Source organism: Streptomyces sp. NPDC087844 (assembly GCF_044742785.1).
Classification (GTDB): Bacteria; Actinomycetota; Actinomycetes; order Streptomycetales; family Streptomycetaceae; genus Streptomyces.
Genome location: NZ_JBIUVD010000017.1, coordinates 56,746 through 114,056 on the forward strand (window position 1 = coordinate 56,746; position 57,311 = coordinate 114,056).

Genomic DNA, 57,311 nt, shown 5'->3' on the forward strand with positions numbered 1-57,311 from the left:
CCGGCTGATGTTTCCCGTGAAACATCACCTCGTCCGCGCCCACCGAGCTGAGGAGCGCGGTCCGGTCGGCGGCGGGCGCGGCGGCGTAGCCGGCGGCTCCGCCCGCCGCGCCGAGCGCGAGGCCCGTGGCACCGGCGGTGCCGAGCAGGCGCCGTCGCGAGACGACGCCCCTGGAGGAGGGCTGCCGGGACTCCGGGGAACGGGTCGTCCTAGGAACAGGCGTCTTCGGAACAGAGGCCTGCGGAACAGGGGTCTTTGGAGTGGACTGTTCAGCCATGGTGTCGTTCAGCCGATCTGCGCGTTCTTGTCCACGGTCACCTGGTCGATGTCGGACGTCCGCACGGTCACCTCGATCTGCCAGCTGCCCGCCATGGGGATCTGCACCCCGCTCGCCGTCCAGTGTCCGGTGGCGATGCGGTCGGGGACCACGGGCAGCGGTCCGATGTCCTTCGCCTTGAGGGTGAAGGCGACCTTGACCTCGGGAATGTCGAAGGCCTTGCCGTTCGGCCGCTCCACATAGACGTGCATGTCGTTGCCGCCGACGCGGGCCGGGTCCAGTTCGACGCGGGCTATCCCCTTGCCGTCCTGGCCGCCCGTGTCGAACGGGATGTCCAGCGAGAGCGCCTCACCCGTCTGCTCCGCGGTCGCGGCGGCGGTGGCGGCCTTCGCCTCCTCCTCCGTACGCCCCGGTTCGGTGGACGTGAGCACGGTGGTGACGGCCAGCAGGACGACCGCGACGCCCGCCTCGGCGAGCACCGAGCGGCGCAGCCCCGAGCGGAGCGGGTCGGCGTCGCGCAGGCGTTTGTCGCGCGCGGTGGCCACCGCGGCCCGCTGCCGGGCCAGCTGGGCGGCCCGCTTGCCGCCACCGCCACCGCTGCCGCCTTCGCTGCCCGCGGGGACCGTTTCCTTCTCGCCCGCGCTTTCCCCGAACCCGGCGGGCGCCTTGGACCCCTTGGACCCCTTAGCCCCCTTGGACCCGGCCGACCCGGCTGAACCGGCTGAACCGTTCGATCCGTTCGACTTCTTCGATGCCGTGGCCCCGGCCGAGGCCTTCACCGGTTCCTTGGCCGGCGTCTGCGCAAGCCGGGCGGTCCAGCGTCGCGAGATCCACGCGATGCCGACGAGGACGACCACCAGGCCGACCTTGATCAGCAGCAGCTGCCCGTACCAGGTCCCGGTGAGCGCGGTCCATGAGCCGACCTGCCGCCACGACTGGTAGATCCCGGTCACGACCAGCACGGCCACACTGCCGAACGCGACCTGGGAGAAGCGCTGTACGGCGGACCGTTCGATCGACGGTGCGCGGTAGAGCACCACCAGCAACGTCGACAGCCCGCCGAGCCAGACCGCGACGGCGAGCAGATGCAGCACGTCGGCAGGCATCGCGATCCCCGCCTGGAGACCGGTCGACGCGTGCTCGGCCATCGCCCACGTCGCGGCGAGACCGGCCGCCACGACGAACCCGCCGATGGCGAGCCCGAAGGTCAGATCGCCCTTTTCCTCCTCGTCCTCGCGCTTCTCGTACGCCCCGAAGAGCACGGCGATGAACAGCGCGGCCGCGGCGAGCAGCAGCAGCCTCGACACCAGGGCGGCGCCCGTCTTGGTCTGCAGCACCTGGCTGAGCAGGTTCAGGTCGAAGACGTCCCCGAACTTCCCCGAGCCGGTGTACGACCCGCGCAGCATCAGCATGGCGAGCGTGGCCCCGGTCAGGGCGAGCCACCCGGCGACCACGAGCCGCTGCACCGCCCGCACACCGCTGCCGCGCTGCCAGCAGGCCAGCACGAAGGCCGAGCCGCCGACGAGCAGGATGAATCCCGCGTACGACACATAGCGGGCGAAGCCGTAGAGGCCGCCCACGAGCCCGCCGCCCGCCTCCTGGTCGGAGACGGCGACCGTGGTCGTGGAGGGCGCCCCGATCGAGAAGGTGAAGGCGCCGGAGACGGGATGGCTGTCCGCCGACACCACCTGGTAGGTCACGGTGAACGTGCCGTCCGGCAGGCCGGAGTGCAGCTTCACGGCGTACGTGTTGCCGCCCTGCCCGGACGTCTTGCCGGTGTCGACGCGCTTGCCCTTGGGGTCGAGCACGCGCACCGAGCTGTCGGACATCGCGACCTGCTCGGAGAAGGTGAGCGACACCTGGGCGGGGGCCTCGGCGACCACCGCTCCCTGCTGGGGGTCGCTCCCGGTCAGGGCGGCGTGCGCGGAGACGGGCGCGGCCCCGGCGAGGAGCGCGCCGATGACGGCGAGGAGCAGCAGCAACAGCGTCCGCACACGGGGAGCGATGGTCTGACTCAACGGTGTTCCCTCCCTCAGTGGTGCGACGTCGTGGACAGAGTCGTGGACAGCGACAGAGTCGTGGACAGAGTGGAAGACGGCTGCGAGGACGATTTCGTCGCCGTCGACGGCTGGTAGGTGGCGGACTTCACCGGCATCTCGACCTTGATCGGGTCGGACGTGGCGAAGCGCAGCTCCAGGGACACCGTGTCGCCCTCCTTCGGCTTGCGCTTCAGCTTCTCGAACATGAGGTGGTCCCCACCGCTTGCGAGGACGAGTTTGCCGTGGGCGGGGATGTCGAGGTCCTTCACCTGCTCCATCGACTGTCCGACGGTCGTGTGGATGGTGACCTCACCGGCCACGTCACTGGTGACGGAGGACAGCCGGTCGCCCGTGCCGCCGTCGTTGGCGATGACCAGGAAACCGGCCGCCATGGAGTCCGACACGGGTTGCGGCATGTAGGCGGAGCTCACCGAAAGTCCGCTCCCGGAGCCGCCCGAGCCGCCGGAGTCCGAGTCCCCGCAGCCCGCCAGGATCAGTGCGGCGGCAGCCACGAGGGCCGCCGCGGACGCCGTACGACGGGTCACGGCTTCGCGCCCTTGATCAGCGCGGGGAGGTCCTTGGTGTAGTCGTCGACGGTGGCGTCCTCGCCGTACAGCACGTAACCGCCGTCGGTCTTCGGGGAGAAGGCGATGACCTGCGTGCCGTGCATGGAGGTGACCTTGCCGTCCTTGCCCTTCGTCGGCGCCTCGATGGAGATGCCCAGCGTCCGGGCGCCCGCCTGGATCGTGTCGAAGGAGCCGGTCAGGCCGACGACGTCCGGGTCGATGCCCTTGAGCCACTTGCCGAGCGCGGCGGGTGTGTCCCGCTCCGGGTCGGTGGTGACGAACACGACGCGGAGCGAGTCCTTCTCGGCCTGGGACAGCTTCTTGTCCTGGGCGAGCTGCTTCTTGGCGACGGCGATGTTGTTCATCGTCAGCGGGCAGACGTCGGGGCAGTTGGTGTAGCCGAAGTAGACCAGCGTCGGCTTGCCCGCGGTCGCCTCGCGGAGGTCGTACTTCTTGCCGTGCGTGTCGGTGAGGACCAGGTCCGGCTTCTCGAACGGCTTGTCGAGGACCGTGGCGGCCTTGTCCGAGCCGGTCTCGGTGGACACCTCGGCGACGGCGTTGTCACCGCCGCTCTCGCCACTGCCGCAGGCGGAAAGGGTCAGAGCGGCCGCGGCGAACAGAGCGGCCACGGCGTACGTCTTCTTGCGCATAGTGCTTTCTCCTGGGGACACCGCACCCGATTTCCTGTGTACGGGCCCCGGCCCCGGCCGGAAACGGACCGGCCGGGGGTTGGCGGTGGGCGTCCGACGTCGGATCGGTCGGACCGGACCTGCGCGGAGGGCGTAACGGACCGGCACGGGGCCGGTCCGGACCTGCGCGCAGGTCGTACTGGACTTATGCGTTGGTACGCCGACGGCCGGCGAGAACGCCGAACGCCACGCCCGCCACGCCGACGACGATGCCCACGACACCCAGTACACGGGCGGTGGTGTCGCTGCTGTCGGCGGAGGCGGCCTCGGTGGTCGAGGCGGCGGCCTTCGCGTCGTCGCCCTCCTCGGCGTCGGCGTCGTCGTCGGAGGCGGCGGACCCGTGGTGGTCGTCGGTCGCGGCGGACAGCGCGAGCACCGGAGCGGGCGTCTCGGGCTCCTCCTCGCCCTTCTCCTGCGTCTCGATCCAGCGCACGACCTCGTCGTTGGAGTACGTCTGGATCGCCTTGAACACCAGTTCGTCGGCGTCCTCGGGCAGCGCGCCGATGGAGAGCGGGAACTTCTGGAAGAAGCCGGGCTGGATGCCCTTGCCGTCCGCGGTCCAGGTGACCTTGGTGACGGCCTCGTTGATCTTCTCGCCGTGGAGTTCGAGCGGCTTGTCGAGCTTGGACTTGGTGACCTTGACGTTCCAGCCGTCGACGGGCTGCGGCATGACCGAGGCGAGCGGGTGGTCGGCCGGGAAGTTGATCTCCAGCTTGGTGGTCGAGGCCTTGTCGCGCTCGTTCGGCACCTTGAAGTTGACCGTCGCGTAACCGCCCTTGGCGGCCGTGCCCTCGGGCTGCACGCTGACGTGGGCGAACGCGGGGCCGGACAGGACGAGGACGGCGGAGGCGGCGACGACACCGGTCGCGGCGATACGAGAAGCCTTCATGGCAGGAAACACTTCGCTTTCAGCACTGGTTCGTTGCAGAACCGTTCGGTGAAGAACCGGGGATTGCGCGCGTGAAGGAGCGGGCACGCGCGCGTGCCGCACGACGGCACCCCAGGAGTGGTACGTCCGAAGTGGTGCGTCGTGTCAGGCGGCGAGGGTGAGTGCCTCGCCGGCCGGCGGACCGCGCCGGCTGACCGAGTGCTGAAGAGCGGTCGTACACGGGACCGGTGGTTCGTACGCCCAGCTGCGCGGTGCGCCGGGCACCGCCGGGATCACGCCGGGCAGACCCGACAACAGAGCCCGTACGAGTGCCAGGGCTCCACGCAGGGAGACCAGCGGACCTTCCGCCACTCCCTGCGCCGAGAGCCGCAGGAGGCGCCGCAGGGCGATGTCCCCGCGGCGCAGCAGCCATCCGGCGGCGACCGCGGCGAGAACGTGAGCGAGGAGCATCGAAAGCGACGGCAGCACCGACGACGGCGATCCGACGGCGGCCGACATGGCGCCCGCCTGCTCGTGCATGGTGTGAGAGGAGCCCACGCCCACGCCCGTACTCGCGCCGCCGGTGCTGCCCGTACCGGCGCTGCCCGTGCCGAGTTGTGCGTCGGCGAGGATCCGCTGGGCCTGGGCGGGGCTGAGTGTCGCGACGGAAGCGCCGCACACCAGGCGCGCGGCCCGGGCCACGAGCGAGACGTCCACGCCGGTGGAAGCGGTGGAAGCGGTGGAAGCAGTGGAAGCGGTGACCGCCGTGCCGTGCTGGCCGAGTCCGAAGAGCGTGTGCAGGACCGTCTGGCCGGTCGCGAGGAGCACGGTGATGCCCGGCAGCGAGCGCTCACGCCCGGCGAGCGGCGCCGCGACGGCGAAGACGGCGAGAAAGCCCACCCCGAGCGACCACAGCGGAACCGTCGCGCAGGAGGCGATGGAGTGGCCGGCCGCGGCCAGCACGACACAGACCGCGGTGAACACCGCGGCCCTCAGGACCCGGAGATCACCTCCGGTGCGCGCGCGCTGGTGGGAGGCAGTCATGGCGGGCTCATCATCGCACTGGCCCGACCCGCCCCATACGGCAGGTCCACAAGATGACGTGCGGACCGGAAGATGAGTTTCTGTGGTTGTTCGTCCGCATATGCGTCAGCTGTGTGTCGGATACACACCGGCCATACACCGGCAGATGGCGTCGGCACATCCCCCGTATGGGCGTTGTCACGTCGACCGCACGCTTAGTTCCGGGTCGCCGCGGCAATACGTAACGGTATGTCGAGCCGCGGCCAGGAGGCTGGAGCATGAGCATCTGGTGGTCCCTCCATCTCCGGCGTGAGGCGGCGAGTGTTCCGCTCGCCCGGCGCCTGTTGATCGGCACGATGGAGTCCGCGGGGGTGGATCCTGACATCTCCTACGACATCTCCGTCGCGCTGAGCGAGGCCTGCGCCAACGCCGTCGAACACGGGGGCGATACGGACCGGGGGAAGCCCACGGAGGCCTACCGGGTCACGGCCTATCTGGACGGCGAGAAGTGCCGTATCGAAGTGACCGACTCCGGCCCGGGGTTCCCGTCGGGACGTGGTCGTGCGCCCCTGCGGCCCTCCCACAGCGACGCGGAGCACGGCCGGGGTCTGTGTCTGATCCAGGAACTCGCCGACCACGTCCACATCGGCAGCTCCGTCAGGGGCGGGGCCGTGGTCAGTTTCGACAAGATCCTCAAGTGGCGCGAGGGCACGCCGCTGCTGGCCACCTGACGGCACGCCCCGGCGACTCACCCGCGACTTACCCGGCGGCTCACCCGCGGCTCGCCCCGGCGTTCACCCTGGGCAGCCCCCAAGAGAGGGCCAAGAGAGGGCCAAGAGAGGGCCAAGAGAGGGCCGGGAGAGGGCCGGGAGGGGGCCGGGAGGGGGCCAGGAGGGGTGGTTTCCCGCCGATCTCGGCTTCCCCGGCATTCTCAGGGCGCCCACAGCTTTCGCCCATGTCCCTGACGGGTGGCCTGCCTAGCCTTTCTGTCATGACGGGAACACACAAAGGCACGAGCATCACGCGGCGCCGGGCCATCGCGGTCACCGGCGGCACGGCCGCGGCCGGCGGTCTCGCGATCGCCGGATACCAGTCCGCCTCCGCCGACGGGACGACCGCCACGGCCGGGGGGACCGCCACGGATACGGCCTCCGCGAGCGCGTCGACCACGTCGGGCAGCGGTACCTGCGTCCTCATGTCCAGCGTCACCGAAGGCCCGTACTACCTGGACGGCGCCCTCGTGAGGAAGGACATCACCGAGGGCAAGAGCGGTGTCCCGCTGACGCTGCGGATCACCGTGCGGGACACCACGGAGTCCTGCGCCCCGGTCGCCGGCGCGGCCGTGGAGATCTGGCACTGCGACGCCTGGGGCTACTACTCGGGCTACACGACGGCCAACCCCGGCGGTTCCGCGCCCGCCGAGAGCGAGGACGGCTCGACCGCCGACGACAAGACCTATCTGCGTGGCTACCAGGTCGCCGATGCCAACGGTGTCGTCAAGTTCAAGACCATCGTCCCCGGCTGGTACACGCCGCGTACCTGCCACATCCACGTGAAGGTGCACACCGGCGGCGAGAAGGAGGACGGCACCTACGAGGGCGGCAAGGTCAACTACACCGGCCAGCTCTTCTTCGACGACGACATCGCCGAGCAGATCTTCGAACTGGAGCCCTACTCCGAGCACTCGGGCACCTGGACCAAGCTCGACGACGACATGGTCTACGACGGCGGGGGCGCCTCCAGCGGCCTGCTCACCCTCGAACCCGTGCACAAGAAGGACCCCTCCAAGGGCTACCAGGGGTCCATCACGCTCGGGGTCGACCCGGACGCCGAGAACTCCGGCGCGGGCAGCGGTGGCGGTGGCGGCGGCACGCCCCCGAGCGGCGCTCCCGGCGACGCCCCGAGTGCGTCGGCCTCCTCCTCCGCCTCCTCCTCGTAAGGGGGCCGCGGGCGATGAGCAGCCGTGCGGACGAGACGCTGGCGCGGGCCGCGGTGACCGCGCTCACCGGCCAGCTTGCGCTGGCACCCAAGCCAGGACTGCCCGACCCGCGTGATCTCGGTGCCCGTGCGACCGGTGAGGACCACTGTTCGCTGCGCTGGTCGGCCAAGGCGCTGGAGCCCGGCCTGGCGGCGATGGCCGCCGCCGCCCGCCGCACCGGTTCGGCGACGCCCGAACTCCGGGCGGAGCTAGGTGCGATCGGGCGCTGCACCGAGCACTCGGTGGCCCTGGCGGGCGGCGGGCACCGCGGAGCGCTGTGGGTGCTCGGCCTGCTGGTCGCCGCCGCGGCCCTGGAACCCCGGGCCGGCGGACGGGACCTGACCACGGCCGCCAAGCGGATCGCGGCCCACTCCGACCGGCGGGCGCCACGACGGCCCTCCCGCGGTTCGTCGGTCTCCGCGAAGTACGGCGCGGCCGGCGCCCGGGGCGAGGCGAGAGCCGGCTTCCCCCATGTGCGCCGGGCGTTGGACACGCTGGCCGCGGCCCGCACCACCGGCGTCCCCGAGGCGTACGCGCGGCTCGACGCCCTGCTGACCGTCATGTCGACGCTCCAGGACACCGAGTTGCTGTACACGGCAGGACCGCACGGTCTGCGGCACGTGCAGGCGGGTGCCCGCGGGGTCATCGAGGTGGGCAGCACGTCCACCGGAGCGGGCCGCGCGGCCCTGGCGGCCTTCGACGAGGACCTCCACACGCGCGCGTGGAGCCCCCGCGGAAGCAGCGGGCTGCTCGCGGGGGCCCTGTTCGCGGACTCGCTTCCGGTGTGGGTCGGTTCACCGGTACTGACCGCTTGACCGTCGCTCCGGCAACAGGGCCGCCGGAGGGCACGGCGGTCGGGCTGTCCGTCGGCACGGGGGCGGGCGTCAAGGTGGCGCGGGGGTTAGGACGCCCGTCGGCGCGGCGGCGGGCTGCAAGGTGGCGCGGGGCCAGAATGCCCGTCGGCGCGGTGGCGGTCCGCAAGGTGGTGCGGTGACCCGGCCGCCCGTTGGTGCGGTGACCCGGCCGCGCGTCGGTGCGGTGACCCGGCGCCCGTCGGCGCGGTGGTCCGGGCGCCCGTCGGCGCGCCGTCCCGGCTCTCCGTCGCCCACCGCACCGCGGGACCCGTCGCGCGGGGCCTCGGGGGCGTCGGGTACGTCCGGACAGGGGAGACGACGCACGGCGACAACGGGTGGCACACGCACTTTCCTACGAGGCCGCCGGCGTCGCAGAGCCGAGGAGCAGCCTGCCCGGTGTCCCCAGCCCACGAGCGGCGCCGTCGGCACCAGCGGGCCGAGCGAGGCGTCGGGTTCCAGATGCGGATCGACACCGACACCTGCCCGCGAGGCGCGACTTCGAGGGCGCGGGGAACTGCGCGACAAGCCGCAGCCCACCCGCGGAACGAACGGCCGGGCACCCCTTGGGTACCCGGCCGTCGACCTCACTTCACGCCACTCGGCATCAGCCCGTCAGCGACGCCATCCACGCCTCGACCTCGTCGGACCTGCGGGGCAACCCCGCGGACAGGTTCCGGTTCCCGTCCTCCGTGACGAGGATGTCGTCCTCGATCCGGACGCCGATGCCCCGGTACTCCTCCGGCACGGTCAGGTCGTCCGCCTGGAAGTACAGCCCCGGCTCGACGGTGAGGCACATCCCCGGCTCCAGCGTCGCGTCGACGTACGTCTCCGTCCGCGCGGCCGCGCAGTCGTGGACGTCCATGCCGAGCATGTGACCGGTGCCGTGCAGCGTCCAGCGGCGCTGCAGCCCCAGCTCCAAGACCCGCTCGACCGGGCCCTCGACGAGCCCCCACTCGACGAGCTTCTCGGCCAGCACCCGCTGGGCGGCGTCGTGGAAGTCCCGGTACTTGGCACCCGGTTGCACGGCCGCGATGCCGGCCTCCTGGGCCTCGTACACGGCGTCGTAGATCTTCTTCTGGATCTCCGAGTACGTGCCGTTGACCGGCAGCGTGCGCGTGACGTCGGCCGTGTAGAGGGTGTGCGTCTCCACGCCCGCGTCCAGCAGGAGCAGGTCACCGGAGCGCACCGGGCCGTCGTTGCGCACCCAGTGCAGCGTGCACGCGTGCGGTCCGGCCGCGCAGATGGAGCCGTAACCGATGTCATTGCCCTCGACCCGCGCGCGCAGGAAGAACGTGCCCTCGATGTACCGCTCGCTGGTCGCCTCGGCGCGGTCCAGGACCCGTACGACGTCCTCGAAGCCGCGCACGGTCGAGTCGACCGCCTTCTGCAGCTCGCCGGCCTCGAACTCGTCCTTGACCAGCCGGGCCTCGGAGAGGAAGACCCGCAGTTCGGCGTCGCGCTCGGCGGTGACCTTGTCGGTGAGCGCCGCCTCGATCCCGGTGTCGTGACCGCGCACGACCCGGACCGGGCCACTCGCCTCACGCAGCTTGTCGGGGAGTTCACGGACGTCCGAGGCGGGGATGCCGTACAGCTGTTCGGCCTCGGTCAGGGAGTGGCGGCGGCCGACCCACAGCTCGCCCTGACCGGAGAGCCAGAACTCGCCGTTCTCGCGGTCGGAGCGCGGCAGCAGGTAGATCGTCGCCTTGTGGCCGTTCGCGGCCGGCTCCAGCACCAGGACGCCGTCCTCGGTGAGGTTGCCGGTCAGGTACGCGTACTCGACCGAGGCACGGAAGGGGTACTCCGTGTCGTTCGAGCGGGTCTTCAGGTTGCCCGCGGGGACGACCAGGCGCTCGCCGGGGAAGCGGGCGGAGAGCGCGGCGCGGCGGGCCGCCGTGTGCGCGGCCTGAGCGATCGGCTCCAGGCCGTGCAGCTCCGTGTCGGCCCACCCGGACTTCATGCTCTGGGCCAGCTCGTCGGACACGCCCGGATACAGGCCGTTCTTGCGCTGCTTGATGGGCTCTTCTTCTTCCGCCTGGTCGGCGGCATCTTCAAGCACGGCTTCCGGGGTCTCCGGAATGAGCGCCTCCGACACGATCTGCCTCCTCGATACGACTCTGGACGCTGTCCATCGTACGGTCGTACGGAAGACCGCCCAGGGCCGGAGGACCCGATGACGTACGGCTCGCACGCGGGGCGCGCCGACTCCTCGGAAGAGGGCCCGCGGCTCACTCGGACCGGGCCGCACAGGGCCCGCGCACATAAAAACGGGCCGTGCCGGGCATGCGGCTCACTCGAAGCGGGCCGCGAGAAGCACCACGTCCTCGTTGCTGTCGGCGTCGTCGAGGCCGCCCGGCAGCATGGTCCGCAGGACGTGGTCGGCGACGGCGCCCGGGTCCGCGCGCAGTGCCCTGGGCACGCTCGCGGCGGCCGCGTGCAGCCGCGAGAAGGCCCGGTCCATGGGATCGCCGGTCCGGTGCAGCAGCCCGTCCGTGTAGAGCAGAACCGTCTCTCCCGCCTCCGCCCGGAACTCCACACTGGGCGCCTCCCAGCAGGCGAGCATGCCCAGGGGCGCCGAGAGCGACGTCTCCACGTACTCGGTGCGCCGCTCGCCGATCACCAGCGGCGGGCTGTGTCCGGCCCCGGCCAGCGTGATCTTGCGCAGCGCCGGCTCGCAGTACACGAACAGGGCGGTGGCGGAGCGGGCCGGTTCGGTGAGCCGCAGCAGCAGTTCGAGGTCGGACAGGACGGCGACCGGGTCCTCGCCCTCCATCACCGCGTACGCCCGCAGGGAGGCCCGCAACCGGCCCATCGCCGCGACGGCGCTGGGGCCGGATCCGGTGACGGACCCGACCGCGAGGCCGAGCGCGGCGTCGGGCAGCGGCAGCGCGTCGTACCAGTCGCCGCCGCCGCGCGGTCCCGTGCGGTGCCGGGCGGCGAGCTGTACCCCGGAGACACGGGGCAGCCGGGAGGGGAGCAACTCCTCCGAGATGGTGGTGATGCACGCGCGCGTGCGCTCCAGTTCCACCAGGCGGGCCAGGTGCTCGGCCGCGTACGCCGTGTAGAGGCCCACCAGGTGGCGCTGGCGCTCGACCGGCTCGGCCGGCTCGTCGTAGAGCCACACGGCGGCGCCCAGCCGGCCCGCCGCGTCGGTGGACAGCGGCAGCGCGTAGCTCGCGGCATATCCGAGCCGGGCGGCCACCTCGCGGTGCCGCGGGTCGAGCCCGTCCTCGGAGAACAGGTCGGGCTGGGCGATCTCGCCCTGGCCCCCGGGAAGCCCGTCGAGAATCTTTCCGTACGACATGGAGCTGCGCGGGACGGTCTCGATGTGCCCGAGATCCGCTCGGGCGAGGCCCAGGCCGATCGTGGTGTCCGGGCCGAGTCCGTCGCCCGGTTCCAGCACGACGAGGCCGCGCCGGGCGCCCACGAGGGCGGCTCCGGCGCGCAGCAGTTCCTGGAGGGCGTCCGCCAGTGAGGCGGTCCGTGCCAGTCGCTCGGTCAGCTCGTGCAGAGTGGTGAGATCGGACACCCAGCCTGCGAGTCTGTCCTGGAGGACGGCGCCCGGGGCGTGTGGGGAAGTGGTCGGTGGGGAACCCGTGGTGGCACGTGTCGGCGCGACAGTGTGTGTGGGCGAGGGAACCGTTGAATCGATTCCGGCCACTTTCGGGAGGTGAGGGGCGTTCATGGTGTCCGGCTTTCCGACCGGTGCGTATTGCTCGATAGCATCGCAAACCCCCATGTCATTCTGCGCCGCTGGCAGTGTCTCCACATGTACACGCACTCGTGAGGGGATGTCCAGCATTGTCCTGCTGGGATTCCTGGTGTCCGTGGGGCCGCTACGTAAAGGTAAAGTTGGCTTAAAACTGACTCCAGTCACGGTGTATTGGGGTCGACTGGCCTAGCCCGACAGAGCGTCACAGCGGTCGTGATGGGTACGTACTCGGTGAAGGCCAGGTGTGGTGGGGATCCTTACGGAACCCTCCCGGAACCTGGCGACGGACCCGGGCGTCTTAACCACCGACGACCGTGCCCCATCCTCCCGTGGCGGAGGCGGCGAGATATACGCGGGACAGCAAACGCCAGGCGCCGCCACCCCACGCCATGCCCGTGCTTTAGCCAGACGCAGTATGGACGCGGACGCAACCAACGCTCGGCCCATAGGGGTTCCCCTTGTCTCTGACGAGGGTGGAATGCGCCAGTAGGTACGCACAGTGAAGCGATCGTCACATGGTGTGATGTGGTTCCTCGGCGTTCAACGGAAAGGAACGAGCGCACATGCGCGAGATCCTCGGAAGGCGACGCAGGCTCCTGTCCAGGCGAAACGGCGGGAGGCCTGAGATGCTCAGCGCGGCCCTGACCTTCGCGACCCAATGGCAGTGGCCCGTACTCCCGGGTGTGGCCCCGGACCCGCAGGGGCGGGCCCGATGCGGGTGTCCGGACCCGGAGTGCACGGTGCCAGGTGCCCACCCCTTCGACCCCGGCCTGCTCGCGGCCACCACCGACGAGCGCATGGCGCGCTGGTGGTGGACGAACCGGCCGACGGCCCCGATCGTCCTCGCCACCGGAGGGAAGGCCCCGTGCGCGGTGAGCCTGCCGGCCCCGGCCGCGGCCCGGGCGCTGGCAGCCCTCGACCTCAAGGGAATGCGCCTCGGCCCCGTGATCGCGTCCCCGACGCGCTGGGCGCTGCTCGTGAAGCCGTACTCCCTGGAGCAGCTGGGTGAGCTGCTCTACGCCAAGGACTTCGTGCCGGGCTCGCTGCGTTTCCACGGCGAGGGCGGTTACGTGGCCCTGCCGCCGTCCGAGACCGGGCAGGGCGGGATCCGCTGGGAGCGGGCTCCTCTGCCGGGCTCGGCCGCCCCCTGGGTACCCGATGTCGAGGCCGTGGTGGACGCGGTGGTGGAGGCTCTCACTCGTACGGGTGTGAGCGCCCCCGAGTTGTAGGGGACTCGGGCGCGCGGCGAGCCGCGCGCCCGCCCTCGCTCGTTATCGTCCCCTTCATGCTGCGTCACTCCGGGGGACGACCCCTGGACTCCCCGTACTCACTGCACTCACTGCACTCGCCGCACTCGCCGGACCCCGACCGACCGGATCCCCGGAAAGTCCGGCTGGCGATGCTGGCGGGCTTTGTCGTCCTCACGGTCACACTGCCGCTGGCGGTGGCCTCCGCGGGGCCGGTGGGCCGCGAGGCTCCCGCTTCTTCCTCTGCGTCCGCACTCTCGTCCGCACACACGTCCGCACAGTCGTCGGACGGTGACGGCCGTGATGCTGATGAGCGTGATGCCGGTGAGCGTGATGGCGGCGGTCGTGATGGCGGCGGTCGTGGCGCCGATGGCCGTGACGCCGGGGGTTCTGGTTCTGGTGGTGCTGATGCCGGTGGTCACGGTTCTGCCGGTGCTGGTTCCGGCGGTCCTCGTTCCGGCGGAGCGGCCGGCTCAGGTCGTGCCGACGGTGAGGCGGCCGGCCGGCACCCCTCGGCTTCCGAGCGCTCCCTGACGCTGGGTGTGGGGCTCGCCACCGCCGCCCGCTGCGGACCCGAACTCGCCTCCCCCGACGGCATCGAGGCGCAGACGTGCGTGCTGACGCGGGGGCGAGAGACCTGGGCGCGTACCTACTACCGCAACGCGACCGGTGACTCCCTCACGTCGGTACTGACCCTTCTGGCGCCCGGAGGCCGCACCGTGCGGATGTACTGCGCGGCGGGCGCGGACGACGAGCCGGGAATGTGCGAGACACCACGGGAGCGGACGGCCGGCGACGCTTCGGAGTACTCGGCGATCGCTGAGTTCGCCAAGTCGGCGGAGGGTGCCGACGGGCCGCTGCTTCTGCGCTCGGGGAGCAACTCGCCTGTGCAGAACGCGCGTTGAGGACTTAGCCATCGGCGGTCCCGTGTCCGGACATGAAAAGACCCGGTTGCTGGCGACGGGGGATGCACCAGCAACCGGGCTATTGGAACGGTAACAAGAGATCGGCGGTTCGCAAATTCGATCTCGGCTATTCAGACACGGATTCGCTTGTCACGACCGGGAGTTGTGACAGGAGTCACCCGTTGTGCGCACCTGTCGCCCGGCTGGCCGGTCGGTCAGCCGGGGCGGGGTGTCCGCCGATCGTCAGCTGAGGGTGACCTGGCGATTGGTGAGGCCGCCGCGTGCCCGGCGCTCGTCCGCGGTGAGCGGTGCGTCCGTGGCCAGCGCGGCGGCGAGCCGCTCGGCGAACTCGGACGCGGGCTTCTCGATGTCCTCGGCCGAGACGCCCGTCGGCAGGTCCCAGACCGGGACGGTGAGGCCGTGGGCACGGAAGGAACCCACCAGACGGGTGCCCTCGCCGAGGCTCGACCGGCCCTCCGCGTGGAGCCGCGCGAGCGCGTCCAGAAGCTGCTCCTCAGGATGCGGCATGACCCAGCGCAGGTGGTTCTTGTCGGGGGTCTCGCACCAGTACGCGGCGTCGACACCGGCGAGCTTCACCGTCGGGATGGCGGCGGCGTTCGCGCGCTCCAGGGAGGCGGTCACCTCTGTGGCGGCGTTCTGTGCGTCCGGAACCCAGAACTCGAAGCCCGCGTGCACAACTGGCTCGAACGCGCCTTCGGGGTCGAGGAGATCCTGCAGGCGCACTCCGTCGCTCGGAGCACGGCGGCCCTGCACCGGAGTGCCCGGTTCCGCGGTGAGCGCGCGCTGGAGCGTGTCGGCCAGGTCGCGGCTGATGTCACCGGACGCCGTGTCGTTCTGCAGACCGATGAGGATCGAGCCGTCCTCGCGGCGCAGGGCCGGCCAGGCCATCGGCAGCACCGTCGCGAGGGTGACCGACGGCACGTCCTCCGGAAGCGCCTCCTTCAGGTGCAGTTCGACGGTCGCCGCGGGCACCAGCTCGCGCAGCGCGATCCAGTCGCCCTCGCCCGGCAGGCCCTCGAACGGCCGGTGGACCAGCTCGGTCACGGCGTGCGCGGCGGCGCGTCCGTGACACGCCTTGTAGCGGCGGCCGCTGCCGCAGGGGCAGGGCTCGCGTGCGCCCACCACCGGGACGTGTCCGTCTGCGCCGGCGGCGCGGGCCCCATCCTGCCGCTGCGGCTGCTTGGCCTTCGTCTGGGGTCGCTTCTTGGCCATCGTGGATGTCTCCCGGTTACGGCTCGACTCGTACGGGCGCGAGCCTAGCCGTTCGTACGAGGGCCGACGGGACCCTGTGGACAACGTGCCGGGCCGCACCCGGAGCGGCGCTTCGGTTCGTCCCGGAACCAGTACTTCCGTCTGCTTCGGTCCGGGCGGTCAGGCGGTCCAGGTGGTTGGGCGGTCCGGGTGGTCCGGGTGGTCCAATCAGTCCAGACCGTCGAAGGCGTCCCCGAAGTCCAGGTCGGATATCGCGGACGCGGCGGACACCGTGGACGCCGCGGACACCGCTGGAGCCGTGACCCGCGCGGTGAAGTCGTTGCGCCGACGCACGGCGCAGGCGTTTTTGTGTACGACCACCCACACCGTGACCTCGCCGCGGGCGTCGTCCCGGACACCCCATTCGTCGGCCAGTGCGGTGATGATGTTGAGCCCGCGGCCGCCGTGCGCGGTGACCGAGGGCGTGGCCGGAACCGGACGGGTCGGACCGCCGCCGTCCGTCACCTCGACGGTGAGTCTGCCGGTCGGTTCGACACGCCACGCGGCCCGGACGTCGCCGTCCCCGGCCAGGGCTTCACCCAGTGGCCTGCCATGACGGCAGGCATTGCTCAGTAGTTCGGAAAGGATCAGTACGGCATCGTCGATGACCGTCTCCGCTACACCCCCGGTGCGCAGTTGGTCCCGCATCCGGTGTCTTGCTTCTCCCACGCCCGCAGGGCCATGGGGTACGGCCATGCTCGACGACGTGGGCACCTCTTGTGCCACCATCAACGCCACCCCCGAGACCTCCTTTGCCCCACGCCACGGTGTGGATGCCCTTCTGGGATGAACCGGAAACCGGCCAATGCACGTGCAGTGACGCACTCGTAACGATCGAATACGGAGCGAGTGCGCCGGAGCACTCCCTGTAATCGAGTGGCTTGAATTCGACTCCATGTCCGATTTGCGGCACCCCGTGCACGAGACGTGTGGGACCTGCGGGGATTGTGAGGTACGTGGTTTCAGCGCCCCAGCTGGCGCAGCACCGCGCGCGGGCGATTGGTGATGATGGCGTCGACACCGAGTCCGAGGCAGAGGTCGACGTCCTCGGAGTCGTTGACCGTCCACACGTGGACCTGGTGGCCGGCCCGCTTCAGGCGCTCGATGTACGCCGGATGACTGCGCACGATCCGCATCGAGGGGCCGGCGATCCGGACTCCCGGGGGCAGCCGTCCGTCGCGCAGCCGGGGCGAGACGAACTGCAGCAGGTAGACCGTCGGCATCGTCGGGGACGCGGCGCGCACGCGCTGCAGGGAGCGCGCCGAGAAACTCATGACGCGTACCGGCGACTCGGCGGCCGAGGGCGGTGCGTCGAGACCGAAGCGCTTCAGGAGGACCAGCAGACGCTCCTCGACCTGGCCGGCCCAGCGTGTGGGGTGCTTCGTCTCGATGGCGAGCCGTACGGGACGGCCGGCGTCCGCGACGAGTTCGAGCAGGCGTTCCAGCGTGAGGACGGACTGCTGCTCCCAGGAAGGGGGGCGCTGCTGCTCCCAGTCGGGTGCCTCGTCGCGGTTCTTCCAGGAGCCGAAGTCCAGGGCGGCGAGATCCGCGAGCTCCAGGGCGGAGACGGCGCCGCGACCGTTGGAGGTGCGGTTGACGCGGCGGTCGTGGACGCAGACGAGGTGACCGTCCGCGGTCAGCCGTACATCGCACTCAAGGGCATCGGCCCCGTCCTCGATCGCTTTCTCGTACGCGGCCAGGGTGTGCTCGGGGGCCTCTTCGGAGGCCCCGCGGTGGGCGACGACCTGTGTCGGGTGCTGTCGTGCGTGGGTCACCGCGTCATGGTGCCACCGCGAGTGGGTAGGCGTGAGACCGGCGGCCGGATCGGTGGCGTGATCGGTGGCGTGACCGATGGCGTGATCGGCGGCGTGATCGGCGGCGCGGGCCGTGCAGTGTTTTTGTCAGACCTGTCCTATATAAATGAAAATCTCGGAGTCACAGGTGCCGCTTATGGCGCCCTGACGTCCTGTGGGAAAAGCTGACGGCATACAAAAGCACATGCACAGCTGAATCGTGCCGGTTCCCGAACACGCGTGGTGGAGTCCTGAACACCCGCGACCGAACGTGACCGGATGCGAACTTACTGAACAGCCGTGGATCGAGAGGAAGAGCTGTGAGCACCGAGAACGAGGGCACTGCAGTACCCCCGGCCCCGTCTGCACCTCCCGTGCCGGTGGATACTCCCGCTGCTTCCGTGCCCCCGGAGCAGGCCGTATTTCCGGGAGCGGGTCCCGCGGGCCCCGCGGGTCCCCACGAGGGCACGAACCGGCCCCAGGGACCGGGCTCCTTCCAGGGAGACGCGCCGACGGCCACGTTGCCCCCGACGCCTCCCGGGGCTCCCCAGGGTGCCGCTCCGGCTCCGGAGGCAGGCGCCTGGCCGCCTCCTCCGCCGGCCACGCCCTCGTACGCGAACGAGGCCGGCTCCGGTCCGTACGCGGGAGGGGGCGAAGGCGGCTCCGGCCCGTACGGAGGCGGGGGTGCGGGCGGCTCGGGTCCCTACGGGGGCGGCGGCCAAGGCGGTTCCGGTCCCTACGGGGGCGGCGGCGAAAGCAGCTCCGGGGACGTCTGGGGTTCCTCGTACCAGCAGCCCGCCCCCAAGCCGAAGTCCGGCGGGCGGGGCGGTCTGGTCGCCGCGGTCCTGGTGGCCGCGCTGATCGCGGGCGGCGTGGGTGGTGGCATCGGCTACTGGGCGGCCGACCGCAACGACGACTCGTCGGGCTCGACGACGGTCTCCTCGTCCGAGAGCGGCGGCGACCTCAAGCGCGACGCGGGCACGGTCGCGAACGTGGCCGCCACGGCGCTGCCGAGCACGGTCACCATCGAGGCCGAGGGCAGCAACGGCGAGGGCGGCACGGGCACCGGGTTCGTCTTCGACAAGCAGGGCCACATCCTCACCAACAACCATGTGGTCGCAGAGGCGGTCGAGAGCGGCAAGCTGTCGGCCACCTTCTCGAACGGCAAGAAGTACGACGCCGAGGTGGTCGGCCACGCCCAGGGCTACGACGTCGCGGTCATCAAGCTCAAGAACGCGCCGGACAACCTCCAGCCGCTGTCGCTCGGCAACTCGGACAAGATCGCGGTCGGCGACTCGACCATCGCGATCGGCGCTCCGTTCGGGCTTTCGAACACGGTGACCACGGGCATCATCAGCGCGAAGAACCGCCCGGTCGCCTCAAGCGACGGCAGCTCCAGCAGCAAGGCCTCGTACATGAGCGCCCTGCAGACCGACGCCTCGATCAACCCGGGCAACTCCGGAGGCCCGCTTCTGGACGCCAAGGGCGCGGTGATCGGCATCAACTCCGCGATCCAGTCCACCAGCGGCGGCCTGGGCGGCACGAGCCAGTCCGGTTCCATCGGCCTGGGCTTCGCGATCCCGATCAACCAGGCGAAGAACGTCGCCCAGCAGCTCATCAAGACCGGCAAGCCCGTCTACCCGGTCATCGGTGCCTCCGTCTCCCTGGAGGAGGGCACGGGCGCGAAGATCACCGAACAGGGTGCCGCCAGCTCCGACGCGGTCACGCCGAACGGCCCCGCCGCGAAGGCGGGCCTCAAGCCCGGCGACGTCATCACCAAGCTCGACGACCGCGTGATCGACAGCGGCCCCACCCTCATCGGCGAGATCTGGACCCACCAGCCCGGCGACACCGTCAAGCTCACCTACACCCGCGACGGCAAGCAGCGGACGGCAGAAGTAACCCTGGGCCAGCGCGAGGGCGACAGCTGACCGGTTAGTCTTGTCCCCGCGCCGATCTCTCAGCGGCGCGGGGTGGGTTGCCCGAGCGGCCTAAGGGAACGGTCTTGAAAACCGTCGTCGCAGCGATGTGACCGTGGGTTCAAATCCCACACCCACCGCAGGTGAACGGCCCCTGACCAGCGATATCGGTCGGGGGCCTTCGTCGCGCGAGCTGCCTGTTGGTGACCGCGATTCCCGTTGGGTCCCCGGCCTGTCGGGCGTGGATGGGGCGCGGATGGGGACGGCCACTCTGTCGGTCCGCTCGGCTGGTGCCCCTGTCGCGGCGATACTTGGTGGCTTTGATTGTGTGGGGGCCGCAGGATGGGCGTATGAGTCCGTCGACCGCCTCGCACCGCATGGAGTTTCTGCGCCATCCTCACCCCAGCTACCCGCACTGCACGGCATGGGGCATCCGGATCGACGGCACCGACCTGCGCGTCCTGGTCGCGGAGGCGACGCGCGCGCTCTGGGACCGGGAGCTCGACGAGGACGACGACACCCCGCAGGAGCGCGAGGAGTTCCTGCTGGGACAACACGCCCCGCTGTACCTGGACCACGACGCCGACGGCGCCCGGGCCCGTGCGCACTTCCTCGGCGACGCCCCGCCGGAACTCCGCGACAGCAATACCGGCGCCTCGTGCCTCCTGGGCTGCTTCTGCGGGATCGACGCCTGCTGGCCGCTGCTCGCCATGATCCGCGCCACGGCGACGGAGGTCGTCTGGTCCGGCTTCTACCAGCTCAACCGGCCGGAGTGGGGCGAACTGCCCCTGGGTCCGTACGTCTTCCCGCGCCCGGCCTACGACGAGACCCTGGCCACGCCGGTCCCGATCGCCCAGGACCCCCTCGCCCCGCTATTGGGTGGGGGTTAGTCACCAGGAAGGGCCCGGATTCGCCCCTCTACGGCTTCGACGTGGAGTGCGCCGCCGTGCGAACGACCTCGACGCGCCAGGCCGCGGCTGCTCGGCTCTGCCTGTGTCCGATTCATGTCTATGCGCTACGCATATGCATGGATACTCTGCGTGTTCATGGGGAAAGTCGTGCGTCTGTACTGGGGATACATGGTGGCTGCGGCCTTGATCGTTGCCTGGAGCCAGCAATGGGCATTGCCAGTGGTCGTGGCTCTGTCGCTCGGTGTCTCGGCGTACGCCGCCTTCCAAGTGCCGGTCTGGTGTGGCGCGGTCAATCGAGATGGTCAGACCTACTGCCGTAACAACGCCTATGGCGTGTTGATGGGGTGTACGAAACGTCAGCACAGGTGGCAGAAGGTCAGGATGATCGTCCTGCGCAGCAAGGTCGGGAACGTGAGTCGCTCTCTGTTTCCGACAGCCAAGGAGAAGTTCAATGGCGCCCTCGCCGTGGGGGGCCTGCTGTCGGCTGTGGCCGCAGTGATCGTTCCAGCTGTGGCGGGTGGATGAGCGGCACGATCGTGCGCCTGGGGCGCGTAGCCGGTCCGGCCTGTATGGCTACGGCTGCGGCATCGCGGCTCCCCCTGGTCTGACCCGCGAAGGAGAAGGAGCGGAGAGCCCGCGTCGCCCGGCGGGTTGCAGGTCCTCCGGTGAGGGCCGAACCCCTCCGGGCTCTCGACGGGTCCCGTCTCCCGGCCGGCTCCAGGGGCATGGGCTACGGGTGGTGGCTCGTCATGCGGGACGCCGACGTGATGGTCGAGCGGGCCTCGCGTTCGGTGAGGCCCGTGCGGACGGCGGCATCGACCAGGCCCTCGGTCAGTTGCGGGCCGAAGCCGTTCTCGTAGGCGCGACAGGCCGCCCAGAACAGGCGGGTGTTGCGCTGGCCCTCGTGCGCGGCGAGGACGAACTGGACGAGTCCCTCGCCCTGCCGGCTCGGCGTGGCGGTCGTCGGGGTGTGGGGGCGGGGCGGTGGCGTCAGGAGGTGCAGCAGCGACGTCGGGCAGAGGGCGGGCGGCAGCTGAGCGGTGCCCGGAGCCGTGCTGTAGACGCCCTGTTCGGTTCGGGAGCCGGGGCCGACGAGATAGCCGCCGGCACCGCGGATGTCGATGCCCGGGGCCAGTCGGCTCGCGGAGTTGGGGACGACGACGTCGGGCGGGCCGCTCAGCCAGAGGTGACGGCCGCCGCTGGGAGTCAGCACGACGACCGTCTCGGGGATCGTGAACAGATGGCGCAGCGCCAGTTCGCGAAGAGCAGCGGACGAGTCCGTACCCGACTTGGTGTCCAGGTCGATGCCGATCAAGCGGTGGGGGTCCAGGCCGCAGGCGATGCCGTAGCCGGTGGCCCAGGGGGCGGCGGCGAAGAGGGCGCGTATGCGGCGGGGGTCGGTCGAGGCGTCGTACACACCGTGTCCGAAGCGGGCGCACTCCCCGTGGCAGGGCGGTGCTGCCGGATCGTCGCGGTGGGGCGAGCGCAGCGCGGGGAGCTTGGTCCGGGACAGCGGGATGACGGCCAGTCCGCGTTCGGCGGCTGACAGGGCGTGTGCGAGGGCCAGCGTCGTGGCCTGCCGGTCGATGGTGGCCATGCCTCCATGTTCGTACGAGTGTTCGAAAAAAGGAAGAGGCGGTGCCGTGGGGGCGGTGAGGGGCGGGGTAGGGGTCCTGCAGCAGTCGGCGCAGCGGCTCCTTCGCGGACAACGGATCGAACGCCGCGGTGGCGACTGTCGGTGGCAGCTGAGTCGGGGGTGACAACTACGGCGCCTCGCCCACGACACAGCAGCAGGCCGTCGGTGCGGGCGCCTCGAACCAGAGCAACACGGCGCAGGTGAACGGTTCCGCGTTCGCGGCCATCGATCAGTCGAACGACAACATCGCCGTCAACTTCACCGACCTCTGGTGAGCCGGTGGCCGTCGGGGACTGGAGACCCCAGACGGCCGTATGCCTCCTTGGTGGGGCGCTTCGTGGGGTGGTGACACGTCTGCGCGGCGCAGACGTTTCTGCCGGCGTGCCTGCGCGTCTGCGTGCCTGCCTGTCTGCGGGTCTCTGGGGCTGCGGCCTCGGCCCCTGCGCTCCTGTGCTCCTGCGCTCCCGCGCTCCCGCGTCGAGCGACCTTGAACCTTGACACTGCGATGCATCTGACGGACAGTCAGAAACCCTTGGTCGTACGAGGTCCGGGAGGGCCGTCGTCGTGCATCTCGCCCCCACCGAACGCCAGCGACGGTTGCGCGCCGAACTCCGCTCGTACTTCCGGCACCTGCTGCCGGAGGGGCCTGCTCCCGCCGGACCCGGCACCGAACCCGGACCCGGCACCGGCACCGGCACCGGCACCGGCACCGGACCCGGACCCGGACCCGGACCCGGACCCGGACCCGAACCCGGACCCGGACCCGAACCCGGCACCGGACCCGGGATCGGCACCGGACCCGGCACCGATCCCGGAAGGCAACGAGCCCTGCTGCGGCGGATCGGCGCCGACGGATGGCTCGGTATCGGCTGGCCGGAGGCCTATGGGGGCCAAGGGCGGGGGGCCGACGAGCAGTTCGTCTTCTTCGATGAGGCATGCCGTGCAGGCGCCCCGGTCTCCATGGTTACGCTCAACACGGTCGGGCCGACGCTCATGAAGTACGGGACCGAGGAGCAGAAGGACTTCTTCCTGCCGCGGATCCTGCGCGGAGAGCTCGTGTTCGCGATCGGGTACAGCGAACCGTCGGCGGGTACGGATCTGGCCTCGCTGCGGACACGGGCCGTGCGGGTCGGCGGCCGTGACGCAAGCGGTGGTGCCGGGGACGGTGACCGTGGGGAGCGCGCGGGGCAAGAGGGGCGCGCGGACCTCGGCGAAGGGCCAGGCGGCGGATGGATCGTCGACGGGCAGAAGGTGTTCACCTCCAACGCCCAGCGCGCCGACTGGATCTGGCTCGCCTGCCGTACGGACCCCGACGCGCCGAAACACAAGGGCATCTCGATCCTGCTGGTCCCCACGGACGCGCCCGGTTTCTCGTGGACACCGATAGAAACGGTGGGCGGGCTGACCACGACGGCCACGTACTACGACGGTATCCGGGTCCCGGCCTCCCGCCTGGTCGGCGAGGAGAACGGCGGCTGGGGGCTCATCACCAACCAGCTGAACCATGAACGGGTCGCGCTCGCCGCCATCGGTATGCAGGCCGAGGACTTCTACCTCGCCGCGCTGGCCGCGGCCCGTGCCCCCGATCCGGTGACCGGGCGGCGCAGGGTCGACGAGCCGTGGGTGCGTTCGAGGCTGGCTGAGGTGCATGCCCGGCTGGCGGCGACGCGACTGCTCAACTGGCGTCTGGTGGCTGATGTGGGGGCCGGCCGGCTGGCACCCGGCGATGCCAGCGGCGTGAAGGTCGTGGGGACCGAATCGGCCGTCGCGGTGTATCGAATGTGCCAGGAGATCGTCGGATCGGACGCACTGATCCGGTCCGGTTCGCCGGGTGTGTTCGAGGACGGCGAGCTGGAGCGGATGAACAGGGCGGCGCAGATCAACACGTTCGGGGGCGGGGTGAGCGAGGTGCAGCGGGAGATCGTGGCGACGATGCGGCTCGGGATGACGAGGGGGCGGCGGTGAGCGAGAGGGACGTGACCGAGAGGGACGTGACCGAGAGGCGATACGAGGACATTTACGCGCGGTTGAAGACGTACGAGGGACTGGCGGCCGTCGGAGGCGTGGGCAAGGACCTGGTCAACGAACCGATGATCCGGCACTGGTGCGAGGCGATGGGAGACACGAATCCGGCGTATGCGGGAGCGGACGCCGTCGCGCCGGCCACCATGCTGCAGGCCTGGACGATGGGAGGACTCTCCGGACACGGGGGACGCTCGCAGGCGTACGTCGAGATGCTCGGGCTGCTCGACGCCGCCGGGTACACCTCGGTGGTCGCCACCGACTGCGAGCAGGAGTACCTGCGGCCACTTCGGCCGGGGGACCGGATCACTTTCGACTCGGTGATCGAGTCGGTCTCCGAGCGTAAGACGACCAAACTGGGCACGGGGTATTTCGTCACGACGCGGACGGATGTACGGGCAGGGGGAGAGCCCGCGGGGACGCATCGGTTCCGAATCCTCAAGTACGTACCTGCGGCGCGGCGCCGGAGGGATGGCGCGACGGGCAGAGCGACGACGGCGGCCGAAGAGGCCGTGGCGCCCACGGGAGACGCCGCGAGGCCTACGGGAGAGGCCGTGGCGCCCACGGGAGACGCCGGGAGGCCTACGGGGGACGCCGCGAGGCCCACGGGAGACGCCGGGAGGCCTACGGGGGACGCCGGGGACGCCTCCCGACCCAAGCGGCCCCGTCCCGTCGTCAATCGGGACAACGCCGGCTTCTGGGAGGGCGTGTCCCGGCACCGGCTGCTCATCCAGCGCTGTGAGAAGTGCGAGACCCTGCGTTTCCCCTGGCTGCCGGGGTGCAACTCCTGCGGCTGCCTGGCGTGGGACACGGTCGAGGCGGCCGGTGAGGGGACCGTCTACTCGTACGTGGTGATGCACCACCCGCCCTTCCCCGCCTTCGACCCTCCGTACGCCGTGGGACTGGTCGAACTCGCCGAGGGCGTCCGGATGATCAGCAATGTGGTGGGGGTGCCGCACGACCGCGTGCGGATCGGGATGCCGGTGCGGCTGGAGTTCGAGCGGGTGGACGAGGAGCTGGAGCTGCCGGTCTTCCGCGCCGTCGAGGGGGGCGGGGGCTGATGGACTTCACGCCGACGGAGGAGCAGACGGTGGCCCGCGAGCTGGCCGCGCGGATCTTCGGCGACCTGTCCACGCATGAACGGCTGACCGCCATCGGGACGGGCAGCGACGCGGAGTTGTGGAAGGCGCTGTGCGAGGCGGGGCTGATGGCCGCCGTCCTGGACATCGGGCTCCTCGGTCTGGTGCTCCTCCTGGAGGAACAGGGGCGGACGACGGCCCAGGTGCCGTTCGCCGCGAGCTGTGTCCACGGGCTGCTGGCGGTGTCGGCGCACGGCTCGGCGACACAGCGGGAGCGACTGCTGCCGGGGATCGCGGACGGGTCGGTCGTGATGACCGGCACCCTGCCCGACACGGGGGTACGGGCAGGTGGGCCCGGCGAGTTGAGCGGGCTGGTCCCCTTGGTGCCGTGGCTCCGCGACGCCACGCATGTGCTGGTCGCCGACGAGGAACGGCGGTTGTGGCTCGTACGGACCGCCGACGCCCGGTGCGAGCCCGTCGAGTCGACGGCTCCGTGGTCGGCCGGACGCCTGACCCTGGACGCCGCACCGGCCGAACGACTCGGTGGCGTCGGTGCGTACGACGACGTGCTGGCCAGCGCGCGTACCGCCTTCGCGGGGCTGCAGGCGGGGGTGTGCGCGGGCTCGGTCGCCAGGGCCGTGGCGCACACCAACACCCGCGAGCAGTTCGGCCGGCCGCTCGCGGCCAAGCAGGGGGTCCAACTCCGCGCGGCGGACGCCCACCTGGACACCGAGGCGATACGGGTCACGGCGTACGAGGCGGCCTGGCGGAGGGACGAGGGGCTGGACCATGCCGCGCATGCGCTGACCGCCGCCTGGTGGGCGTCCGAGGCGGGGCACCGTGTAGTCCACGCGGGGCAGCATCTGCACGGTGGTACGGGGGCCGACCTGGAGCATCCCGTGCACCGGCACTTCCTGTGGGGACGGCAGCTGGACGCGTATCTGGGGTGCGGGAGCGAGCTGCTCCAGGAACTGGGGGAGTCGATCGCGCACGGCGAGGGAGAGGGCGAGGGCGAGGGAGAAGGGGAGGGGACGCATGACCACTGATGTCGGGCCGGTGCGGGTCGGTGACGCGCTGCCACCGCTGGAGGTCGAGATCACCCGCACGCTGGTCGTCGCCGGGGCGATCGCGTCGCGCGACTTCCAGGACGTGCACCACGACGCCGAGTCGGCACGGCAGAAGGGATCGCCGGACATCTTCATGAACATCCTGACGACCAACGGGCTGGTCGGGCGCTACATCACCGACCATTTCGGGCCCCGGGCCGTGCTGCGCAAAGTGGCGATCAGACTGGGCGCCCCCAACCATCCGGGCGACACCATGGTGCTGACCGGGGTGGTGGAGGACGTCCGCGGGGACACGGCGACGGTGCGGGTCATCGGTGCCAACAGCCTCGGCGACCACGTCACGGGCACGGTGACGGTCACAGTGCCGGTGCCGGTGCCGGTTCCGGTTCCGGTTCCGGTGCCGCGGACGAGGACGCGGACGAGGACAAGGACGAGGACGGACAGCACTTCGGAGGCGACCGCCGGCACCCCGGAGGGCCGGTCATGAGCGTGCGGACGAGGGACAGCCTCGGCGGACGGGCGGCCGTCGTCGGGATAGGGGCCACCGAGTTCTCCAAGGACTCGGGGCGCAGCGAGCTGCGGCTCGCGGTGGAGGCGGTGGGGGCCGCGCTGGACGACGCGGGGCTCACACCGGGCGATGTGGACGGTTTGGTGACGTTCACGATGGACACGAGCCCCGAGATCACCGTCGCCCAGGCGGCCGGCATGGGCGAGCTGTCGTTCTTCTCCCGGATCCACTACGGCGGCGGGGCGGCCTGCGCGACCGTCCAGCAGGCGGCGCTTGCGGTGGCCTCGGGGGTGGCCGACGTGGTGGTCTGCTACCGGGCGTTCAACGAGCGGTCGGGGCGGAGATTCGGCTCCGGGGTCCAGCGCCGGGTGCCGTCCGCCGAGGGCGCGGCGCTCGGCTGGGCGTTGCCCTTCGGACTGCTCACGCCCGCGTCCTGGGTGGCGATGGCGGCCCAGCGCTATCTGCACACGTACGGGCTGACCTCCGAGGCGTTCGGGCGGGTCGCGGTCGTCGACCGGAAGTACGCGGCGACCAATCCGGCGGCGTACTTCCACGGCAGACCGATCTCCCTCGCGGATCACGCGGCGTCGCGCTGGATCGTCGAGCCGCTGCGGCTGCTCGACTGCTGTCAGGAGACCGACGGCGGGCAGGCCCTGGTCGTCACCTCGGTGGAGCGGGCGCGCGACCTTCCGCGTCCGCCGGCCGTGATCGTCGCCGCCGCCCAGGGCGCGGGGCGGGCCCAGGAGCAGATGACCAGCTTCTACCGGGACGATCTGACGGGGCTGCCGGAGATGAGCGTGGTGGCGCGGCAGCTGTGGCGTACGTCGGGGCTGACGCCGGCCGGGATCGACGTCGGGATCCTGTACGACCACTTCACGCCGTTCGTGCTGACGCAGCTGGAGGAGTTCGGGTTCTGCGGGCCGGGTGAGGCCGCGGACTTCGTGGCGGCGGAGCGGCTGCCGTTGAACACGCACGGAGGACAGCTCGGAGAGGCGTATCTGCACGGGATGAACGGAGTGGCGGAAGGGGTCCGGCAACTGCGCGGTTCGTCCGTGAACCAGATATCCGGCGCCCGTCGGGTGCTAGTGACCGCGGGGACGGGCGTTCCGACCTCGGGACTGATCCTGGGTTCGGACGATCGGGACTGAACGGGAGGTCCGCTCGATCCCGGTTCGGACGATCGGGGCTGATTGCGGGGCGGACGGATGAACGTGGCGCGTGTCCGGGCCCGACCGCGCGGGCGGGGCCGTTGACTCTGCCTATGCGTTGGCTGCGATGTCACAAGATGATCGTCGGATTCGGGTTCGTGCTGCTTCTGCTGGGGCTCACGGCGGCACCACCGGCACAGGCGGGGCCCTGGTCGCCGGGGGCTGCCGCCCCGCTGGATTCCCCTGTCCAAGATTCCCCTGTCCAAGATTTCCCCGTCCAAGATTCCCCTGTCCGGGAGTCCGGCGCGAGACCCGAGGTGCTCACGTTCAAGGGTCGTGCGTTCGACACCTGCCGGGCGCCGTCCGCGGACACGATGCGGCGGTGGCGGGCGTCCCCGTACCGGGCGGTGGGTGTCTACTTCGGCGGTCGGGGGCGGGCCTGCCGGTCACAGCCCCAGCTGAGTCACCGCTGGATGCGGACGGTGCGGGACCAGGGCTGGCGGGTGCTGCCGCTGTACGTGGGCTCGCAGTCGACCTGTGTGTTCGCGCGGCACAAGAAGAACGTACGGATCGGGCGGCATCCCTGGAAGCAGGGGACGGCGGAGGCCCGCGACGCGGTGAAGAGGGCGGCGGCGCTCGGTATGCAGCCCGGCAGCCCGCTCTTCCTGGACATGGAGGCTTACGCGTACGGCAACAAGAGGTGTGCCCGCACCACGCTCCTGTTCGTGCGGGGGTGGAACCGCGAGGTGTCGCGCCAGGGGTATCTGCCGGGGTTCTACAGCAGCGCCGAGTCGGGCGTCCGCCACATGGAGCGCTCGCGGCGGGCCGGCGTGCGGGATCTGCCGTCGGTGGTGTGGTTCGCGCGATGGGGCGTACGCAACGGGCTGCACAGTGAGCCCGTACTGCGGAAGACGGCGTGGGCGCCCGCGCGGCGCATCCACCAGTACGCGGGGAACGTGCGGGAGCGGCACGGCGGCCGGACGCTGCTGATCGACCGCAATCTGATGCACGCTCCGGTCGCGCGCATCGACTGACCTGAGCTGTCGGGGTGACCTGAGCTGTCGGGGGCGCCGTTTGGAGCCGCCTGCGTACGCGGTCGTACTACTCCGGCACCATGCCGGAGGCCGGGCTACTGCGGTGGGAGTGCGCGGGGCGCGTCTCTCAGGGGCGAACCCTCAGGGGTCCCGCGCCGCGTGTCCACCTTCAGGAGGTGGAGCCTGCCCCCCTCCTACAACCTGAGGCGGACAAAGCTTCGGGACCTGCGGCCGATCCGCTGGAGCAGGGGCGATCCTAGCGTGGAGCCATGACCACATCCGTCTGCACCAGCGCTTCGAACGCAGCGACGCGGACCCATGCGTACCCGTCGTTCTCCTCGTACGTAAGGGCTCGCCAACCTGTGTTGCTGCGTACCGCGCGCTCGCTGACCGCGAACCCGTGCGACGCGGAGGATCTGCTGCAGACCGCCCTCACCAAGACGTATGTGGCCTGGGAGCGGATCGAGGACCACCGGGCGCTCGACGGATATGTCAGACGGGCGCTGCTGAACACGCGGACGTCGCAGTGGCGGAAGCGGAAGGTCGACGAGTTCGCGTGCGACGAACTGCCGGAGCCGCAGGTTCCGCCGGCCGGGGACCCGGCGGAGCAGCAGGTACTGCACGACGCGATGTGGCGGGCGATCATGAAGTTGCCCGCACGGCAGCGGGCGATGGTCGTCCTGCGGTACTACGAGGACTTGAGCGAGGCGCAGACGGCGGAGGTGCTGGGCGTGTCGATCGGTACGGTCAAATCGGCCGTGTCCCGCGCGCTGGGAAAGCTCCGTGAGGACCCTGAGCTGGGCCCCGTGCGCTGACCGGCGCGGTGGAAGCACAGAGGGCGGGAGCGGGCAAGTAATCCTTGCCGTGACGTGATCGATCACCCGGCAGTAGTGACATACCGCGCGGTATGTGAGCAGAATCAGCCCAACCCTTACTACCGCGTAGGCAATGTCGCCCCCGGGAGGACGCCGTGCTGAGCACGATGCAGGACGTACCGCTGCTGATCTCAAGGATCCTGGCCCACGGGTCGACGATCCACGGGTCGTCTCAGGTGATCACCTGGACCGGTGAGGCGGAGCCGCACCGGCGTTCGTTCGCCGAGATCGGGGCGCGGACGGCACGGCTGGCGCACGCCCTGCGCGACGACCTCGGAGTCCGGGACGACGACCGGGTCGCGACGCTGATGTGGAACAACGCCGAGCACGTCGAGGCGTACTACGCGATCCCGGCCATGGGCGCGATCCTCCACACGCTGAACCTCCGGCTGCCTCCCGAGCAGCTCGTCTGGATCGTCAACCACGCCGCCGACCGGGTCATCGTGGCCAACGGTTCGCTGCTCCCGCTGCTCGCTCCGCTGCTCCCGCACTTCAAGTCGGTCGAGCATGTGGTCGTCTCCGGTCCCGGTGACCGCTCACTGCTCGACGGGGCTACCGTCCAGGTGCACGAGTACGAGGAGCTGATAGCGGACAAGCCGGACAGCTACGACTGGCCCGCGCTGGACGAACGCCAGGCCGCGGCCATGTGCTACACCTCCGGCACGACCGGCGACCCCAAGGGCGTCATCTACTCGCACCGCTCCATCTACCTGCACTCGATGCAGGTCAACATGACGCAGTCCATGGGGCTCACCGACGGGGACACGTCCCTCGTGGTGGTTCCGCAGTTCCATGTGAACGCGTGGGGTCTGCCGCACGCGATGTTCATGACCGGTGTGAACGTGCTGATGCCGGACCGTTTCCTGCAGCCCGCACCGCTCGCCGAGATGATCGAGAAAGAGCGTCCCACGCACGCCGCCGCCGTGCCCACCATCTGGCAGGGTCTGCTCGCGGAGCTCAAGGGCAAGCCGCGTGACGTGAGTTCGCTGACCCAGGTCACCATCGGCGGCTCCGCCTGTCCGCCCGCCCTCATGAAGGCGTTCGACGAGCTGGGCATGCGCGTCTGCCACGCCTGGGGCATGACGGAGACCTCGCCGCTCGGCACGATCGCACGGCCACCGGCCCAGGTGGAGGCGGGCTCGGACGAGGAGTTCGCGTACCGGCTCACCCAGGGCCGTTTCCCCGCCGGTGTCGAGCCGCGGCTGACCGGCCCGGGTGGCGAGCGGCTCCCCTGGGACGGCGAGTCCGCGGGCGAGCTGGAGGTGCGGGGCCCCTGGATCGCGGGCGCGTACTACGGCGGCCAGGGCGCCGAAGTCCTGCGCCCCGGCGACAAGTTCAGCGAGGACGGCTGGCTCAAGACCGGTGACGTCGGCACGATCAGCGCCGACGGCTTCCTGACCCTCACCGACCGCGCCAAGGACGTCATCAAGTCCGGCGGCGAGTGGATCTCCTCGGTCGACCTGGAGAACGCCCTCATGGCCCACCCCGATGTCGCCGAGGCGGCGGTCGTCGCCGTTCCTGACGACAAGTGGGGCGAACGCCCGCTGGCCACCGTCGTGCTGAAGGAAGGCGCCGACGCCGACTTCGACTCCCTGCGGTCCTTCCTCGCCGACGAGGGCAAGATCGCCAAGTGGCAGCTCCCCGAGCGCTGGACGATCATCGCGTCGGTGCCGAAGACGAGCGTCGGCAAGTTCGACAAGAAGGTGCTGCGCAGGCAGTACGCGGCGGGCGAGCTGGACGTCACCCGGCTCTGACAGCAGCGATGAGCCATACACGGGTTGGGGCGTTGTTTCACGTGAAACAACGCCCCAACCCGTTTGTGCGCGCAGTCTGTTGTGCGTCTGTTGAACAGCCTTCGGTTGAACAGCCTTCGGTTGAGCAACCTTCAGTTGTGCAGCTTTCGGTTGAGCCGGCGCTCAGTTCGTGCCGATGCGAGCCAGCAGATCCACGAGCCGCTCCTGCACCTCGGCGCTCGTCGATCGCTCGGCCAGGAACAGCACCGTCTCCCCCGCCGCCAGCCGCGGCAGCTCACTCTGGTCGACGGCCGCGGTGTAGACGACCAGCGGGGTGCGGTTGAGCTGGCCGTTCGCGCGCAGCCAGTCGACGATCCCGGCACGTCGGCGGCGTACCTGCATCAGGTCCATCACCACCAGGTTCGGCCGCATCTGTCCGGCCAGCGTGACGGCGTCCTCGTCGGACGAGGCCCGCGCGACCTGCATTCCCCGCCGCTCCAGCGTCGAGGTCAGCGCGAGCGCGATCTCCGCGTGCTCCTCGATGAGGAGAACACGCGGCGGGTGCTGCTCGCTGTCGCGCGGCGACAACGCCTTGAGGAGTACGGCGGGGTCGGCGCCGTACGCCGCCTCGCGTGTCGCCTGACCGAGACCAGCGGTCACCAGGACCGGCACCTCGGCGGCGACGGCGGCCTGGCGCAGCGACTGGAGGGCCGTGCGGGTGATCGGACCGGTGAGCGGGTCGACGAACAGAGCAGCCGGGAAGGCGGCGATCTGGGCGTCTACCTCTTCGCGTGAGTGCACGATGACGGGCCGGTAGCCGCGGTCGCTCAGTGCCTGCTGTGTGGTGATGTCCGGCGCGGGCCAGACCAGCAGCCGACGCGGGTTGTCCAGCGGCTCCGGGGGCAGTTCGTCGTCCATCGGCTGGGGGTGGGGCCGGTTCGCGACCTCCACCGCGCCGCCGGGGCCGTCGAGCGGCTCGGGGCCTTCATCGGCGTTCTGGTCCGGTGCTCCTATGGCGTACGAACGGCCGGTGCCCTCGGTGGTGTGGGTGAGCCGGGACTGCTGCCCGCCGGTACCCGGGTGCGAGCGGGCCGCCGTGTCCGTCTGCTCGGCCACGGGATCGGGCCGCGTGCCGAGCTTGCGACGCCGCCCGGAGCCGTTGGTCGCGTGCGGGGGAGGCGTAGGCGCCTGGGGCTGCGGCGTGGCTGTCCCCTGCCTCACGGGCTGTGCCTGTGCCTGTGTGTGAGCTTGGGCTTGGGGGGCGGGAGGTGCCGTCCGGCCAGGCTTGGACTGCTGGGCGTCGATCATGCGGCGGCCGAACGGGACACCCTGCCCGAGCGTACGGACGCTGATCGCCCGGCCCTGCGTCGAGTCGGGGTCGACGTGGGGTGCCGCCGCCTCCGCGGGGAGGGGCTGCGCGGCGCGCGGCTGTTCCGGGGCCGCGGCGGGCTCGGGAGCGGCCGACGTATCGGCCGTGCCCGGCCACGGCTGCGGCGCCTTGGCGGTTTCCGGCTGCGGGGACGCGGTCGTGCCCGCGGTCGTGTCCGCGTTCGGCATCCCGGCCGCGGGCGCCTGCGCCTGTGTTTGCTGTTGTGGTTGTGGTTGCGGTTGTGGCTGGGCGGGAGCCACTGCGGGGGCGCCTTGGGCGGGAGTGCCGGGCGCCGGGACTCCGACGTGGCCGGGGACACCCTCGGCCGTCGCGGGTGCCACAGGTGCGGCGAGACCGGCCGGGGCGACCTGGCCGGGGAGGGGCCCTGCCTGCGGCGGCAGGGCCTGCCCGGGTACGGCCGGCTGGGGGAGGCCCTGCGGGGGAACGGCCTGCGGGGGGACGGCCTGTCCCACGGCAGGAACGGCCGAAGGGGCGCCATGCCCCGGGTTTCCCCGACCAGGTACGGATACGGGCGCTAGTGCGGGCTGTCCGGAGACGGCCTGGCCCGGGACGGGCCGAGCGGAAGCGCCCTCCGCGGGAGCGGTGTGTGCGGGGGCGATGTGCGCGGGAGGCAGGTGGCCAGGCATCGGCTGCTGCCCGGGAACCCCGGTCGCCGCCCCGTCCGGCGTCACCTCGCCCACGCCCACGCCGGCTGCCTCGCCCGCGGCCTGCCGAGCCCGTCGGCGTCCGCTGGGCGCCTGCACCGGATGCGGCTGGGGCGGAGTGTGATCGTCGGCAGGATCGCGCAGGGCGACGTCGTGGCGTCCGCCGGCGGCCGGTGCCTGACCGTGGCCGAGGCTCTCGGTGAACTGCGCGGCGTAGTCGGGAGAGCGGTCCGCCTCGGCAGGCGGCAGCGCGAACACCGCGCGAGGCCCCGCCTCCTGAGCCGCCGCACGCTCCGCCGCGGCGGCCAGCGCACGCCGACGCCGCCCGGTCGGCTGGGAGCCGCCACCATCGGCGTTCTCGTCCGCATCCCCGCCCGAACCCGTTCCCGGCCCCGCACCCGCTCCCGCTCCCGGGCCGGAGGGTGCAGCCGCGGGCAGTGCGGCCGGCAGGGCCTGTCGGCCGCCGTCCTGCAGGGCACGCCGTCCGTCGGCGGGCGCGGGCACGCCCTGCGGAGGCACGGTCGCCCCCAGCCCCGTGGCCGCGGTGCCGGCCGCATGCTCGGCGGCGGTCACCACCGCGCCCTCGGCGACACCGCCCCCGACGGGGCTCGGCCGCCCGCGCCGCCGTCCGGTCCCGCCGTTGCCCTCCTCGGAAGCACTGTCGTCCTCGACGACCTGGGCCGCCAGCGCCGGCAGCCCCGCGGCCTCCGCGGCGCGCCTGCGCCGCCCGGTGGGTACGGTCGTCTCCGTCGCAGGCCCCACCTCGCTCTCCAGGAAGGCGTCGACGGACGCGCGTCGGGCCCGTCGCCGCCCGCCCCCCTGGGTGGCAGCCTGCTCGGGCAGCGCGAGAGCGGAGCCGACCGCGCCGGAGCCCGCCCCCGCTGCCGCGGCCTGAGGGCCGTCCGAAGCCCCGCCCGCGCCCGGACCCGCATCGGAAACGGAGCCCGCACCCGGAACGACGGCCGGGACCGAGCCCGCCCCGCCCCCGATGGGTACTTCGAGGACGAACGCGCTGCCGCTCATCCCGGGAACCTCGTGCGTCTGCAGCACTCCCCCGTGTGCGCGCACGATTCCGCGCACGATCGGCTCGTGCACCGGGTCTCCCCCGGCGTACGGCCCGCGTACCTCGATCCGTACGCTCTCACCGCGCTGCGCGGCCGCCACGACGACCGTGTTGTCCATGTAGCCGCCGGCCGAGGCCGGCGAGTTGCCCGTGGAGTCGACGCCCGCGACGTCCGCGATGAGGTGCGCGAGCGCGGTGGCGAGCCGCTGCGGGTCGACCTCGGCCTCGATGGGCGGCGCGTGCACGGCGAACTGCACCCGTCCCGGCCCGATCAGCTCGACGGCCCCGTCGACCCCGGCGGCGACGACCGCGTCCAGCATCACCTTCGTACGGGTGACGCCCTCGGTCCCGGAGTCGAGGCGCTGGTACGCGAGCACGTTGTCGACGAGGGTCGTGATGCGCGAGTAGCCGGCCGAGAGGTGGTGCAGCACCTGGTTGGCCTCGGGCCACAGCTGTCCGGCGTCGTCCGCGGCGAGGGTCGCGAGTTCGCCGCGCAACTGGTCGAGGGGCCCGCGCAGGGAGCGCCCCAGAACGGCCAGGAGCTGTTCGTGCCGCGCGGACAGTGCCTCGTAGCGGTCCTTCTCGCGCTCGGCGAGGGCCGCGTACCGGTCGTCACCGGCGGCCAGTTCCTCCTCGTGCTGCTCGCGCAGCCCGGCGAGCACCCCGGCGTGTTCCTCCCGGAGGGCGGCCAGCTCCTCGGCGTGCGTCTCGGAGGCCTGCGCGAGCTCCTGCTGATGCCGCTCGGCCTCGGCGTCCTTCTCCTCGGCGAGCGCGTCGTAGGGCCGCCGGTCCGTGAAGGTCATCACGGCCCCGACGAGCTGGTCGCCGTCCCGTACCGGCGCGGTGGTCAGGTCGACCGGCACCCGGTCGCCGCTCTTGGACCACAGCACCTGGCCGCGCACCCGGTGCTTGCGCCCGGAACGCAGGGTGTCGGCGAGCGGCGACTCCTCGTACGGGAAGGGCTCGCCGTCCGCACGCGAGTGCAGCATCAGCGGGTGCAGCTCCTGCCCGCCGAGATCGCTGGCCCGAAAGCCCAGGATCTGCGCGGCGGCGGGATTGACGAGGACGACCCGGCCCTCGGTGTCCGTGCCCACCACGCCCTCGGCGGCGGCACGCAGGATCATCTCGGTCTGCCGCTGCGAACGCGCGAGCTCCGCCTCGGTGTCGACGGTGCCGGAGAGGTCCCGTACGACGATCATCAGCAGCTCGTCGCCGGTGTAGCCGTAACCGTCGTACGCCTGCTGACCGTTCTCCAGGTTCGCGCTGGTGACCTCGACGGGGAACTCGCTGCCGTCGGTGCGGCGGGCGATCATCCGGGTGGGCCGGGTGCGCCCGTTCTCGTCGACGGTCTCGGCCCGCCGCATCGTGCCAGGGATGAGCCGTGAGTCGAACTGCGGCAGCAGGTCGAGGAGTCCGCGCCCCACGAGCGCGGTGCCCGGGGCCTCGAAGGCCTCCAGGGCGATGGTGTTGGCGTTGACGACCGTTCCGTTGGCGTTGACCAGCACCAACGCGTCGGGAAGTGCGTCGAGTATGGCTGCGAGGCGAGCAGCGCCTCGGGATGGCCTGCTGCTCACGAGACGCTTCCTCCCTGTTACCGCACCTTGCCGGCCGCGGTAGCCATCTTGCCAACGGGTCCGCGACGTGTCACGCGAGGGAGTCTACGGGCAGTGGTTGCGCTCGCGGCGCCGGATGAGAGGGAGGTCGCACGGAGAGGGGACGCAGAACGCACGCAGAAGGCCTGGAGAACCTGTGACCGTGCGATGCGCCGCCCCGGCCGCCACTCGACTCCGCGGATTCGCCACGCCTGCCCGCAAACCCTGCCCGTTACGGCCGGTTCGTGGGTCCGTCCGTCCCGTCAACACGTACGTCCTGCCTGTCATGCCCTGCGCTAGGCGCCGAGATCCGGGAGTACGGGCACGAGGGTGTCCCAGCGCGCGATCTCGCACCCGTCACCGCGCTGGTACGTCGCGTCGACGGGCCGGCCGGCCCAGGTGCCCGTGATGTGCGCGGTGGCCGGACCGCCGTACTGCATTGTGCACATCCCGCGCTCCTGCGCGGGCGCGAACGGGCTCTTCCCCCAGGAGGTGTTCCGGTCCAGGTGGTCGCAGGCGGCCCGGGCGTCGAGGTGGCTGCCACCCACCGGATGGCAGTCGAGCTCGAATTTCCCGTCACGGCCCTCACCCGCCCCGCTCACCGTCACGGTGAGGTGGTCGGTCCTGTCCGCGCCGCTCACCGGCGGCGGCATGAGGGGAAACGAATCGGCGTACGCGACTGCCGGCGCACCGGACAGCGCGGCGAAGGAGGCGGCGGCGGAGGTGGCGACGGTGAGGGCGATGCGGCGCAGCATGGTGGCTCCCCTGACGGCGGTTCTGATCGACTGTTCTGATCGACTGCTCTGACGACTGCTCTGACGACAGCTGTGACGCCTGCTTAACGCCGTTCGCGCCCTGACGTTGCGCCTCGGACAAGCGCTTTGCCCTCGGGCCTTTCCGCCTAGTACCGTGGGGGGCGATTGGTGACAGCCCGCTCGGCTGTGTCATCATCTGCACGCACCATTTCGCGCTTGCGCGGATGGTTGTGCTGGAGGCGTCGCCTAGTCCGGTCTATGGCGCCGCACTGCTAATGCGGTTTGGGACTTCAATCCCATCGAGGGTTCAAATCCCTCCGCCTCCGCAGAAGATCCCGAAGCCCCGGTCGTTCACGACCGGGGCTTCGGTCGTTCCTTGATCGTTCCCGGCGCTCCGCAGGGCCGTGCCAGGGGTCGTCTCGGGACCGTCTTGGGGTTGTTTTCGCAGGTCAGGCAGGGTCTGGCAAACGGATTTCGCCTCACGCCGCCAGTCATGTAATGTTGTTCCCGCAACGCCAACCGGGCAGAAAAGTCCGGAAGGAAGAGCAAACACAACAGAACACACAAGCACTCGTAGCTTAACGGATAGAGCATCTGACTACGGATCAGAAGGTTGCAGGTTCGAATCCTGCCGAGTGCACACAGGTGAGAAGCCCCGGACCATGTGTCCGGGGCTTCTTTTGTTGTGGTGTCCCGCTGTCAGTGGCGACCTTTACGCTCGTGAGTGATGGCACAGGTGTGGAAGTGCATGGGGCTCCGGTGGGTCGGGCGGGAGCCCGTGCTGGTCTGGGACGGGGGGCGTCGCAGTGTGTTGCCGTGGGGGAAGCAGGTCGCGTTCGCCGTCGTGGGCGGGGGTGAGCGGCGGTGTGTGGGGGCGCGTGGGCACAGTTGTTTCGCGGGGGCCGCGGTGTCCGGGCGCGGTGTCGGGGCCCGGTGCGAGGAGTGCGCACGGCTGGACCGGGCCCATTCCGTCGCGGCGGACACCATCGCCGACGACCCCCGGCCCTACTCCGTCTATCTGGCCTGGTTCGGACCCGGGATGGTCAAGGTGGGGATCACCGCCGTCGAGCGCGGGTCGGCCCGGCTGCTGGAGCAGGGCGCCGTCGTCTTCACCTGGCTGGGGCGGGGGCCGCTGATGTCCGCCCGGCGCAGTGAGGAGTTGCTGCGTACGGCGTTGGGAGTGCCGGACCGGATCGCGTACGACGCCAAGCGGGCCGTGCGGAGCGCGCTGCCGGAGAGGGACGTACGGGCGGCGGAGATCCGGGAACTGCACACGCGGGCCGTTGGGCTGGGCGGGTGGCCGGACGCCTTGGAGCGGATGCCGTTCGAGGCCGTCGACCACACGGATGCGTTCGGGCTCGACGGGCTGCCGCCGGCCGCGGCCGTGGTCGGCGAGCTGGTGCCGGGAGGCGTCGTGCGGGGGGAACTGGTCGCCGCCGCCGGGCCCGATCTGCATCTGCTGACCGGGCGGGGGGTCGTCGTGCTCGATACGCGGCTCATGACCGGGTGGGAACTGACCGGGGCGACCGGACCGGGGGAGCGCGGGGACGTCACCGTGCCCGTGCGCGAGTTCGGGGGAGTTCAGGACGGGCTTTTCTGAGGGGTAAGGCTAAGGGCGATGGCGATGGCGTAGGCGAGGGCCCGGGGAGCGCGGGCATGAAGGAGTGGCCGGATGGTCAAAGGATCGATCCCTTGCAGATCCTCTTTGGTAGACGGGTGGCGGAGCAACGCCGAGCACCGGGCGGCGCAGAAGCGTGGGCGTGGACGTGGGCGTGGGCGTGGGCGTGCCGAGTGGTACCAGCGCTACGCGCCGCACGTCGCCAAGGTCGAGCGGAGCCACGGTTTCGAGCGCGGGCATGGCTGACGGCACGGAGAAGACGGATGCGGAGCGCGAGGCTGTCGGCGTACGGCGGTTCTGGGAGGGTCTTGGGCTTCCCGGGCTGGTCGACGTCCACACCCACTTCATGCCCGAGTCCGTTCTGAAGAAGGTCTGGGCGTACTTCGACGGGCTCGGGCCGCTCACCGGCGGTGTGGAGTGGCCCATCACCTACCGGGCCGAGGAGGACGAACGGCTCGCCATGCTGCGGCAGTTCGGCGTGCGTGCCTTCACCGCCATGCTCTACCCGCACAAGCCGGGCATGGCCGAGTGGCTGAACCAGTGGGCCGTCGACTTCGCCCGGCGGACCCCCGACTGCCTCCACACGGCGACGCTGTTCCCTGAGCCCGGTGTGGCGGAGTATGTGCGCAAGGCGCTGGACGACGGGGCGCGGGTCTTCAAGGCGCACGTCCAGGTGGGGGCGTACGACCCTGCCGACGAACTTCTCGATCCGGCCTGGGGGTTACTCGCCGAGGCGGGGACCCCCGTCGTGATCCACTGCGGTTCCGGGCCCTCACCAGGCAAGCACACGGGGCCCGAGCCGGTCGGGCGGGTGCTCGCGCGGCATCCGCGGCTGCGGTTGGTGATCGCGCACATGGGGATGCCGGAGTACGAGGACTTCCTGGACCTCGCCGAGCGGTTCAGGGAGGTGCGGCTGGACACGACGATGGCGTTCACGGACTTCAGCGAGGAGCTCGCGCCGTTCCCCCGGCGTGCGCTCCCTCGCCTCGCCGCACTCCCCCGTCCCGCCGGGCTCCTCCACCCCGTGGACCTCTCCCGCCCCGCCCGCCTCTCCCGCCCTGCCTGCCTCTCTGGCGGCTCCCGCCTCTCCGGTCTCGGCGACCGGATCCTGCTCGGGACCGACTTTCCCAACATCCCCTACCCGTACGAGCATCAGCTGCGGGCACTGGAGCGGCTCGGGCTCGGGGAGGACTGGCTGCGGGCGGTCTGTCATGACAACGGGGCGCGGCTGTTCGGGCTGTGAGGGCCGCTGTGAGGGCCGGGCCCGCCCGAACGCCGGACCGCTTGTGCGTACAGCCCTCGCAGCAGTCGCAAGGGGTCACGAGCCGTCGCGAGCAGTCCCCAAGTGTTGCCTGAGAGGCGGCTGTGTGTTTCTCAGGGGATTCACAGGTTCCCGAAAGGGTGCTCTCAGGGCGGGCCACCAGTGTGTTGGCTATGACCACGACCTCGCCCCAGGGGCGCACCGAACTGCTGAGGCCGGACGGGAGCCCCGTCCGTGTGCTTGTCGTGGACGACGAGCTGTCGATCACCGAGCTGCTGTCCATGGCCCTTCGCTACGAAGGGTGGCAGATCCGCAGCGCGGCCGACGGAACCGGTGCGGTGCAGACCGCCCGTGAGTTCCGGCCGGACGCCGTCGTTCTCGACATGATGCTGCCCGACATGGACGGTCTCGCCGTCCTCGGCCGGCTCCGCCGTGAGCTGCCCGAAGTGCCCGTTCTCTTCCTTACCGCGAAGGACGCGGTCGAGGACCGGATCGCGGGTCTGACGGCCGGCGGCGACGACTACGTCACCAAGCCCTTCAGTCTCGAAGAGGTGGTGGCCCGGCTGCGCGGCCTCATCCGCCGCTCCGGCGCCGCCGACCGTCGTTCCGACTCGGTGCTCGTCGTCGGTGACCTCGCCCTGGACGAGGACAGCCACGAGGTGTCGCGCGCCGGTGACGGCATCCACCTCACCGCGACCGAGTTCGAGCTGCTGCGGTTCCTGATGCGCAATCCGCGCCGGGTGCTGAGCAAGGCGCAGATACTCGACCGCGTGTGGTCGTACGACTTCGGCGGACAGGCCAACGTCGTCGAGCTCTACATCTCGTATCTGCGCCGCAAGATCGACGCCGGCCGAGAGCCGATGATCCACACCCGGCGCGGCGCCGGTTACCTGATCAAGCCCGCGACGTCGTGAGCGGGCGACGACGGCCGCGTACGCAGCGGCGCCGACCGTCCGGGGCCCCGCGCACGCAGCGGCGCCGGCAGCCTCGGACCCTGCGGACGCGGCTCGTCGTCTCGGCGGTCGCGCTGATCGCGGTGGTGTGCGCGGTGATCGGTACGGTGACGACGATCGCGCTCCGCTCCCACCTGTACGAGCAGCTCGACAACTCGCTGAGGGACGCCGCCATGCGGGCGGCGGGCCCCCTGAACCCCACCGGGGCCCAGCCCGGCGGTCCTGGCGGCGACGGCAAGCCGAAGAAGACGCTGACGGAGTTCGTCAGCCAGGGCCCGCAGCCCAGCGGCACGGTGGCCGCGGAGGTCAGTGGCGACAGCATCACCGAAGCCAAGGTCGGCAAGAAGACGAAGAGCGACGACGGGATCCCGGACGTCGACCCCCAGTCCCTCACCTCGGCGCAGCAGGCCGTCCTGGCGGATGTGCCGCGGGACGGCGAGCCGCACACGGTCACTCTGCCGGGCCTCGGCGAGTACCACGTCCAGTACCAGACCGGCGACAACGGCTCGTTCTACGTGGGCATGCCCACCGAGGACGTCACCAACACGCTCAACACCCTCATCCTCGTCGAGGTGAGCGTCACCACCGCCGGCCTCATCGCCGCCGGTATCGCCGGCGCCGCCATCGTCACCGTGGCCCTGCGCCCCCTCCGCAAGGTCGCCTCCACCGCCACCCGCGTCTCCGAACTGCCCCTCCACACCGGCGAGGTGACCCTCAACGAGCGGGTCGCGGAGTCCGAGACCGATCCGCACACCGAGGTCGGGCAGGTCGGGGCCGCGCTCAACCGCATGCTCGACCACGTCCACGGCGCCCTGCACGCGCGCCAGGAGAGCGAGACGCGCGTACGGCAGTTCGTGGCGGACGCCAGCCATGAGCTGCGTACGCCTCTCGCGTCCATCCGCGGATACGCCGAGCTGACCAGACGCGGCAGAGAAGAGACCGGGCCCGACACCCGGCACGCGCTGGGCCGGATCGAGTCCGAGGCCGGGCGGATGACGGGCCTCGTCGAGGACCTGCTGCTGCTCGCGCGCCTCGACGCGGGACGGCCGCTGAGTTACGAGCACACCGACCTCTCCCCGCTGGTCGTGGACGCGGTGAGTGACGCCCGCGCGGCCGGGCGCGAGCACAACTGGCGGCTCGAACTGCCCGACGAACCCGCGCTGGTGCTGGCCGACGCGGCCCGCGTGCAGCAGGTCATGGTCAATCTGTTCGCGAACGCGCGTACCCACACACCGCCGGGCACGACCGTGACCGCGCGCGTGCGCCGCCAGGGGTCCTGGGTGTGCGTGGACGTCCAGGACAACGGGCAGGGCATCCCGCCGGACCTCCTGCCGCACGTCTTCGAACGGTTCGCGCGCGGCGACTCGTCGCGCTCGCGCTCCTCCGGGTCGACCGGGCTCGGGCTCGCCATCGTGCAGGCCGTCGCGGCCGCGCACGGCGGTGCGGTGACCGTCGACAGCGTCCCCGGGCACACCGTCTTTACCGTGCATCTGCCCGCGCTGGCCCCTCAAGCGCCCCATTCTCATGAGGCGTTCATTTCCGAAACGAATTCACAACCGTACTCACAGGCACAGCACAGCACGACCACATGGGTGCAACAGGGCGCTTGACGACAGTCGTTGTCATGCGAACCGAACCTTCTCCCGGCAACCTGCCGGCGCGGGAGCACCTCCCGGCCGGAAATGCCGGTACGCCTGTCCTGGACGTAGTGATCCCCGTCTACAACGAGGAGAAGGACCTCCAGCCGTGTGTGCTCAGACTCCACGAGCACCTGTCCCGCACCTTCCCGTACGCGTTCCGCATCACCGTCGCGGACAACGCGTCCACGGACACCACTCCCCTGGTGGCGGCACGGCTGGCGGCGGAGCTCCCCGAGGTCAGATCGTTCCGGCTGGAGGAGAAGGGCCGCGGCCGGGCGCTGCGCACCGTCTGGTCCGCCTCGGACGCCCCGGTCCTCGCCTACATGGACGTCGACCTCTCCACCGACCTGAACGCCCTGCTTCCGCTGGTCGCCCCGCTGATCTCCGGTCACTCCGACCTGGCGATCGGCTCGCGGCTCGCCCGTAGCTCGCGGGTGGTGCGGGGCGCCAAGCGGGAGTTCATCTCCCGTACGTACAACCTGATCCTGCGGGGTTCGCTGCAGGCCCGGTTCTCCGACGCGCAGTGCGGCTTCAAGGCGATCCGGCGCGATGTGGCGCAGGTGCTGCTGCCGCTCGTCGAGGACACCGGATGGTTCTTCGACACCGAGATGCTGGTCCTCGCCGAACGGGCCGGGCTGCGCATCCACGAGGTACCGGTCGACTGGGTCGACGACCCGGACTCGACCGTGCACATCGTGAAGACCGCGACCGACGACCTCAAGGGCGTGTGGCGCGTGGGACGCGCCCTCGCCACCGGTTCACTGGCGCTGGACCGCCTCGCCCGGCCGTTCGGCGACGACCCGCGCGACCGCGAGATCAACGGCGTACCGAAGGGCCTGGCCCGCCAGCTCGTCGGATTCTGTGTCGTGGGCGCCCTGTCCACACTGTTCTACCTGGTGCTCTACAGCGGCTTCCGTACGTTCTCGGGTTCGCAGATCGCCAACGCGCTCGCCCTGCTCGTCTCGGCGGTCGCCAACACCGCCGCCAACCGGCGCCTGACCTTCGGCGTACGCGGCAAGGGCAGCGCGATACGGCACCAGGCGCAGGGCCTGGTCGTCTTCGGTATCGGACTCGCCCTCACCAGCGGCTCGCTCGCCGCACTGAACGCGGCGACGACCGAACCGGCGCACGCCACCGAACTCGCGGTCCTGATCGTCGCCAACCTCGCGGCGACCGTGCTGCGGTTCCTGCTCTTCCGGGCCTGGGTGTTCCCGGACCGGCACGACACGTCACCGTCGACCGTCGTCGCCTCTCACACACCCGCCGCGCCGCACGTGCCGCCTGCCCCACCTGTGCCGGCCGGACCCGCGTCACCCGTCTACGCGACGGCGCCGCAGTCCCCGTACGGCACGCAGTCCCTGTACGGCACGGCGAACACATCCGGTTCGTACGGCACGGCCGACGCTCCGCACGACCACCAGATGTGGGGGGACCCGCCCATGCGGATGCAGCCGGTGCCCCCGAACGACCACGGTCACGATCCGAGGAACGGGAACGGGAACGCGCGATGACGACGACTCATGACCATCCGGGCACGGGGCCCGCCGGCCCCGACGGTCCCGACCGGCGGCCACCCGCCCCGACCGCCGTACGGGAACCGGCCGCCGTACGGGAACCGGCCGACCCGGTCACTCCGGCGGAGCCGACCGCCCCCGAGGACGGCAGCCCCGAGCAGCCCTTCGCGCGCCGCCTGTGGCGCGGGCGGCCCGAGGACAACCGCTGGGTGCGCCCCGCGTTCCTCGGCGCCCTGCTGCTGATCGGCGCGCTCTACACGTGGAACCTCACGGCCTCCGGGTACGCCAACTCCTTCTACTCGGCGGCGGCCCAGGCCGGCAGCCAGTCCTGGAAGGCCTTCTTCTTCGGCTCGCTCGACTCGGCCAACGCCATCACCGTCGACAAGCCCCCGGCCTCTCTGTGGCCGATGGGCCTGTCGGTGCGGCTGTTCGGCCTGAACTCCTTCGCGATCCTGTTCCCGCAGGTCCTCATGGCCGTCGCCACGGCCGGAGTGCTGTACGGGGCCGTGCGCCGCAGGTTCACCCCCGCGGCCGGCTTCATCACCATGGCGGTGTTCGCGCTCACGCCTGTCGCCGCGCTGATGTTCCGCTTCAACAACCCGGACGCGGCCCTCGCCCTCCTGATGGCCGTCACGGTCTACTGCGTACTGCGCGCCATGGAGAAGGCCGAGACGAAGTGGCTCCTGTGGGCGGGTGCGGCCGTCGGTCTCGCCTTCCTGGTCAAGACCCTCCAGGCCTTCCTGATCCTGCCGCCCCTCGCGATCATCTACGTGATCCTCGCCCCCACGAACCTGCGCAAGCGCATCGGCCAGGTGCTTCTCAGCGGCCTCGCGATGATCGTCGCGGGCGGCTGGTGGGTGGCCCTGGTCGAACTGTGGCCCGCGTCCTCCCGCCCGTACATCGGCGGCTCGCAGAACAACTCCTTCCTCGAACTGACCTTCGGCTACAACGGGCTCGGCCGCATCAACGGCGAGGAGACCGGCAGCGTCGGCGGTGGCGGAGGCGGAGGCGGAGGCGGGGGAAGCAGCTGGGGCGAGACCGGCTGGGACCGGATGTTCAGCTCCTCCATCGGCGGTCAGATCTCCTGGCTGATCCCGGCCGCGCTGATCGTGCTCGCCGCGGGCATCGCCCTGACGTGGAAGGCCAGGCGGACCGACACGGCCCGTGCCGCGTTCCTCGCCTGGGGCGGCTCGCTGATGATCACCATGCTGGTCTTCAGCTTCATGCAGGGCATCTTCCACGAGTACTACACCGTGGCCCTCGCCCCGTACGTCGCCGCCGTGGTCGGCATGGGCGCGAGCGTGCTGTGGGAAGAGCGCGGCCGGATGTGGATCTCGCTCACCATGGCGGCCGGCAGTACGGCCACCGCGGTCTGGGGGTACGTCCTTCTGAACCGTTCCTCCGACTACCTGCCCTGGTTGAAGTGGCTGGTCCTGGTCGGCGGGCTGGTCGCGGCGCTGGGCCTGATCTTCATCTCGCGGCTGGGGCGAAGGCTGTCCCTCGCGGTGGTCGGGCTCAGCTTCGTCGCGGCTCTCGCGGGCCCGACGGCGTACACGCTGACCACGCTGAACGAAGGCCACAGCGGCTCGATCGTCACGGCGGGGCCCTCGGTCTCGGGCGGTCGCGGCGGCCCCGGTGGCGGTGGCGGCATGGGCGGCGGTCCCGGTGGCGGCGGCGGTATGCCGGGCGGGAACCAGCAGGGCGGCACCGGCCAGCAGGGCGGCGGCACGGGGCAGCCCCCGACCGGCGGCATGCCGGGCGGCAACGGCCAGCAGAACGGCCAGAACGGCCAGACCCAGCCGGGTGGCGGTACCGCCGGTGGCGCCGGTGACGGCGGCGGTATGGGCGGCGGAGGCGGTGGCGGTATGGGCGGTCTGCTCAACGGCGCGACCGTCAGTTCGAAGGCCAAGGCGCTCCTGCAGAAGAACTCCGGGGACTACACCTGGGCCGCGGCGGCCATCGGCGCGCAGAACGCCGCGAGCTATCAGCTCTCCACCGGCGACCCGGTGATGGCGATCGGCGGCTTCAACGGCAGTGACCCCTCGCCGACGCTGGCCCAGTTCAAGAAGTACGTGGCGGACGGCAAGATCCACTACTTCATCTCCTCCGGCTCCATGGGCGGCGGTGGCGGCAGCGACGACTCCGGCACCGCGTCCAAGATCACCGCTTGGGTGGAGGACAACTTCAAGAAGGTGACGGTGGGTTCGTCCACCTTCTACGACCTGACGCAGGCCACGAGCAGCTGACGGTTCGCACTGGTAGGGGCGGTGGCCGGGGTGAGAGTGCCCCGGCCACCGCCCTTCGCCATGCGCCCCGTAACAGCCTTTGCCATGCGCCCCGTAACTGCCTTGCCATGCGCCCGTAACTGCGTTGTACGCCGTATAAGAAGTGTTCTACGGTGTATGGCATGCCCCCTTCCCAGGGCCACCCCCAGCGGTGGCTGATCCTCGGTGTCATCTGCCTCGCCCAGCTCACCGTGCTGCTCGACAACACCGTGCTGAACGTCGCGATCCCCACACTCACCGGGGAACTGGGCGCAGGCACCTCAGACATCCAGTGGATGATCAACGCGTACTCGCTGGTGCAGTCGGGGCTGCTGCTCAGCGCGGGCAGCGCGGCCGACCGCTACGGCCGCAAGAAGATGCTGGTCGCCGGACTCGTCCTGTTCGGCATCGGCTCCCTGGTCGCCGGACTCGCCGACACCACCGGGCAGTTGATCGCCGCCCGCGCGGGCATGGGCGTCGGCGGCGCGCTGCTGCTCACCACCACGCTCGCCGTCGCGATGCAGATCTTCGCGCCCGACGAGCAGCCGAAGGCCATCGGTATCTGGAGCGCGGTCAACGCCCTCGGCTTCGCGACCGGGCCCCTGCTCGGCGGGTTCATGCTCGACCACTACTGGTGGGGCGCGATCTTCCTCATCAACCTGCCGGTGGTGGCACTGGCACTCGCCGCGGTGATCACCCTCGTACCGGAATCCAGAAACCCGCGCGGCGACCGCCCCGACCTCCTCGGCGCACTGCTCTCCACGATCGGCATGACCGCCCTCGTGTACGCGATCATCTCCGGTCCGGAGCACGGCTGGACCTCCGGCCGCGTCATCGCCACGGCCGCCCTGGCGCTCCTCGTACTGGCCCTCTTCGCCTACTGGGAGAGCCGCATCCCTTATCCCATGCTGGACCTGCACTTCTTCCGGGACCGGCGCTTCACGGGGGCGGTCGCCGGCGCCGTGCTGATCACCTTCGGCATGGGCGGCGCGCTCTTCCTGCTGACCCAGCACCTCCAGTTCGTCCTCGGATACGGGCCCCTGGAGGCGGGTCTGCGCACGGCGCCGCTCGCCCTGACCGTGGTGGCCCTCAACTTCACCGGACTGTCGGCGAAGTTCACGGCGAAACTCGGCACACCGGTGTCGATCGCCCTCGGCATGGTGCTGATGTCGGGCGGCCTGGTGTCGATCGCGACCCTCACGGCGAGCGGTTACGGCGGCACGCTCCTCGGCCTGCTGCTCATCGGCGCGGGCTGCGCGGTCGCCAACCCCGCCATGGCGCACGCCATCATGAGCGCGATCCCGCCGGAGAAGGCGGGCGTGGGCGCGGGGATCAACGGCACGCTGGCCGAGTTCGGCAACGGCCTCGGTGTCGCCGTCCTCGGCGCGGTCCTCAACGCCCGCTTCGCCGCACTGATCCCGTTCGCCGCGGCGTCGCTCCCGGCGACGCTCGCCGCGGCGGGCTCGGCGGACGAGCGCGCGCGGATCACGGACGGGTTCGCGTCGGGCCTGGAGACCAGCCAGCTGGTGGGCGCGGTGGCCGTGCTCCTCGGCGGACTGCTGGCCGCCGCGTTGCTTCGGCGGGCCGAGAGGGCAGACTCCGCGGTGGCGGCGGCGCCGATGTGAGGGCCGCCCGGTAGGTATCAGGGCTGGGGCGGACCTCGGTGGTCCGAGGCGTCCCGGCGTGGGAGTGTCGAGGAAGGTGCGCCATGGTGAGGGCAGTCGACCGGGCCGAGCGCCCGGCACGGACCAGCGTGTGGTTGGAGGGCAAGGCCCCGCGAGGTGGTGGCGCCCGGGGCGGCCAGCCGGCGTCGCTCGACCGGGACCGGATCACCGAGGCCACGGTACGGCTGCTCGACGCGGACGGTCTGGCCAAGTTCTCCATGCGACGGCTGGCCGCCGAGCTGAATGTGACCGCGATGTCCGTCTACTGGTACGTGGACACGAAGGACGACCTTCTTGAGCTCGCGCTCGACGCGGTCTACGGCGAACTGGAGCTGCCCGATCCGGCGGCGGACGAGGACTGGCGGGATCAGCTCCGTGCGATCGCCTCCGGTTACCGGGCGCTGCTCGTACGGCACCCGTGGGCCTCGCCGCTCGCCGGGACGTTCCTCAACATCGGGCCCAGGTCGGTCGCCTTCTCGCGGACCGTGCAGCGGGTGATCCGCAGGACGGGGCTGCCCACGCACCGGCTGGCGGGGGCCATCTCGGCCGTCTTCCAGTTCGTGTACGGGTTCGGCACGATCGAGGGGCACTTCACGGCGCGCTCGGCCGAGGCGGGGATGAGCCCTGACGCCTACTTCCAGCAGGCGCTGAGCACGTTGCGGTCGGCTCCTGAACTCGATGACGTCCTGGAGGAGTCCGACGAGCTGATGAGGGCGCGTGGGGGGAGCACGGTGGAGGAGATGTACGAGCGGGACTTCGGGTTCGCGTTGGACCTGGTGATCGCGGGGATCGAGACGGTGGTGCTTCGCGGCGGTGAGGGGTAGGGGTGCGGGGCGGTTGCCCGCGCCGCTGAGGGCAAAGACAAGAAGATCGCGCCGTTCCCCGCGCTCCTGAGGGGTGGAGACCCTAGGGGCAAAGGCCGAAGATCGCGCCGTTCCCCGCGCCCCTAGGGGGGATGAAGTCGTCCTATGCCAGGCGGGCCGGGAAGCCGCCCGTGGCTACCGGGCCCCACCTTTCCGGGGTGATGCGGATGATCGACTTGCCCTGCTTGAGCATGGCCTCCCGGTACTCGTCCCAGTCCGGGTGCTCGCCCGAGATGTTGCGGAAGTACTCGACCAGGGGTTCCACCGAGTCGGGGGAGTCGATCACCTCGGCCGTGCCGTCGATCTGGACCCAGGGGCCGTTCCACTCGTCGCTCAGGACGATCAGGCTGACCCGCTCGTCGCGCTTGGCGTTGCGGGTCTTGGCGCGCTCCGGGTAGGTGGAGACGACGATGCGGCCCGAGTCGTCGACCCCGCAGGTCAGGGGCGAACCCTGCGGGCTCCCGTCGGCCCTGCGGGTCAGCAGGATGGCGCGATGACGGGGACGTACGAAGTCGAGCAACTCGGCCGGCGATACGGAGGTGTTCGTCGCGATGTTCGGTGCCATGGGGGCAGCCTAAGGGCTACAACGGCCCGCCCAGGCTGACCCTGCCGTGCCTACGACCGTGCCCATGCCCATGTCCATGTCCATGCCCATGCCCATGCCCATGCCCATGCCCATGTCCATGTCTATGTCTATGTCTATGTCTATGTCTGCGGGAGTGTCTCGCCCTGTACGGCCTGGATGTCCAGCTCCACCTTCAGCGTCGTGCCGATCGCCGCGATGCCCGCCTGCACCACCTGGTTGTAGTTCATCGCGAAGTCCTCGCGGCGCAGTTCCGTGGTGGCGCGGAAGGCCGCCCGGGTGCCGCCCCAGGGGTCGGCGCCGGTGCCGAGGTAGGCGAGGTCCAGGTCGACCGGGCGTACGACCCCGTGCAGGGTCAGGTCGCCGCGCACCGTCCAGCGGTCCGTGCCGGTGGCCGGGGTCAGACCCGTCGAGACGAACGTGATCTCCGGGTGGCGCTCCACGTCCAGGAAGTCCGGCGACTTCAGATGCCCGTCGCGCATGGCGTTGCCCGTGTCGATCGAGTCGGCCCGGATCACCGCCTCCACCCGGGACTTGGCGACGTCGTCCGGGGCGATCTCGATGGAACCGGCGAACCGCGTGAACCGGCCGTGCACGCTGGAGATCCCCAGGTGCTGGGCGACGGCGCCCACGGAGGAGTGGGCGGGGTCCACCGTCCAGGGGCCCGGCGGCGGCAGCTCGGTACCGCCCTGGCGGGCGAGGGTCACGGTGCCGATCTCGGCCCGGCCGCTCGCCGTGACGATGGCGCTCGACGCGACGGGCGCGTACCCGACGGCCGTGACGATCACCGTGTACGCGCCGGGCGCGAGCACGACCGCGTCCCGCACACCGCCCTCCTCGTCGGCCTCGGCGCGCACCACCTGGGCACCCGTCATGTCGGTCACGGTGACGACCGCGTGCGACACGGCCCAGCCGTCCCGCGTACGGATCCGCGCGGTCAGTCCCATTGCACACAACCTCATCTCGTCGATCCGGCCCGTGGGGCGCGCCTCCGCTCGGGACGCGCCCCACGGGCCGGGTTCTGCGACTACTCGTTCTTCAGGTGGCCCTGTGACTACTCAGGTGGTCCTGCGACTACTCGCCGGGGTGGGCGAGCCGGATGTCGTGGCCGTCCACGCCGCCGCCGCTCACGGTCAGTGCCGTGGCCACCGGCGGGTAGCCGGTCGCGATGACGGTGTACTCGCCGCTGTCCAGGTCGGCGAAGGCGTACGCCCCGTCCGTCCCGGTGGTGGCGGTGCCGACCACGTTGCCCGCCGCGTCGACGAGCGTGACCCGGGCGTCGCCCAGGGGGCCGGCGGGTGCGCGCACCACGCCCTGGAGCTGCGCTCCGGCGGTGAGCTCGACCTCGACCCGGGTGACCCCGGTGCCGCCGACCTCGACCGGCAGGGCGCGGGGGCGGTGTCCGGCGGCGTTCACCGCGACGGTCACGGCACCGGGCACCAGCTCGGCGAAGGCGAACTCGCCCTGTTCACCGGTGGTCCCGGTGGCCAGTACGTCACCGCGCACATCGGTCACGATGACCATCGCGCCCACGACCGGCCGCCCGCTCTCGGCGGCCTTCACCGCACCGGCGAGCCCGCTCGTGCCGCTCAGCAGGATGTCGTACGCGAGCGGCTCACCGTTCACGACGACCGTCGAGGCCTGCGGCTGGAACCCGTCCGCGGAGGCGATCAGCACGTACGAACCCGTGCCGGGCGCGTCCACCGCGTAGGCACCGTCGGCCTGTGCGACCGAGCGGCCCAGCTGACGGCCCGCGAGGGAGATCAGCGTGACGGCGGCCCGGGGCACGGGCGCGCTCTCGGCACCGCGTACGAACCCGTGGACGGGGACTCCGCCGGAACCGGCACTCGCGCCGGCGTCGGTACCGGCCGCCAGGGTGGCGACGGCCGAGAGCCGCTGGGTGCCCGCGGGCCCCCGCTCAAGGCCTTCACCGGCGCCGGTGTCCGCGACGGCCCAGCTGGGTACGCGCTCGTCGGTCCCGTTCGGGAAGACGTCGGCCGAGCCGGCCGCCGCGGGGGAGTCCGCCGCCGGGGCGGCCTCGGCGACCGCTGCCGTGCCCTGAGGCTGGGCGGCCTGGGCTGCCTCGGCGGCCTGCGCCAGCCCGCCCGAGGTCCGCAGCGGGACCTCCTTGATGAACAGCGTGACGAGGAAGGCGAGCAGGGCCAGGGCAGCCGCGATCATGAAGACGTCCGCGATGCCGTGCCCGTACGCGCTCTCCATGACCGTGCGCAGCGGCGCGGGCAGGGAGTCCATGTCCGGGATGCTGCCGGTCGAATGGCTCGCCGCGGCCGCGTACTTGGGGTCGATGCCGGTGAGGCCGTCCTTGACGTAGTCGGTGATGCGGTTGGCCATCACCGCGCCGAGCGCGGAGACGCCCATCGCGCCACCGAGGGAACGGAAGAAGGTCACCGTGGAGCTGGCCGCGCCGAGGTCCTGGGGCGCCACCTGGTTCTGCGTGGAGAGCACCAGGTTCTGCATCATCATGCCGATGCCGAGACCCAGCAGCGCCATGAAGACGCCGGTCTTCCAGTAGTCCGTGTCGTAGCGGATGGTGCCCAGCAGACCGAGGCCCGCCGTGATGAGCACGCCGCCGCCGACCAGCCAGGCCTTCCACTTTCCGGTCTTGGTGATGATCTGGCCGGAGACGGTGGAGGAGACGAACAGACCGGCGATCATCGGGATCGTCAGCACACCGGACATGGTGGGCGACTCGTCGCGGGCCAGCTGGAAGTACTGGCTGAAGAAGACGGTGCCGGAGAACATCGCGACACCGACGAAGAGCGAGGCGATGGAGGAGAGCGCGATGGTCCGGTTGCGGAAGAGCCGCAGCGGGATGATCGGCTCCTTGGCCTTGGACTCGATGAGCACGAAGAGCAGTCCGAGCGCGATCGAGCCGCCGACCATCGCGTACGTCTGCCACGACACCCACTCGTACTTGTCGCCCGCGAAGGTGACCCAGAGGAGCAGCAGCGAGACCGCGGCGGAGATGAAGAACGCTCCGGCCCAGTCGACCTTCACGTCCCGCTTCACGACGGGCAGGTGCAGGGTCTTCTGGAGGACGATCAGCGCGATGATCGCGAAGGGGACACCGACGTAGAAGCACCAGCGCCAGCCGAGCCAGCTGGTGTCCGTGATGACACCGCCGAGCAGCGGGCCGCCGACGGTCGCGACGGCGAACGTGGCTCCGAGGTAGCCGGAGTACCGGCCGCGCTCACGCGGGGAGATCATCGCGGCCATGACGATCTGCGCGAGGGCGGACAGACCGCCCACGCCGACGCCCTGCACCACGCGGCAGGCGATCAGCATGCCCGCGTTCTGCGACAGGCCGGCGGCGGCCGAGCCCAGGACGTAGATGACGAGCGCTATCTGGACGAGCGCCTTCTTGCTGTACAGGTCCGCGAGCTTGCCCCACAGGGGCGTGGTCGCGGTCATCGACAGCAGGGCGGCGGTGACGACCCAGGTGTAGGCGGACTGGCCGCCGCCCAGGTCGCCGATGATCTCGGGCAGTGCGTTGGAGACGATCGTCGACGACAGGATCGCGACGAACATGCCGAGCAGCAGCCCGGACAGGGCTTCCATGATCTGCCGGTGCGTCATCGGAGCGCCGTCGGGGACGCCTCCGTGCTTGGCGTGTGAGCCCCGCACACCGGCTGGTGTGGTCGTTGCCATGGGCTTCCTTTTCTTGTGTTGCGTCATACAGGTGTACGGGTGGTCCGCTCGGGGGGCGCCGCGGCGGGCACGGCGGGTGCGGCCGGCAGGGCCGGTACGGCTTGTACGGCCGGTACGGGTCGGCAGTCGCCGAAGCTGGCGCGCAGTCGTCCGAGCAGGGTGTTGAGCTGGTCGACCTCGTCGTCGGACCAGTCCGCCAGGTAGTGGGCGAGCGCGTTCATATAGCGCTCGGAGAGGTCGGCGAGCATGTCCCGTCCGGCGGGGGTGAGCCGCAGGATGCGGGAGCGCTTGTCGGCAGGGTCCGGGGACCGGTCGATCCAGCCGTGCTCGGCGACGTGTGCCACATGCCGGCTGGTCACCGACATGTCGATGGCCATCAGCTCGGCGAGACGGCTCATCCGCATCTCGCCGTGCCGGTCGAGCAGCGTGAGCACCGCGGCGGAGCCCGCCGGGCACTCGTGCGGGAGGATCCGGCCCAGCCCCCGCTTCACGGCGCCGATGGCGCTGAGCTGCTGGGCCAGCTCCTCGTACTGCCGTCGAGCGGCCACCGAACCTCCCTCATGTTTTTGTTGCTTAAGGCAACCATAAATACAGATGGTTGCTGCAGGCAAACTAGACGGGACCCTCCGGGCTAAAAGCTTGGCAAAGGCACGTATTAGCGAACGTAAACTCGCAGCTCAGGCGGTTCTCCACAGCCGCCCGGCCGCAGCCCCACCCAGCCCGTCCGGCGTTCGAGGACGAGGCCGCAAGGCCGACAACGGGGTCCGGGGGCGAAGCTCCCGGGAACAGCGCGCACCAGATGGACTGCCCCAGAACTTGGGGCCGCAGATCGCACCCGATAGGGTCACGCGCATGGCAAACACCCAGGGCCCCGAGGGCAACTACGACCCCGCGGGTAGCACCCAGATGTTCCGAGCTTTCGTCGACGACCCGCAGAGCCGCCAGCAGCAGCAGGCGGCCACCACCCAGGGTCCCCGTGTCGGCCTGATCGTCGGTGTGATCGTGGCGGTCGCGATCGTCGCCGTGGTCGCCTGGCTCGCCCTCAGGTAACCGCGCGGGGCGCCGCCGGGCGCCCTACGCCCACCGGACGGACACGTCCCGCGTCTCCACACGTGCGTGCATGCCGAGCGGCGCACTCTCCCACGCTCGGCTGCGCTCGCGCGGGGGACTCCCATGGCGTCGACGCACGCCGTCCAGGTCTCCTCCGTCCAGGGCTCCTCCGTCCGGCTGCCCGGAGCGATCGGTACGGGCAGTCGTTCGGCCGACTCGACGCTCGCCCAGTCGATCCCGAGTGCGTCGATGACGTGCGTCCCGAAGGTCACCGTGCCCGAACGCACCGCGGTGCCCCCGGCGCTGTGTAACCCGACGGTGACCTTCTCGCACCATCGCTTGTCAGCGGGCTCCCGCTCGGGCTCCCGCTCGGGCTCGCCGACGACCAGCACGGCGAGACCTCCGCATGGGTCTCCGCCATCGCCCGACCGAGTACCGCCGGGCGCCCCATCCACCGAACTCGGGCCGCTCACCGGCCCCTTGATCGCGGACGGGCTCTCCGGAGTCACCAGCTCGACGTCCCCGTGGGCGCGACGCCCTCTGCGCACGACGAGGGACGCTGCACGGCGACGTACCCGTCACTCGCGCCTCCGCCACCACTGAGGCCGAGACCGCTGCCGAGACTGCTGCCGCTGCCGAGCTGCTGCGGCTGCCGAGGCCGTCACCGCAGGCGACCGACGTCATGGTCCCGAGACAGACCACAGCCGCCGAGACACCCCCAAGGGCCCCTCGGCGACCACGTATCGACCGCTGCCCCACCCGTCGACGCATCGCGCCGGTGTGGCTGACGACCCGTCAATCTCGGACCCCTCACAGGGTCTTGGCGGTAGCTCAGTCCGAGATGAGGCCTTCCCGCAGCTGGGACAGCGTCCGCGTGAGCAGCCGGGAGACGTGCATCTGCGAGATGCCGACCTCCTCGCCGATCTGCGACTGCGTCATGTTGGCGAAGAAGCGGAGCATGATGATCTGCCGCTCGCGGGGCGGGAGTTTGGCCAGCAGGGGCTTCAGGGACTCGCGGTACTCGACACCCTCCAGTGCCGTGTCCTCGTAACCGAGGCGGTCCGCGAGGGAGCCCTCGCCGCCGTCGTCCTCGGGAGCCGGGGAGTCGAGGGACGACGCCGTGTAGGCGTTGCCCACCGCCAGGCCGTCGACCACGTCCTCCTCGGACACGCCCAGTACGACGGCGAGTTCGGCGACGGTCGGCGAGCGGTCCAGCTTCTGGGAGAGCTCGTCGCTGGCCTTGGTCAGCGCGAGCCGCAGCTCCTGGAGCCGGCGCGGGACGCGCACCGACCACGAGGTGTCCCGGAAGAAGCGCTTGATCTCACCCACGACCGTCGGCATCGCGAACGTCGGGAACTCCACGCCCCGTTCGCAGTCGAAGCGGTCGATCGCCTTGATCAGGCCGATCGTGCCGACCTGGACGATGTCCTCCATCGGTTCGTTGCGCGACCGGAAACGGGCGGCCGCGTAACGCACCAGCGGGAGGTTGAGTTCGATGAGGGTGTCCCGCACATAGCCGCGCTCGGGACTGTTCTCGTCCAGTGCGGCGAGCCGCAGGAACAGGGAGCGGGACAGCGTTCGGGTGTCGATCACTTCCGGGGTCGGGGGGAAGGCCGGGGCTTCCGCGGCCTGGATGGCCGGAACCTCGACAACGACACTGTGAAGCACGTCTGGCGCGGATTCGCTCTTCGTGAGCGTGAGCACCTTCGAGCTGCCCTGGTCTGCGGACATGCCACCCCCTTTGGGTCGCGGACGGTCGCGGCGGACGCTCCCGTCGAAGGAACGCAGCCTCCACCTGAATACCGGAGGCGGGGCTGCGGCAAACGCGTCACCGGAAGAATGTCACATGTCGGCAACACGCTGTAGTGACATGTCGACACAAGAGGGGTGAATAGGCCCTGGAAAAGAGGGGTCTGACGGTTTTTCGGCGCAGAGATGACGAGAAAAGGCCTTGAGAGCGATTCGCTCCCCGGGGCTACGCCTCGATCCTGTTTGCGGATCGAAGCCGAGCGAAACTACGGGCGAGGAGCCTTGACACATGCATCTGCGAGACACCCAGTTCCGCGCTGATCTGTGACTGCGTCAGATTGCTGTAGTAACGCAGCAGAAGGATGCGTTGCTCCCGCTCGGGAAGTTGGACGAGCAGGTGCCGTACGAGGTCCCGGTGCTCCACGCCGTCCAGTGCGGGGTCCTCGAAGCCGAGCCGGTCGAGCAGACCCGGCAGCCCGTCCCCCTCCTGGGCGGCCTCCAGGGAGGTCGCGTGGTACGAGCGCCCGGCCTCGATGCAGGCCAGCACCTCGTCCTCGGCGATACGCAGCCGTTCGGCGATCTCGGCGGTCGTGGGTGTGCGCCCGAAGGCCGTCGTGAGGTCCTCGGTGGCGCTGTTCACCTGCACCCACAGCTCGTGCAGCCGGCGCGGTACGTGGACCGTGCGGACGTTGTCGCGGAAGTACCGCTTGATCTCGCCGATGACGGTGGGCATCGCGAAGGTCGGGAACTGCACGCCCCGGTCGGGGTCGAAGCGGTCGATGGCGTTGATCAGCCCGATGGTCCCGACCTGGACGACATCCTCCATGGGCTCGTTGCGTGAGCGGAAGCGGGCGGCGGCGTACCGCACGAGCGGGAGGTTCGCCTCGATCAGCGCGGCCCGCACCCGGCCGTGCTCGGGGGTGCCGGGCTCCAGGTTCTTGAGCTCGCCGAAGAGGACCTGGGTGAGGGCCCGGGTGTCGGCCCCGCGGCGCCGCTGCGGGCTCTGGTCCTGGGAATCGCCCGGCTCGTCGAGCCGTTCGAGGGCCTGCGGCTTCTGCTGGGGAGGTGCGGGTGCTTGAGGCGCGGTACTGGCCGGCACGGTCAACTCCACCTCTGGGTCCGTCAACCCGTGAAAACACAAGTCCGAACGACGTCCGTCAGACACATGCGTCAACTCATCGGTCAAAAGCGGTCATAGCATCACAAGACATGTGCACTGTGTGCAAGCACCTCATCACTCCGTGTTGAACCCGTCCCCGGCCCGTCCCCGGCCCGCCCCTGGCTCGCCCCCGGCCCGCTTCGGGTTCGGGGCATGAAAGAACCCCCCGCCGTTCGGGCGAGGGGCTGGTGTTCCGCGCGGGACGCGTCGCGTCGCGGCGTCGCGGCTCAGAACTCGTAGTCGGCGATCACCCACGTGGCGAACTCGCGCCACAGAGCGACGCCCGCCTGGTGGTCGGGGTGCTCGGTGTACCGCTTGAGCGCTTCCGTGTCCTCGACCGCCGAGTTGATCGCGAAGTCGTAGGCGATGGGGCGGTCGGTGATGTTCCACTCGCACTCCCAGAACTGCAGTTCGGGAATCGACCCGCCGAGCGCACGGAAGGCGGCGACGCCCTCGGCGACGCGGGGTTCGTCCCGCTCGACACCTTCGTTGAGCTTGAAGAGGACCAGGTGGCGGATCACATGCACTCCCAGGACGAACGGGGATACGAGGGAACGGGGATACCGAGGGAACGGGCATACGGGCATACGGGCATACGGGGTAAGAAGTCCGAGATGCGGGGCAGTGGTCGTACGGCCGCCGACCGCGGCCCTCGGCCTGTCTAGTCCTTGGCGCCGTCGGCGATCCAGGTCATGAAGTCACCGACGGACTGGGCGGCGTTCGAGATG

General features: G+C 70.9%; 49 protein-coding genes, 3 tRNA genes and 1 pseudogene (2 of these 53 only partly in view). 31 read left to right on the forward strand and 22 right to left on the reverse strand.

The window, feature by feature from the left end; translation table 11 throughout:
• The 6 genes from efeB to ACIOKD_RS28805 form a co-directional block, all read right to left on the reverse strand.
• On the reverse strand, positions 1 to 277 hold the 5' portion of the coding sequence (gene efeB / locus ACIOKD_RS28780; RefSeq protein WP_402089773.1) for an iron uptake transporter deferrochelatase/peroxidase subunit. Its footprint begins 1,049 nt before the window's first position; 277 of the gene's 1,326 nt are visible here — the first part of the coding sequence; the start codon lies at positions 275 to 277; the stop codon falls past the left edge of the window.
• A gap of 8 nt (positions 278 to 285) precedes the next feature.
• Entirely contained in the window at positions 286 to 2,295 is a 2,010-nt protein-coding gene (locus ACIOKD_RS28785) for a copper resistance CopC/CopD family protein (RefSeq protein ID WP_402089774.1), read from the reverse strand.
• Between the two features lie 14 nt (positions 2,296 to 2,309).
• Positions 2,310 to 2,861: a copper chaperone PCu(A)C gene (locus tag ACIOKD_RS28790; RefSeq protein WP_402089776.1), complete on the reverse strand. Its 552-nt coding sequence runs from the start codon at positions 2,859 to 2,861 to the stop codon at positions 2,310 to 2,312.
• Positions 2,858 to 3,532 (reverse strand): SCO family protein, encoded by a 675-nt coding sequence (locus ACIOKD_RS28795; RefSeq protein ID WP_402089778.1) that lies wholly within the window; start codon positions 3,530 to 3,532, stop codon positions 2,858 to 2,860. The genes ACIOKD_RS28790 and ACIOKD_RS28795 overlap by 4 nt, the downstream gene beginning before the upstream one ends.
• A gap of 184 nt (positions 3,533 to 3,716) precedes the next feature.
• Complete coding sequence (locus tag ACIOKD_RS28800; protein ID WP_402089780.1) at positions 3,717 to 4,460, reverse strand: YcnI family protein; 744 nt, start codon at positions 4,458 to 4,460, stop codon at positions 3,717 to 3,719.
• A gap of 144 nt (positions 4,461 to 4,604) precedes the next feature.
• On the reverse strand, positions 4,605 to 5,483 hold the full coding sequence (locus ACIOKD_RS28805) for a hypothetical protein (protein WP_402089782.1): 879 nt from the start codon (positions 5,481 to 5,483) through the stop codon (positions 4,605 to 4,607).
• A gap of 257 nt (positions 5,484 to 5,740) precedes the next feature.
• Here ACIOKD_RS28805 and ACIOKD_RS28810 point away from each other — a divergent pair, with 257 nt between their 5' ends.
• The 3 genes from ACIOKD_RS28810 (at position 5,741) to ACIOKD_RS28820 (ending at position 8,255) form a co-directional block, all read left to right on the forward strand.
• Positions 5,741 to 6,193: an ATP-binding protein gene (locus ACIOKD_RS28810; RefSeq protein WP_107020479.1), complete on the forward strand. Its 453-nt coding sequence runs from the start codon at positions 5,741 to 5,743 to the stop codon at positions 6,191 to 6,193.
• A gap of 260 nt (positions 6,194 to 6,453) precedes the next feature.
• Positions 6,454 to 7,401, forward strand: coding sequence for an intradiol ring-cleavage dioxygenase (locus ACIOKD_RS28815; protein WP_402089784.1), 948 nt, complete (start codon positions 6,454 to 6,456; stop codon positions 7,399 to 7,401).
• A gap of 14 nt (positions 7,402 to 7,415) precedes the next feature.
• The gene (locus ACIOKD_RS28820) at positions 7,416 to 8,255 is read left to right on the forward strand and encodes a triphosphoribosyl-dephospho-CoA synthase (protein ID WP_402089786.1); all 840 of its coding nucleotides are present in this window, start codon (positions 7,416 to 7,418) and stop codon (positions 8,253 to 8,255) included.
• Between the two features lie 643 nt (positions 8,256 to 8,898).
• Here ACIOKD_RS28820 and ACIOKD_RS28825 read toward each other — a convergent pair.
• Together ACIOKD_RS28825 and ACIOKD_RS28830 are read right to left on the reverse strand one after the other, a co-directional pair.
• Entirely contained in the window at positions 8,899 to 10,386 is a 1,488-nt protein-coding gene (locus tag ACIOKD_RS28825; RefSeq protein WP_402089788.1) for an aminopeptidase P family protein, read from the reverse strand.
• Between the two features lie 195 nt (positions 10,387 to 10,581).
• Complete coding sequence (locus tag ACIOKD_RS28830; protein WP_402089791.1) at positions 10,582 to 12,093, reverse strand: PP2C family protein-serine/threonine phosphatase; 1,512 nt, start codon at positions 12,091 to 12,093, stop codon at positions 10,582 to 10,584.
• Between the two features lie 473 nt (positions 12,094 to 12,566).
• On the opposite strand from ACIOKD_RS28830, the gene ACIOKD_RS28835 reads away from it, so the two are divergent.
• The 3 genes from ACIOKD_RS28835 to ACIOKD_RS28845 all read left to right on the forward strand — a co-directional run bounded on the left by ACIOKD_RS28835 (position 12,567) and on the right by ACIOKD_RS28845 (position 14,155).
• Positions 12,567 to 13,232, forward strand: coding sequence for a bifunctional DNA primase/polymerase (locus ACIOKD_RS28835; RefSeq protein WP_402089793.1), 666 nt, complete (start codon positions 12,567 to 12,569; stop codon positions 13,230 to 13,232).
• 318 nt (positions 13,233 to 13,550) lie between these two features.
• Positions 13,551 to 13,784: a hypothetical protein gene (locus ACIOKD_RS28840; protein WP_402089795.1), complete on the forward strand. Its 234-nt coding sequence runs from the start codon at positions 13,551 to 13,553 to the stop codon at positions 13,782 to 13,784.
• 8 nt (positions 13,785 to 13,792) lie between these two features.
• Positions 13,793 to 14,155 (forward strand): hypothetical protein, encoded by a 363-nt coding sequence (locus ACIOKD_RS28845; protein ID WP_402089797.1) that lies wholly within the window; start codon positions 13,793 to 13,795, stop codon positions 14,153 to 14,155.
• A 243-nt stretch (positions 14,156 to 14,398) separates the two neighbouring features.
• Here the strand turns inward: ACIOKD_RS28845 and ACIOKD_RS28850 are convergent, their stop codons facing one another.
• The 3 genes from ACIOKD_RS28850 to ACIOKD_RS28860 all read right to left on the reverse strand — a co-directional run bounded on the left by ACIOKD_RS28850 (position 14,399) and on the right by ACIOKD_RS28860 (position 17,202).
• Positions 14,399 to 15,388 carry a DUF5926 family protein gene (locus tag ACIOKD_RS28850; protein ID WP_402089799.1) on the reverse strand — a complete coding sequence of 330 codons (990 nt, stop codon included), beginning with the start codon at positions 15,386 to 15,388 and terminating at the stop codon, positions 14,399 to 14,401.
• 207 nt (positions 15,389 to 15,595) lie between these two features.
• Entirely contained in the window at positions 15,596 to 16,252 is a 657-nt protein-coding gene (locus ACIOKD_RS28855) for an ATP-binding protein (RefSeq protein ID WP_402089801.1), read from the reverse strand.
• Between the two features lie 137 nt (positions 16,253 to 16,389).
• A complete protein-coding gene (locus ACIOKD_RS28860; protein ID WP_107020488.1) occupies positions 16,390 to 17,202 on the reverse strand; it encodes a glycerophosphodiester phosphodiesterase in 813 nt (270 codons plus the stop codon).
• Between the two features lie 57 nt (positions 17,203 to 17,259).
• Here ACIOKD_RS28860 and ACIOKD_RS28865 point away from each other — a divergent pair, with 57 nt between their 5' ends.
• From ACIOKD_RS28865 to ACIOKD_RS28885, 5 genes are all read left to right on the forward strand, one after another.
• Positions 17,260 to 17,409, forward strand: coding sequence for a hypothetical protein (locus ACIOKD_RS28865; RefSeq protein WP_402089802.1), 150 nt, complete (start codon positions 17,260 to 17,262; stop codon positions 17,407 to 17,409).
• 131 nt (positions 17,410 to 17,540) lie between these two features.
• Positions 17,541 to 19,151 carry a S1C family serine protease gene (locus ACIOKD_RS28870; RefSeq protein ID WP_402089804.1) on the forward strand — a complete coding sequence of 537 codons (1,611 nt, stop codon included), beginning with the start codon at positions 17,541 to 17,543 and terminating at the stop codon, positions 19,149 to 19,151.
• Positions 19,152 to 19,192: 41 nt separating this feature from the next.
• Positions 19,193 to 19,279 (forward strand) — tRNA-Ser (locus tag ACIOKD_RS28875).
• A gap of 210 nt (positions 19,280 to 19,489) precedes the next feature.
• Positions 19,490 to 20,029 (forward strand): hypothetical protein, encoded by a 540-nt coding sequence (locus tag ACIOKD_RS28880; protein ID WP_402089806.1) that lies wholly within the window; start codon positions 19,490 to 19,492, stop codon positions 20,027 to 20,029.
• Positions 20,030 to 20,149: 120 nt separating this feature from the next.
• Positions 20,150 to 20,575, forward strand: a complete 426-nt coding sequence (locus ACIOKD_RS28885; protein WP_402089808.1) for a hypothetical protein — start codon at positions 20,150 to 20,152, stop codon at positions 20,573 to 20,575.
• 205 nt (positions 20,576 to 20,780) lie between these two features.
• Here ACIOKD_RS28885 and ACIOKD_RS28890 read toward each other — a convergent pair whose 3' ends face one another.
• The gene (locus ACIOKD_RS28890; RefSeq protein WP_402089810.1) at positions 20,781 to 21,647 is read right to left on the reverse strand and encodes a bifunctional DNA primase/polymerase; all 867 of its coding nucleotides are present in this window, start codon (positions 21,645 to 21,647) and stop codon (positions 20,781 to 20,783) included.
• A gap of 92 nt (positions 21,648 to 21,739) precedes the next feature.
• Here ACIOKD_RS28890 and ACIOKD_RS28895 point away from each other — a divergent pair.
• From ACIOKD_RS28895 to ACIOKD_RS28935, 9 genes and pseudogenes are all read left to right on the forward strand, one after another.
• Positions 21,740 to 21,961: pseudogene (locus ACIOKD_RS28895) on the forward strand (hypothetical protein); the annotation flags it as partial.
• Between the two features lie 289 nt (positions 21,962 to 22,250).
• Entirely contained in the window at positions 22,251 to 23,651 is a 1,401-nt protein-coding gene (locus ACIOKD_RS28900; RefSeq protein ID WP_402089812.1) for an acyl-CoA dehydrogenase family protein, read from the forward strand.
• Positions 23,648 to 24,769: a bifunctional MaoC family dehydratase N-terminal/OB-fold nucleic acid binding domain-containing protein gene (locus ACIOKD_RS28905; RefSeq protein ID WP_402089814.1), complete on the forward strand. Its 1,122-nt coding sequence runs from the start codon at positions 23,648 to 23,650 to the stop codon at positions 24,767 to 24,769. Before ACIOKD_RS28900 ends, ACIOKD_RS28905 begins: the two co-directional genes overlap by 4 nt.
• Positions 24,769 to 25,833, forward strand: a complete 1,065-nt coding sequence (locus ACIOKD_RS28910) for an acyl-CoA dehydrogenase family protein (RefSeq protein WP_402089816.1) — start codon at positions 24,769 to 24,771, stop codon at positions 25,831 to 25,833. Before ACIOKD_RS28905 ends, ACIOKD_RS28910 begins: the two co-directional genes overlap by 1 nt.
• Before the next feature lie 10 nt (positions 25,834 to 25,843).
• The gene (locus ACIOKD_RS28915) at positions 25,844 to 26,341 is read left to right on the forward strand and encodes a MaoC family dehydratase (RefSeq protein WP_402090002.1); all 498 of its coding nucleotides are present in this window, start codon (positions 25,844 to 25,846) and stop codon (positions 26,339 to 26,341) included.
• Positions 26,338 to 27,510 (forward strand): lipid-transfer protein, encoded by a 1,173-nt coding sequence (locus tag ACIOKD_RS28920; RefSeq protein ID WP_402089818.1) that lies wholly within the window; start codon positions 26,338 to 26,340, stop codon positions 27,508 to 27,510. The genes ACIOKD_RS28915 and ACIOKD_RS28920 overlap by 4 nt, the downstream gene beginning before the upstream one ends.
• A gap of 317 nt (positions 27,511 to 27,827) precedes the next feature.
• Positions 27,828 to 28,544, forward strand: coding sequence for a DUF1906 domain-containing protein (locus tag ACIOKD_RS28925; protein WP_402089820.1), 717 nt, complete (start codon positions 27,828 to 27,830; stop codon positions 28,542 to 28,544).
• Positions 28,545 to 28,813: 269 nt separating this feature from the next.
• Positions 28,814 to 29,359 (forward strand): SigE family RNA polymerase sigma factor, encoded by a 546-nt coding sequence (locus tag ACIOKD_RS28930; protein ID WP_402089821.1) that lies wholly within the window; start codon positions 28,814 to 28,816, stop codon positions 29,357 to 29,359.
• A gap of 167 nt (positions 29,360 to 29,526) precedes the next feature.
• A complete protein-coding gene (locus ACIOKD_RS28935; RefSeq protein ID WP_402090004.1) occupies positions 29,527 to 31,173 on the forward strand; it encodes a long-chain fatty acid--CoA ligase in 1,647 nt (548 codons plus the stop codon).
• A gap of 162 nt (positions 31,174 to 31,335) precedes the next feature.
• Here the strand turns inward: ACIOKD_RS28935 and ACIOKD_RS28940 are convergent, their stop codons facing one another.
• Both ACIOKD_RS28940 and ACIOKD_RS28945 read right to left on the reverse strand, forming a co-directional pair.
• Entirely contained in the window at positions 31,336 to 35,823 is a 4,488-nt protein-coding gene (locus ACIOKD_RS28940; protein WP_402089823.1) for a PAS domain-containing protein, read from the reverse strand.
• A gap of 314 nt (positions 35,824 to 36,137) precedes the next feature.
• The gene (locus ACIOKD_RS28945; RefSeq protein WP_402089825.1) at positions 36,138 to 36,596 is read right to left on the reverse strand and encodes an SSI family serine proteinase inhibitor; all 459 of its coding nucleotides are present in this window, start codon (positions 36,594 to 36,596) and stop codon (positions 36,138 to 36,140) included.
• 235 nt (positions 36,597 to 36,831) lie between these two features.
• Between ACIOKD_RS28945 and ACIOKD_RS28950 the strand changes: the two genes are divergently transcribed.
• From ACIOKD_RS28950 to ACIOKD_RS28995, 10 genes are all read left to right on the forward strand, one after another.
• Positions 36,832 to 36,922 (forward strand) — tRNA-Ser (locus ACIOKD_RS28950).
• Positions 36,923 to 37,163: 241 nt separating this feature from the next.
• Positions 37,164 to 37,236: transfer RNA gene (locus ACIOKD_RS28955), tRNA-Arg, on the forward strand.
• Positions 37,237 to 37,323: 87 nt separating this feature from the next.
• The gene (locus ACIOKD_RS28960) at positions 37,324 to 38,196 is read left to right on the forward strand and encodes a DUF2797 domain-containing protein (RefSeq protein WP_402089827.1); all 873 of its coding nucleotides are present in this window, start codon (positions 37,324 to 37,326) and stop codon (positions 38,194 to 38,196) included.
• A gap of 256 nt (positions 38,197 to 38,452) precedes the next feature.
• Positions 38,453 to 39,457, forward strand: coding sequence for an amidohydrolase family protein (locus tag ACIOKD_RS28965; protein WP_402089829.1), 1,005 nt, complete (start codon positions 38,453 to 38,455; stop codon positions 39,455 to 39,457).
• Positions 39,458 to 39,648: 191 nt separating this feature from the next.
• The gene (locus tag ACIOKD_RS28970) at positions 39,649 to 40,389 is read left to right on the forward strand and encodes a response regulator transcription factor (RefSeq protein ID WP_398287183.1); all 741 of its coding nucleotides are present in this window, start codon (positions 39,649 to 39,651) and stop codon (positions 40,387 to 40,389) included.
• Positions 40,386 to 42,038, forward strand: coding sequence for an ATP-binding protein (locus tag ACIOKD_RS28975; RefSeq protein WP_402089832.1), 1,653 nt, complete (start codon positions 40,386 to 40,388; stop codon positions 42,036 to 42,038). The genes ACIOKD_RS28970 and ACIOKD_RS28975 overlap by 4 nt, the downstream gene beginning before the upstream one ends.
• A 14-nt stretch (positions 42,039 to 42,052) precedes the next feature.
• A complete protein-coding gene (locus ACIOKD_RS28980) occupies positions 42,053 to 43,579 on the forward strand; it encodes a glycosyltransferase (RefSeq protein ID WP_402089834.1) in 1,527 nt (508 codons plus the stop codon).
• Entirely contained in the window at positions 43,576 to 45,828 is a 2,253-nt protein-coding gene (locus ACIOKD_RS28985) for an ArnT family glycosyltransferase (protein WP_402089836.1), read from the forward strand. Before ACIOKD_RS28980 ends, ACIOKD_RS28985 begins: the two co-directional genes overlap by 4 nt.
• Positions 45,829 to 45,989: 161 nt before the next feature.
• The gene (locus tag ACIOKD_RS28990) at positions 45,990 to 47,471 is read left to right on the forward strand and encodes an MFS transporter (RefSeq protein WP_402089838.1); all 1,482 of its coding nucleotides are present in this window, start codon (positions 45,990 to 45,992) and stop codon (positions 47,469 to 47,471) included.
• Positions 47,472 to 47,554: 83 nt separating this feature from the next.
• The gene (locus tag ACIOKD_RS28995; protein ID WP_402089840.1) at positions 47,555 to 48,334 is read left to right on the forward strand and encodes a TetR/AcrR family transcriptional regulator; all 780 of its coding nucleotides are present in this window, start codon (positions 47,555 to 47,557) and stop codon (positions 48,332 to 48,334) included.
• 142 nt (positions 48,335 to 48,476) lie between these two features.
• On the opposite strand, the gene ACIOKD_RS29000 is transcribed toward ACIOKD_RS28995, so the two are convergent.
• From ACIOKD_RS29000 to ACIOKD_RS29015, 4 genes are all read right to left on the reverse strand, one after another.
• Positions 48,477 to 48,938, reverse strand: a complete 462-nt coding sequence (locus tag ACIOKD_RS29000) for a PPOX class F420-dependent oxidoreductase (RefSeq protein ID WP_402089842.1) — start codon at positions 48,936 to 48,938, stop codon at positions 48,477 to 48,479.
• A 140-nt stretch (positions 48,939 to 49,078) separates the two neighbouring features.
• Positions 49,079 to 49,903, reverse strand: a complete 825-nt coding sequence (locus ACIOKD_RS29005) for a YceI family protein (RefSeq protein WP_402089844.1) — start codon at positions 49,901 to 49,903, stop codon at positions 49,079 to 49,081.
• A gap of 127 nt (positions 49,904 to 50,030) precedes the next feature.
• On the reverse strand, positions 50,031 to 52,625 hold the full coding sequence (locus ACIOKD_RS29010) for an MFS transporter (RefSeq protein ID WP_402089846.1): 2,595 nt from the start codon (positions 52,623 to 52,625) through the stop codon (positions 50,031 to 50,033).
• Between the two features lie 23 nt (positions 52,626 to 52,648).
• Positions 52,649 to 53,173 carry a MarR family winged helix-turn-helix transcriptional regulator gene (locus ACIOKD_RS29015; RefSeq protein ID WP_402089848.1) on the reverse strand — a complete coding sequence of 175 codons (525 nt, stop codon included), beginning with the start codon at positions 53,171 to 53,173 and terminating at the stop codon, positions 52,649 to 52,651.
• Positions 53,174 to 53,477: 304 nt separating this feature from the next.
• Between ACIOKD_RS29015 and ACIOKD_RS29020 the strand changes: the two genes are divergently transcribed.
• The gene (locus ACIOKD_RS29020; RefSeq protein WP_402089850.1) at positions 53,478 to 53,675 is read left to right on the forward strand and encodes a hypothetical protein; all 198 of its coding nucleotides are present in this window, start codon (positions 53,478 to 53,480) and stop codon (positions 53,673 to 53,675) included.
• Between the two features lie 831 nt (positions 53,676 to 54,506).
• On the opposite strand, the gene ACIOKD_RS29025 is transcribed toward ACIOKD_RS29020, so the two are convergent.
• The 4 genes from ACIOKD_RS29025 to ACIOKD_RS29040 all read right to left on the reverse strand — a co-directional run.
• A complete protein-coding gene (locus ACIOKD_RS29025; RefSeq protein WP_402089852.1) occupies positions 54,507 to 55,406 on the reverse strand; it encodes an RNA polymerase sigma factor SigF in 900 nt (299 codons plus the stop codon).
• Between the two features lie 244 nt (positions 55,407 to 55,650).
• Positions 55,651 to 56,523 carry an RNA polymerase sigma factor SigF gene (locus ACIOKD_RS29030; RefSeq protein WP_402089854.1) on the reverse strand — a complete coding sequence of 291 codons (873 nt, stop codon included), beginning with the start codon at positions 56,521 to 56,523 and terminating at the stop codon, positions 55,651 to 55,653.
• 287 nt (positions 56,524 to 56,810) lie between these two features.
• A complete protein-coding gene (locus tag ACIOKD_RS29035; RefSeq protein WP_402089856.1) occupies positions 56,811 to 57,104 on the reverse strand; it encodes a Dabb family protein in 294 nt (97 codons plus the stop codon).
• A 140-nt stretch (positions 57,105 to 57,244) separates the two neighbouring features.
• Positions 57,245 to 57,311 carry the 3' end of a hypothetical protein gene (locus ACIOKD_RS29040; protein ID WP_267028048.1) on the reverse strand. It continues 113 nt past the right edge of the window, so only the last 67 of its 180 coding nucleotides appear in the window; its start codon lies off the right edge, out of view; it ends in the stop codon at positions 57,245 to 57,247.

Bases quoted from the DNA above. Each gene is read 5' to 3' on its own strand.
- ACIOKD_RS28830 (WP_402089791.1), bottom strand. From the start codon at position 12,093: ATGCTGGACATCCCCTCACGAGTGCGTGTACATGTGGAGACACTGCCA.
- ACIOKD_RS29010 (WP_402089846.1), bottom strand. From the start codon at position 52,625: ATGGCAACGACCACACCAGCCGGTGTGCGGGGCTCACACGCCAAGCAC.
- ACIOKD_RS28970 (WP_398287183.1), top strand. From the start codon at position 39,649: ATGACCACGACCTCGCCCCAGGGGCGCACCGAACTGCTGAGGCCGGAC.
- ACIOKD_RS28795 (WP_402089778.1), bottom strand. From the start codon at position 3,532: ATGCGCAAGAAGACGTACGCCGTGGCCGCTCTGTTCGCCGCGGCCGCT.
- ACIOKD_RS28880 (WP_402089806.1), top strand. From the start codon at position 19,490: ATGAGTCCGTCGACCGCCTCGCACCGCATGGAGTTTCTGCGCCATCCT.
- ACIOKD_RS28990 (WP_402089838.1), top strand. From the start codon at position 45,990: ATGCCCCCTTCCCAGGGCCACCCCCAGCGGTGGCTGATCCTCGGTGTC.
- ACIOKD_RS28965 (WP_402089829.1), top strand. From the start codon at position 38,453: ATGGCTGACGGCACGGAGAAGACGGATGCGGAGCGCGAGGCTGTCGGC.
- ACIOKD_RS28945 (WP_402089825.1), bottom strand. From the start codon at position 36,596: ATGCTGCGCCGCATCGCCCTCACCGTCGCCACCTCCGCCGCCGCCTCC.
- ACIOKD_RS29025 (WP_402089852.1), bottom strand. From the start codon at position 55,406: ATGTCCGCAGACCAGGGCAGCTCGAAGGTGCTCACGCTCACGAAGAGC.
- ACIOKD_RS28885 (WP_402089808.1), top strand. From the start codon at position 20,150: ATGCGCTACGCATATGCATGGATACTCTGCGTGTTCATGGGGAAAGTC.
- ACIOKD_RS28980 (WP_402089834.1), top strand. From the start codon at position 42,053: ATGCGAACCGAACCTTCTCCCGGCAACCTGCCGGCGCGGGAGCACCTC.
- ACIOKD_RS29005 (WP_402089844.1), bottom strand. From the start codon at position 49,903: ATGGGACTGACCGCGCGGATCCGTACGCGGGACGGCTGGGCCGTGTCG.
- ACIOKD_RS28935 (WP_402090004.1), top strand. From the start codon at position 29,527: ATGCAGGACGTACCGCTGCTGATCTCAAGGATCCTGGCCCACGGGTCG.
- ACIOKD_RS28835 (WP_402089793.1), top strand. From the start codon at position 12,567: ATGCGCGAGATCCTCGGAAGGCGACGCAGGCTCCTGTCCAGGCGAAAC.
- ACIOKD_RS28815 (WP_402089784.1), top strand. From the start codon at position 6,454: ATGACGGGAACACACAAAGGCACGAGCATCACGCGGCGCCGGGCCATC.
- ACIOKD_RS28995 (WP_402089840.1), top strand. From the start codon at position 47,555: ATGGTGAGGGCAGTCGACCGGGCCGAGCGCCCGGCACGGACCAGCGTG.
- ACIOKD_RS28800 (WP_402089780.1), bottom strand. From the start codon at position 4,460: ATGAAGGCTTCTCGTATCGCCGCGACCGGTGTCGTCGCCGCCTCCGCC.
- ACIOKD_RS29000 (WP_402089842.1), bottom strand. From the start codon at position 48,938: ATGGCACCGAACATCGCGACGAACACCTCCGTATCGCCGGCCGAGTTG.
- ACIOKD_RS28985 (WP_402089836.1), top strand. From the start codon at position 43,576: ATGACGACGACTCATGACCATCCGGGCACGGGGCCCGCCGGCCCCGAC.
- ACIOKD_RS28810 (WP_107020479.1), top strand. From the start codon at position 5,741: ATGAGCATCTGGTGGTCCCTCCATCTCCGGCGTGAGGCGGCGAGTGTT.
- ACIOKD_RS28930 (WP_402089821.1), top strand. From the start codon at position 28,814: ATGACCACATCCGTCTGCACCAGCGCTTCGAACGCAGCGACGCGGACC.
- ACIOKD_RS28920 (WP_402089818.1), top strand. From the start codon at position 26,338: ATGAGCGTGCGGACGAGGGACAGCCTCGGCGGACGGGCGGCCGTCGTC.
- ACIOKD_RS28820 (WP_402089786.1), top strand. From the start codon at position 7,416: ATGAGCAGCCGTGCGGACGAGACGCTGGCGCGGGCCGCGGTGACCGCG.
- ACIOKD_RS28960 (WP_402089827.1), top strand. From the start codon at position 37,324: ATGGCACAGGTGTGGAAGTGCATGGGGCTCCGGTGGGTCGGGCGGGAG.
- ACIOKD_RS29020 (WP_402089850.1), top strand. From the start codon at position 53,478: ATGGCAAACACCCAGGGCCCCGAGGGCAACTACGACCCCGCGGGTAGC.
- ACIOKD_RS28850 (WP_402089799.1), bottom strand. From the start codon at position 15,388: ATGGCCAAGAAGCGACCCCAGACGAAGGCCAAGCAGCCGCAGCGGCAG.
- ACIOKD_RS28910 (WP_402089816.1), top strand. From the start codon at position 24,769: ATGGACTTCACGCCGACGGAGGAGCAGACGGTGGCCCGCGAGCTGGCC.
- ACIOKD_RS28805 (WP_402089782.1), bottom strand. From the start codon at position 5,483: ATGACTGCCTCCCACCAGCGCGCGCGCACCGGAGGTGATCTCCGGGTC.
- ACIOKD_RS28890 (WP_402089810.1), bottom strand. From the start codon at position 21,647: ATGGCCACCATCGACCGGCAGGCCACGACGCTGGCCCTCGCACACGCC.